Raw genomic sequence first — 57,005 nt, forward strand, 5'->3', positions numbered from 1 at the left:
AATTCCTTGTCACTCTCTCCTGGTAGGCATTTATGATTCGCGGATGAGTCTAATAGCTAAAAATAGGCTTTTTACCTTTACTTAACCATAACTTGTGCTTCACTTAACCTTTGAAGGTTAGTCTTCAACTATACCTGATATCCCGTGTATTAATTCCCGGAAAATGTAAGTTTTTTGACAAAAATTTACTAGCTCCCCACATGGCAACACAGTCGCTCAGTGGGTGTTTTTTCGTGAGTTCAAATTGCACTTAGGGATACACCTTGCTTGACGGAGATTTTCAAAGCCAAGCATTCAATTATTTAGTTGAAATCATGATCATCCAAAAGTCTCTCGCCGCCATAGTTCCATCCGCTTTTCTGTTAGGAGTCATGGCGACTCCAGCAGCAGCCATTTCCCTTACCCCCATCGGTACTTACGGAACGGGAATTTTCGATGCTAGCGCTGCGGAAATTCCCACCTATGACCCAGTAAGTCAAAGGCTGTTTGTGGTGAATGCAGCAGCTAGAACCATTGATGTCATCGGCATTACTGACCCCACAAATCCATCATTACTGTTTAATATTGACATCAATACCTACTTTCCCGGTGGTAATGCTAACAGCGTGGCCTTTAATAATGGCATCCTTGCAGCAGCAGTGGAAGCACCTGTCACCCAAGATTTAGGCCAGGCTTTATTTTTTAACGCTGATGGTAATTTTCTGGGTAATGTCACCGTGGGCGCGCTGCCTGATATGCTGACTTTTACTCCCAATGGTCAACGTTTGTTAGTAGCTAATGAAGGGGAGCCAAACAATGACTACACCATTGATCCTGAAGGCTCGGTCAGTATTATAGATTTAGATTTCCTCAATCTCTCCAATTCTAATGTAATTACTGCTGGCTTTACTCAGTTTAATAGCCAAATTGATGATCTACGGAATGCTGGTGTTCGCATTTTTGGGCCTAATGCTACAGTAGCTCAAGATTTAGAGCCGGAATACATCACAGTTTCTCCTAATTCTCGCACTGCTTGGGTAGCGTTGCAGGAAAATAACGCTATGGGAGTGCTGGATCTGATTAACAATGAGTTTACAGATATTATTCCATTAGGATTTAAGGATTATAGCCTGCCTGGGAATGGTTTTGATGCCAGCGATCGCGACGATGCCATTAATATCGCTAATTGGCCTGTGTTTGGTATCTATCAACCTGATGGTATTACTTCCTACACAGTCAATGGCACAACCTACATTGTTACAGCCAACGAAGGCGATACTCGTGATTATGACGGTTTTAGCGAAGAGGTGCGATTAGGTAATAACAGTTATCAGCTCGACCCCAGCGTATTCCCTAACGCTGATGAGTTAAGTTTACCTGAGAATTTAGGTCGTCTCACAGTCACTAATACCCTGGGTGATTCAAATGGCGATGGTTTATTTGAGGAAATATATGCTTTTGGCGGTCGTTCCTTCTCTATTTGGGAATGGGATGAAACTGCTAGAACACTCAACCAAGTTTTCGACAGTGGTGACGACTTTGAGCAAATTATCGCCCAGCGCTTTCCTGATTTCTTCAACTCTAACCATGTGGAAAACAGCTTTGATACCCGCAGCGATGACAAAGGTCCAGAACCAGAAGACGTAAAAATTGCCGAAATTAACGGTCGTTTTTATGCATTCATCGGCTTAGAGCGTGTAGGTGGTATCATGACCTACGACGTGACTGATCCTGTGAATCCTGTATTTGTCAACTACGTCAATAACCGTGATTTCGCAGCCTTGAATGGAGTCAGTAACCCTGCTGTTGGTGATTTGGGCGCAGAAGGTTTACTTTTCATTCCTGCTACAGACAGCCCTAATGGTGAGTCATTATTAGTTGTAACTAATGAAGTCAGTGGTACAACAACACTTTTTGCTATTCAGTCCCAATCAGTTCCTGAGCCAGGATCTATCTTTGGCTTAATGATACTTGGTTCAATGGGTATCCTAAAATTCAAGCGGAAGCACTAAGTATAGTTGGGGACTGGGGACTGGGGACTGGGTATTGGGTATTGGGGACTGGGAACTGGGGACTGGGGACTGGGTATTGGAAACTAAAAATCTTTCTCCCCACACTCCCCACACTTCCCACACCTCGCACACCTTCTACATCTCCCACACCCTACTCCCAATCTTCTAAAGTTTTAGTGAAAAAAATATTTTTAATTAGAAACTACAGTTAAATTTATCTACCTCTTTAGACAGAAAATAGTTGATTACAACTACAGCATTTGCTAGTCCAATAAACTACAAAAATTATCTGCGTTTATCTGCGTCCATCTGCGTTTAATTTTAATTATTACTGCTTGTACCTCACTTGAATGGGAATTGCTATAGTTCCAGAGAGATTGAGTAAGTTTGCCACTTTATGTATATTTATGTAAAATTAGGTATACACAATTTAACTATGCTCAAACTAAAGTCAAAAATCGCAAAAATTCCTCAAAATATCCCTTTGAGATGAATAAAACCGGGAAAATAACTAGATCGAGGATAAATATTTATACTCAAATCAAATTTTCTCCGGTGCTAAAAAATATTTATTTTTGCGTGGACAGCATAATCGTAAATATTTTATAGCAATTCTCAGTTGAGTAAAGTACAAATCTACCTGTGTGCATCTGGGTAAATCTGGGGTTTCTGATTTCCTGATGTACTCTACCTGGAAACAAGCTATACATATTTACCCGTCTGAGAAGTTAGGTCAATTAATAACTTACTAGTAAATACATAGGATCTTGCTGGAAAAACCACTTTTTAGGAGCAAAATAGATGAGTTTGTCGGAAAAAATGCCTAATAAACATTTAAAGTTGCCGCCGGATAACGGCTCATTAAATAAGTTAAATAATGGGCAATTACATTCAAATATCCGCCCCTTTTCCTATTCTTTGCTCTCCGGCTTGTTATTACTAAGTCTGGGATTATTGACGGCTAGTTGTGGAACGATACCCAAGGAATCGGCTCATGCACAATCTCAGCAAGGTGGACAGGAATCAGGTGCGAGAAATGCTACTCCTGTAGATGTGGCGATCGCCCGCACAGGGTTTTTAAAAGTACAACCAAGTTACACAGGTAACACCACAGCATTTAGTACCGTATCATTGCGATCGCAAGCAGAAGGCAGACTATTAGCCTTAAACGTAGACGTAGGCGATCGCGTCACACAAGGGCAGAATGTGGGACTATTAGACGATGCCCTGCTACTAACATCATTAAAACAAGCAGAAGCCGAACTAGCATCCCTCAAATCAGAAGTCGCTAGAGCCGAAACTCAAGTAAGTAACGCCCGTGCAGAAGTTGAAAAAGCCCGATTAGAACTAGTCCAAGCTCAAGCCGACTCCCAACGCCAACAAGAACTCTTCCGAGCCGGTGCAATCTCCCAACAAAACGCCGAACAAGCCCGCACCACATCCCAAACAGCAGCCCAATCACTCCGCGCCTCCGAAGATCGGGTACGCGCAGAACAGCAAGCCGTCGCCACCGCCAAAGGTAGAGTAGTAGCCCAACAAGCCCTAGTTGCTCAATTTCAAGAACGCAGATCCTACGCCCGATTAATCTCCCCCATCACCGGTGTAATTACTCAAAGAGTCACAGAACCAGGTAATCTCCTCCAACCGGGGAACGAAGTCTTGCAAATTGCCGACTTTAGTCGTGTCAAAGTCGCAGTGCAAGTTTCCGAATTAGAACTGTCCCAAATTCAAGTCGGACAATCTGTGGAAGTCAACTTAGATGCTTTTCCCAATGAATCATTAATGGGTAGAGTTACACGCATCTCTCCCGTAGCCGATGCTATCGCCAGATTAGTACCAGTAGAAGTAGTAATTCCCAACAAAGATAATAAAATTGGCAGTGGACTCCTAGCCAGAGTCAAATTTGAAGCCCAGACATCAGAACGAGTCGTAGTATCCCAAGCAGCTATTCAAAACAATAATAATTCTTCTGACTCTACAACCGCTCAGAGCGATTCACAAGACACCAATGGCAACATCTTTGTAGTTACAGACACCGCAGGTGAAAACAAAGTCGCAGCACGGGCTGTTACTTTAGGGAATAAAGCTGATGGTAATGTAGAAATTTTATCTGGCTTGCAACCAGGAGAACGCTATGTTGCTCGTAGTGGTAGACCTTTAAAAGATGGTGACGCTGTACTCCTTTCAGCCCTTTCAGAAACAGCAGAGTAAAACTTAAACATGACCTTTTGAGCTTTTCCATAGACCAGCTTTAATTGGAGATAAGGAATCGATGCAGGACATACAAAAAAGCGGCGGATTTAGTATCAGCACTATATCCATCCGCCGACATATCGGTACACTCATGCTGGCTCTAGCAGTATTAGTAATGGGTGTCTTTTTTATTATCAAATTACCAGTAGATTTACTCCCATCAATTACCTATCCCCGAATTGGTGTGCGAATAGACGCACCTGGAATTTCTCCAGAGGTAGCCATTGATGAAGTCACAAGACCTTTAGAATCAGCTTTTTCCGCCACTGAAGGTGTATTACAGATTTTTTCTCAAACTCGTGAAGGACAGGTAAGTCTGGATCTGTATTTTCAACCAGGGGGGGATATTGACCAAGCCTTAAACGATGCTACAGCCTCCTTTAATAGAGCTAGAGGCAGCTTACCCGATACCATTGAAACACCACGCTTATTCAAAGTCGATCCTTCCCAGTTACCCGTTTACGAATTTGCCTTAACTTCACCCTCCTTAGACAGCCGAGATTTGCGGGTTTTTTCTGAAGAAGAACTAGTGCGCGAACTAGGCGTAGTCCCCGGAGTCGCTAGTGTCAACGTATCGGGTGGAGTTCAAGAAGAAGTTAGAGTTAATCTAGACTTGGATCGTTTGCAAGCTTTGGGAGTGGGTTTAACTGATGTCTTGGATGAACTGAGAAACCGCAACCAAGATATTTCTGGAGGGCGGCTTTTAGGACAAAATTCTGAGCCATTGACTCGGACTGTAGGGCGTTTTCAAAGCGCTGATGAAATTAAAAATTTGTCTTTTGAGGTATCGTCTTCCCTAGACCCCAATACCCAAACCCCAATTGTGAATCGCCGGGTTTATTTGCGAGATTTTGCTGAAGTCATTGATGGTTCAGAACAACAGCGCATATACGTTTTACTCAACGGCGAACCATCTGTTAAAATCAGCGTTCAAAAACAGCCAGATGCTAATACAATCAACGTTGTTGATGGTGTTAAAAGACGTTTAACAGAACTGCAAGCATCCGGTGTAGTTCCGGAAGGGACGGTAATCACAGCTACCTTGGATGAATCAAAGTTTATCCGCAATTCAATTTCTAATGTTGCCACTTCTGGGTTAATTGGTACAGGACTAGCGGCGTTTGCCGTTTTACTATTCCTGGGTTCATTGCGACAAACATTTATTATTGTCATTGCTATTCCCTTAGCCAGTTTAGCTGCCATCATCTTAATGGGTATGTTTGGCTTATCCCTCAACGTTTTTAGTTTGGGTGGTTTAGCTTTAGGTGTGGGTATTGTGGTAGATAACTCCATCGTCATGTTGGAGAATATCGCCGAGGGTGCAGGTATGACTCCCGGTAAAGATAGCAAAACCCGACTTAATGCTAAGGAACTGATTCAACAAGCTGAAAACAGTAGTCGGGAAGTAGAATCAGCCTTAATTGCGTCTACTAGTACAAACTTAGTGGCGGTGATGCCGTTTCTGTTCATCGGCGGTTTTATATCACTACTATTTAATGAGCTAATTCTCACCATCACCTTTTCTGTAGCCGCTTCAATTTTAATTGCGGTGACAATTATACCCATGCTTACCTCCCGGACTTTGGGCTGGAAATTTTCTAGTGGCTTTAGTAAGTTGTGGGTGCTACAAGAATTTAACCGCCGTTTTGATCGCGCGACAAATAGATATAGCCGTTTTTTGGGTGATATATTGCGTTGGCGATTTTTAACAGTTGCGATCGCAATTATCATCTTTGGTGGTGGTAGTTTGTGGATAGCACCTCAACTTTCCCAAGAAATTCTCCCCCGAATTAGTACAGGACAAGCCACATTAAATGCTCAGTTTCCCCCTGGTACAGCCCTAGAAACTAACCGCAGAGTTATGGCCATGGTGGATGACATCCTCCTCCAACAACCAGAAACTGAATATCTCTTCACCACAGCAGGGGGCGCACTCTTTGGGACAAACGTCAATGCTAATCCCCTCCGAGGAACCAGCACCATTACCCTCAAACCAGGGACTAACACCGAAGCTTATGTAGAACGAGTCACCCAAGAATTAAATAAACTGAATTTAGTCGGAATCCGCCTCCGTCTTTCCCCAGGACAAGTGCGGGGTTTAATTCTCAGTAACTCCCCAGTGCGTGGGGCTGATGTTGATATCATCCTTCAAGGTGAAGATACAGATAACTTAGAACAAGCCGGAAGAGAAGTCTTAACCGCCTTAGAAAAAAGCGCCACATTAGTCAGATTCCGCCCAGATGCTGATGATCGTCAACCAGAACTACAAATTATTCCTGACTGGGAGAGAGTCGCAAGTTTTGGCTTAAGTACGAGTAATATTGGCGACACCATCCAAACGGCCATACAAGGTAGCGTACCCACCCGACTCCAACGCAGTAACCGTTTAGTTGATGTCAGAGTGCAGTTAAATGAAGCATCACTGCAAGAAGTTTCTCAATTAGAAAGATTACCTTTGTTCGTCAACAATGGTCGCCAAGTCCGCCTCAGCGACGTAGCCACAATCACTGAAGGACAAGCACCAGGAGAAATTCAGAGAATTAATCAGCGTCAAGTAGTCATACTTGCAGGGAATTTAACTGAAGGTGCTAACCTGAGTGATGCCTTTACCCAGGTAGATACAATCCTAGATAGTTTAAATTTACCTGAAGGTGTGAGTATTTTACCCAGTTCGGCGGCTGAATCTAATCAGGAATTGCAAAACTCCCTGAAACTCTTAGGCGGATTAGCCAGCTTTCTCGTTTTCGTGGTCATGGCAGTACAGTACAATTCACTCATTGACCCATTAGTAATTATGTTGACCATTCCTCTAGCTTTAGCAGGGGGGATTTTTGGGCTTTACATTACTAACACCGCAGTTGGTGCAACTGTGATCGTCGGGGCGGTTTTGTTAGTGGGTATTGTGGTTAATAATGCCATCATCATGGTAGAACTAGCAAATCAAATTCGTGAACGAGATCAAGTTGACCGCAAAACTGCCATTTTGCAAGCAGCACCACAACGTCTACGTCCCATATTAATGACCACCATTACCACTGTTTTAGGTATGTTTCCCTTAGCCTTGGGAATTGGTGAGGGTTCAGAATTTCTCCAACCACTGGGTGTAGTAGTATTTTCGGGTTTGTCTTTAGCAACCTTGCTGACACTATTTATCATCCCCTGTTTTTATACCATGCTCCATGATTTATTCCGTTGGCGTTGGGCGAAGCCAATTTTAATCAATTTGGGTAGTTTGAAGAAAAAATTCGACTAAAAAACTATCTTAAACCTGGCAGTAGGGGGCGAAAATTCACTGTAAATCCGGTTCCCCTCCTCTCTTCCGGCTATCCATTACCCGGATCTTTCTTAACATTTGCGAGAGCGATCGCTCACCAAATCGCAAAGCCTTAAACCTACGTTGTTCATTCTCAATAAAAGTGGGTTTTTAGCGAGAACATCAAAGGCTAATTTGTCAAGTTCGTAAAAATGTGAATCCCTATGACCTTTGCAAAATAAAGGTTTCAAGAGTGTTAAGAATTTTGTGGGTAATGAATAGTCGCTGGCGGGGAGGGGTCTTTCGAGTTTTTGCTTTTGTCACCTGTCCCCTGCTTGGTTTAGTCAGTTTTTATTCGTGTAGTTATGTAAAATTCGACACTCACACACTGCAAAAATTGTGCTACGCTCATTTTCATCAGTATATAATTTATCTTGTCTACAATATTTCATGCTATTTACCAAAATATGGCATTTTCCAACTAACTGAAGTAAAAATCTGAATATAATAAACTGTGTGTGGGTATATTGCCTATTCTCTACTTAAAGGATGATATGTGCTGTATCAGAAGTGTTGAATCTTGCAACAAAACTTTACGAATTTTGTGTTTTACCGAGGTAAAATACCTTGTTTATTGAGAATAGAGTCATTAAATACTCGAATTTGGTATCACCAACGCCAATACACAACTTGGGCGAGATCCTCCAAATCTTAACATTCAACACTTCTGGTGCTGTATGTATATACAGCACTTTGCGTAACGATTAGGTACAAGAATTTAGGAAATACCATTATTACATCAAATGAAAAATGAGATATAACCTGTACCAGATAGACGCGCAAAGTGCTGTAAATTTAAGAACTGTTAATATCTTGCAGGGTCAAAGAAGATGGAATTTTTTGAGCAGGTTTCTACTTCTAAATTTCACAAAAACTTACAACAAAATTTTCAATCTGACCTGCGGAATATCCTGGGAGGAATTATAGATAATATTGATGTGAATAAAAAAGAAGAACTAGAAATTTTTTTCCAAAAAATTAGTGATCAAGTAGAGCAAGAAATACAAGCAAACACAGCACTTTTAAATCAAAAAGTTAATCAGTTAGAACAAGAACTTAATCAATTCAAAGAACGTGAAGCAGCCAGGACGGAAACTGAAAAGAGTTTTCGCAGACACAACATAGCTCTACAAAAACTTGTCCAAAGTGAGTCACTACAATACGATGAGTTTCCCACTGCTATCAAATATGTCACTGAAGTAGCTAGCCTGGGTTTGGATACAGACCGAGTTAGCGTTTGGTTATACACAGAAGATTATAGTAAAATTCAATGTGCTGATTTATATGAACGTTCCCAAAATTCTCATAGTTATGGTGCAGAATTGTCAGTTTCTGACTATCCTAGCTATTTTAAAGCTTTAAAAGAACAACAAGTTGTTGCTGTTGTTGATGTTTATCAAGATAGTCGGACTTCAGAATTTTCTGAAACTTATACAAGACCGCTCGGTATTACCTCCATGCTTGATGTCCGGATTTGGTCAAGGGGAAAGGTAATTGGTGTCGTGTGTTGCGAAAATTTGCTTACTCAGCGTCAGTGGACTGTAGAAGAAGAAAACTTTATCAGTTCCATTACTGAATTTGTCCGATTAGTGATTGAGTCAAGCGATCGCAAATCTGTAGAAGCAGCTCTAGCTGTCAGCCAAAATCAGTTCCGTTTAGTGGTTGAGCAAACTGGACAATTGATTTATGTTTACGATATTGCTGATCGTCAAATTCATTGGGCAGGAGCCATTGAGGAAATTACAGGATACACTGCTGATGAATGGGGAAAATTTGACCTAGCAGTTTGGGAAGCACACATTCAACCCCAAGATCGCTCCAGAGTCTTGGAAAGGTGGTCATCTGCAATCAAGAAAAGAAGCCAGTATCAAATTGAATATCGCCTCCAGAAAAAAGATGGTTCTTATATCTATGTTGAGGAACGGGGCAAATTTTTAGTAAATAAGATTACAGGTACTAGCTGTATGGCTGGGACAATGAGTAATGTGAGCGATCGCAAAACAGCTGAAGTAGCCTTACGCCAATCAGAAGTTCAATTCCGCCAACAAGCCCAAACCCTAGAGAAAGCTTTAAAGGAATTAAAACATACTCAAGCTCAAATGATCCAGAGTGAGAAAATGTCTGCTCTTGGTCAACTGATAGCCGGAGTAGCACATGAAATTAACAACCCAGTTAGTTTTATCTACGGTAACATCAATCCGGCTAATGATTATATTAAAGAATTAATTAAAATCATTCGTTTATATCAAGAAAACTATCCCCAACCCTTACCAAAAATTCAGAAAATATCTCAATCCATAGACATAGAATTTATCATAGAGGACTTACCAAAATTACTATCTTCTATGGAAATGGGTGCAGAACGTATCCGCCAAATTGTCCTTTCACTACGAAATTTTTCCCGACTAGACGAAGCTAAATTTCAACCCATTGATATCCATGAAGGAATTGATAGCTGCTTGCTAATCTTAAAAAGTCGTCTCAAAGAACAAGCACGACATCCGGGTATTAAAGTTATTAAAGAATATGGAAATATCCCACTGGTAGAATGCTACGGAGGTCAACTAAATCAAGTATTTATCAACATATTAACTAATGCCATAGATGTATTAGAAGAAAGAGATGAAAAACGCTTATATGAAGAAATTGAGCAATCTCCTAGTATTATTCGGATTTCTACAAAAATGCTCAACAATCAGCAAGTTAGCATTATAATTGCTGATAATGGTATGGGCATACCAGAAAAAATTAAACAACTAATTTTTAATCCTTTTTTCACCACAAAAGCAACTGGTAAAGGCACAGGAATGGGTATGTCTATTAGCTACGATATTATCCACAAGAATCATGGTGGTAAATTTTACTGTACCTCATCCCTGGGACAAGGTACAGAATTTGTGATTGAGATTCCCATAAAACAGCAAAGGAATTAATGCTCATCCAGTTGAGCAGTCGGGAGACCTACAGTGTACAGAAAAATATCCAGCCATATTTTCCACCTAAATGCAGAGTTTTTCACCCTGTGTTACACCATAGGTGGTCAAAAGCAGGTAAAACCAAAAATTCAGCCTTTGGCGGTTGGCGAGTCAGTCAATGGGAAATTCCCATCACCTGACACCATTTCTTTATGAGGCTGCGCCAAATTTCCTAAACTTGTCTCTTCCTTCTCTGTTTCCTCTGCGTCTCTGTGGTTCGTTGATCTTTATATTGAGGGCATCTTTACGCAGAGTTGGTATGATTCCGAAGAATGTGAAAAGATTTTCATCTAAATTAGTAGACTGAAATAGGATTATAGATTTATGATAAGTGATTGTGAGTTTTTAAAGTAGAAAGACTATGAGCGCTCAAGAGATTATCCGCTCCATTGAAGCGGAACAACTAAAATCAAATCTGCCCATTATCTATGTGGGCGATACAGTGAAAGTCGGTGTCAAGATTAAGGAAGGAGAGAAATTTCGCATACAACCCTACGAAGGCGTAGTAATTGCCAAGCGCAATGGTGGCATTAACGAAACTATTACAGTGCGCCGGGTATTTCAAGGAATTGGTGTTGAGCGGGTATTTTTGTTACATTCTCCTCGCATCGACAATATTAAAATCATCCGTCGTGGTAAAGTCCGCCGTGCTAAACTCTATTATTTACGCGGTCGTGTAGGTAAAGCTACTCGGATTAAACAACGCTTTGACCGTGCGTTGTAAGTTGCGGCTGAAGGTATGGGAAAAATTTGTCCGAACGAGCGGCATCAGCCGCTAATTTGTTCCTCCGACAAAAATAAGGTACAATAATGGAGAAAATGCGTTATACTAAAAAAGGTTCAGCAAAATAGCTGAATTTAACGCACCTTGTGCGCTCTTAGTTCAGTTGGTAGAACGCAGGTCTCCAAAACCTGATGTCGGGGGTTCAAGTCCTCCAGGGCGCGCTTGCAAGCAAAAAACACAGCCCGGAACAACAACACGCCTGCTAAAATAGCAGATAGTGCTAGTTTTTTCGGGTGTAATTATTTTTTATTACAGCTTTTTTGCTTCCAGTAAGTATGGTGGAGTCACAGCTGTGAACCTGGATGGAAATTAGCACGGTGTAGCTTTATTTAAAAAACGGGGGAAAACGACAGTGGCCAAAAAAAACGAAGCAGAAATGCCAGGAAACACCAACGGATTCAGTGTAGGTAACTTCTTTCAGGGTACAAAAGAAGAACTGGAAAAAGTGGTTTGGCCAAGTCGCAAGCAGCTAGTGAGCGAATCAGCAGGTGTGTTATTAATGGTGACACTATCTGCATCTTTGATATATTTGGTCGATGGATTGTTTGGTTGGGTAGCACAACAGGTATTCTGATGACTTCTGCAACAGACGAACCATATAACTCAGCGTTGCATTCTGAGGAAACAGCAGAAACAGCGTTTAATGAAGCGCGTTGGTATGCAGTCCAAGTAGCCTCGGGATGTGAAAAACGTGTTAAGACAAACTTGGAGCAACGTATCCAAACGTTTGATGTATCTGACAAAATTGTCCAAGTAGAAATTCCCCACACGCCAGCAGTGAAAATCCGCAAAGATGGCAGTCGTCAGCACACAGAGGAAAAAGTTTTTCCTGGTTATGTGCTAGTGCGAATGGTGATGGAAGATGATACATGGCAAGTGGTACGCAACACCTCCCATGTAATTAATTTTGTGGGAGCGGAACAAAAACGCGGCGGAAGCAGAAGCCGAGGTCACGTTAAACCAGTACCTTTAGGTCCATCAGAAGTAGAACGGATCTTCAAACAGACTAGTGAACAGGAACCAATTGTCAAAATTGACATGGCTACTGGTGATAAGATAGTTGTGCTTTCGGGTCCTTTTAAAGATTTTGAAGGCGAGGTGATTGAGGTCAGTCCAGAGCGCAGCAAATTAAAAGCCTTGCTCTCGATTTTTGGCCGCGATACACCAGTAGAATTGGAATTTAATCAGGTAGAAAAACAGAGCTAACAAAATGGCGAAGAAAGTAGTAGCGGTCATTAAACTGGCCCTGAATGCTGGAAAAGCCAACCCAGCACCACCAGTGGGACCTGCATTGGGTCAACACGGTGTGAACATTATGATGTTCTGCAAAGAGTACAATGCCAAGACAGCAGACCAAGCTGGAATGGTAATACCTGTAGAGATTTCGGTGTTTGAAGACCGGAGTTTTACATTTGTACTTAAAACCCCACCAGCATCAGTACTGATTCGCAAGGCAGCGAAAATTGAAAGAGGCTCTAATGAACCCAACAAAAAGAAAGTTGGGTCAATTACAAAGGCTCAACTCCAAGAAATAGCCCAAACGAAATTGCCTGATCTGAACGCCAATGATATAGAAGCGGCGATGAAGATTGTGGCAGGTACTGCGAAGAATATGGGCGTAACTATCTCTGACTAGTGGTAAGTCATTAGACAAAGAAGAACAGAAAAAACTTATCGGGGGAGAGATATAGCCTCGTAATTACCCCAGGAGAAAACAATGGGAAAAAAATTATCGCGCCGCTTGCAGGCGCTGCTAGAGAAGGTAGAAGATAGGGAATACACACCCTTAGAAGCTTTAACTCTGCTGAAAGAAACGGCAACAGCTAAGTTTCCTGAAGCAGCAGAAGCCCATATCCGTCTGGGAATTGACCCCAAGTACACAGATCAACAGTTACGGACAACGGTAACGCTGCCTAAAGGAACTGGACAAACTGTGCGGGTGGCAGTGATTACTAGAGGTGAAAAGGTTGCTGAAGCCACAAATGCTGGTGCGGACCTAGTTGGCTCTGATGAGCTGATTAACGAAATTCAACAGGGTATGATGGATTTCGACAAGCTGATTGCTACACCAGATGTGATGCCACAGGTGGCGAAACTGGGTAAGTTGCTCGGTCCCCGTGGTTTAATGCCTTCACCCAAGGGTGGAACGGTGACATTTGACTTAGCTAGTGCGATCGCGGAATTTAAAGCTGGTAAATTAGAATTTCGGGCTGATCGAACTGGGATTGTCCATGTTATGTTTGGTAAGGCATCTTTCGCGCCTGAAGATTTGTTGGTAAACTTAAAGGCGTTACAAGAGACCATTGACCGCAACCGTCCCGCAGGAGCTAAAGGGCGCTATTGGCGCACAATTTATGTAGCTTCTACTATGGGTCCCTCAATAAAAGTCGATATCAACGCTCTACGGGATTTAAAAGTCACCGAAGCAGCATAAAGGATATGAGTAACTAAAGAAGAGAAAGGATTTGTGCAGTAATCAGTTTCTCTAATCAAGTGCCTACTGTACTACCGTGCCAAAACTAAATAAGCAAAGCCGGAGACAGCAGGAGCCATTGGCTCAAATATCCTGCCGAGGTTAAAGCTCTAAATTTCTGAACTTCCACCCATAGAGGTGCGATCGCTCAGGTATGATGAGTTTTTATCTAAAACCCCGGCTCATGTAGCTGGGGTTAATTGTTTTCACTGGCTGAAAGTCAAGCCTTCGGTTTGGCTAAACCTTGAAAAAAGACACAAAGCCAGAGATAAACCCAAAAAAAGCCAAGAAATGGTAATAGCATTTTTTGATTGACTGCTCTGGAATTAATACCTGTGAACAAAAACCCAGCCATCAGTTGAGTTAAAGCAGGAAGTAAAACGAAATTTACTGTCAATCAGTAGATTTATAAAAGTTTTACTTAATGGAAAATAATGATTTTGCCCTTGGAGGTAAAACTAAACATGGGTAGAACGCTAGAAAATAAAAAAGAGATCGTAGCTGATCTCAAAGAAAGTCTGAGTCAGTCAAGTTTGGCACTGGTAATTGATTATCAGGGTTTAACCGTTGCTCAAATTACTGACCTACGGCGGAAGCTGATTCCCAGTGGCGCTGTTTGTAAGGTGACTAAAAATACCTTGATGGGCATTGCCATTCAGGATGACGAAAATTGGCAACCACTTTCGGAACTGCTCAAAGGTTCTTCGGCCTTTTTGTTGGTTAAAGAAGATTTTTCCTCAGCAATTAAGGCTTATCAAGAGTTTCAGAAAGCTACCAAGAAGACAGAACTTCGCGGTGGCGTTATGGAAGGTCGCCTGCTGAAAGAAACTGATGTCAAGGCTCTAGGAGACTTGCCATCCAAGGAAGAACTCATGGCGCAAATTGCTGGCGCTATCAATGCTTTGGCTACCAAAGTGGCTGTGGGTATCAACGAAGTTCCCAGTTCTTTGGCTCGTGCTTTGCAAGCTGTGGCTGAAAAAGACCAAGGTGAAAGCACTGACAATGCGGCTGAATAAAATTCGCCAAATTACACCAAAGTTTGCCTGCTGGAATTTACTGTTAATTACAGCTTTTAGTAGGCAGAAACAAAATTTACATTACAGGAGTTATATCAATGTCTGCTACAACTGATCAAATTCTCGAACAATTGAAAACTCTATCTCTGTTGGAAGCATCTGAGCTAGTTAAGCAAATTGAAGAAGCTTTCGGCGTGAGTGCGGCTGCACCTGCTGGTGGAATGATGATGATGGCTCCTGGTGCTGCTGCTGGTGCTGCGGAACCTGTTGAAGAGAAAACCGAGTTTGACGTAATCCTAGATTCCGTTCCAGCTGATAAGAAAATTGCTGTTCTGAAGATTGTCCGCGAATTGACTGGTTTAGGTCTGAAAGAAGCGAAAGACATGGTGGAAGCTGCACCCAAATCCATCAAAGAAGGTATTGCTAAAGATGCTGCTGAAGATGCTAAGAAGCGCATCGAGGAAGCTGGCGGTAAGGTGACAATTAAGTAATTGACTGTTACCTGAAGATTTATCTTTAAGCTAATTTTAGGGAAAGCCTGCTTGTGCAGGCTTTTTTTTTAATGCAAATCAGCATCCCAAACGCCTATGTAAATCCGATCCTGCTGATTGCGCTCAATGACTCCTTTTAATCTGCCCACATTAAAAGAGTATCTTCTACTTTGGCGATCGCGGACTTTTTGCAGTCCTTGGTTAATATCACTATTAGCATTACCAGCCAACATTCCCTGTAATGTTCTTTGCATTACTTCTGGCGGGACAGATTGAGCAAAAGATACTTCAGTTTGTCGTAAGACTCCGGTATTGCGATCGAATAAGTAACCCAGATCAACATTCTCTTCTAACCGATAAAGAAAAGCACGAGTATTCCATAACCCGTTGGAAGATTTACTGGGTTGACCTAAAGCTGCTGTGATCGCATCTTGAGAAGTTCCTGTAGGAAATGCCGGGACACTGGGAGTCCTGGGATTACTGGGAGCAGGATTTTCTGCCTGTGGTGGTTCTGGAGCCTCTGCTGGTGGTGGCGGAGGTTCAAGTGTAATTGCATCTTCTGGTTCCTGTGATGGAGTGGGAATCTCCGGTTCTGGTTCCTCCTGTGATGGAATGGGAATCTCCGGTTCTGGTTCAAATCTGGGAGTTACTTGTGGCGGTGGTTGTACAGGTACTTCTGTATTTTGAGGAGGTTCTACAGCAACTGGGGGCGTATCAGGTTCTGGCGGTGAAAATTGAGGATCATTTGTAGTATCTAATTCGGAAGATGATCTAGCAATAGGTTCTGTAGACTGTGGTTGACGAGTCATACTAGAAATTGCTATTCCACCAATTAAGCCGCCAAAAACTAAACCGGCAATAATTAACGCAGGTTTTTGCCAACTAGTCGTGACAGCAGTTGGGGTAGAAGATATTACCTGGGTGTGCTGAGTCGCAGCTATATGGGCAGGACTGAGGCTGACTGTGGCCGCAGTAGTTGGATGAGACGGTAGTGAAATATCGTTGACCGACTTCAACGCATAGAGCATTTTACTGGCGGTACTATAGCGATCGCTCACATGGGGGTGAATGGCTTGATTAATTACCTTAACCAGATGTGGCGACACATTGGGGGCTGACTCTTCCCAGAGAATTGCGCCAGTTTGCAAGTGTGTCTGTAGTTCTGGAGGGTGTTTACCCGTGAGCAAATAAATCGCCGTCAAGCCTAAACTGTAGATATCAGTGGCGTAAACTGGTCGTCCTATGGCTTGTTCTGTGGGCATATATCCAGGTGTACCAATCACAAGCGATCGCGTATGATGATTTGGAGAATTGACAACTGAGCGGAGAGTTTCCTTAACTGCCCCAAAATCAATCAAAAATGGCTTGTTATCAGTCGAGCGCAGAATAATATTATCTGGCTTAATATCCCGGTGAATAATCCCCTTACTGTGGACATAATCTAAAACCGATAACAAACTTACCAGAATATTCCGAACCGCAGTTTCACCTTCATAACCTTTAGCTTGGACAATATCAGTCAAAGTTGGTCCTTCAATCCATTCCTGAACCAGATAAAACAGTCCATTCTCCGAAAAGTAAGCATATAACTTGGGAATTTGGTTACAACTATCACCCAAATACTCCAAAGTTGCCGCTTCCCTTTCAAAGCGCTGTTGAATCATTTCATAAGTTTTTGGGTCATTGGCGATGGGCTTAAGTTGCTTGATCACACAGCGCCGGCGAGAAGGTATATGGGTATCTTCTGCCAAAAAGGTTTCGCCAAATCCACCTGCACCGAGAACTTTGATTACCTGATAACGATTATTCAGCAGCGTTATTGTCATGAATAATTACAAAATAAGACCCTTTCCAAATGTATATCAGATACTCTGACGATTTCCAGAGAGTTTATATCCCCGAAATTTAATTTAATTCTAAATATTTGAGTTTGTGAAGTTTTCTCAATTTTATTTGGGAAAATGTCTTCTTTGATGACGGTCTTGATATTGATTTATATACTCAGCATTACGCTTTTCTAATGGAGACAGCAATTGCAGAGGAAATGCTTTTGGCGAATATATAGGACTATACCAACTTTGATTATTAAAATATTCTTGTAAGCCAGGAGTATTAAAACGGCGACCGTGACGGGCATAAATGGAATTTCGCATAATATCTAGCTGAAAACCATCTTTGTCAACCAAATCAGTATCTGTCACAGGTCTTTCAGATAGCCAGACATAACTATTAGTTGTAGGAGATGGCAATATAGTTTGTGGAATTACCGGGGATGTAATATTTTCCTCCATAACTGGAGATGAAGACACAACAGGAGTTTCTGTAACTGTAGGTGTAACTTGTTCGTTAACTACAGGTTGAGAAGATGGTCTGAACACCTGACTAATAATTACAGATGCACCGATTAACCCCCCTGCAATTAAACCACCCATGATTATGCTCTGGTGATGATTATTTTGAGTTATGGGCTGCTGATTCACCGCAACAGTTGGGGGTGGGGAAAAAATTGGCTGTGTTGGTGGGATAGGATTTACTCGGCTCTGCAATGCATCTAACATAGCTGTAGCATTAGAGTAACGCTCCCGTGGATGATAGGCGATCGCCTTGTCTAAAACCCCTGCTAATGTAGAATCAACTTGCAGAGCATTCTGTCGCCAGACAATTTCACCTGTCTGAGAATCCGACTCTAACTGTTGTGGCTGTTTCCCAGTCAATAAATAAATTGCAGTTAATCCCAAACTATATAAATCACTAGAATAAACTGGTCTCCCTGCGGCTTGTTCACTGGGCATATATCCCGGCGTACCAATGACAATCGAGCTGGTAGGATTACCTTGGGAATTAACCACAGTTCCCATTGATTCGCGCACCGCACCAAAATCAATTAACACAGATTTACCGTCATGATGACGCACCATAATATTATCCGGCTTAATATCCCGATGAACAATACGCTGGGAGTGGACATACTCCAACACTGGTAACAAATCCACCAAAATTTCCCGCACCGCACCTTCACTAAACAAGCCCTGCTTTTGCAGTTTTGCCGTTAGAGTGTCACCAGAAATCCACTCTTGAACTAGATAAAATTGACCGTCTGACTGAAAATAAGCATACAGCGTCGGTATTTGGTCAGTACATCCACCTAAATCTTCTAAAATTGCCGCTTCTCTTTGAAACCGTTCCTGCACCAGTTGGTAAATCTGGGGATTATTCTGAATAGGTCTAAGCTGTTTAATCACACAGCGACGTTGGGAAGGCATTTGTGTATCTTCCGCCAAAAAAGTTTCCCCAAACCCACCACTTCCTAAAGTCCGAATCACTTGATAGCGGTTGTTCAGCAGCTCATGCATAAATTAGCAACCTTGAGTGCAAAAATCATGTTATGTATTTTACAACTTTTGCTCACCCTTAAACTCCGCGTACCTCTGCGTTCAACTCCGCGCCCTTTGCGTTTAAACTCCCCTCAACTCACTTTAAATCCAACAAACCCTCCTCCTTCAACTTAGGACTAAAACGAAATTGTTCCTGTAAACCCCGTTCTTTCAATACTAATAAAATCTCCGCCTCTACTCGCCGAGCAACATTTTTAATAATTTTCATTTGCGCTAATTCATCATTAGCAGGATGATGATACTGCGTGGATTCTTCAGGAGTCATTAATGGTTTAACATCGATAGGCTGTGTCCATTTATCCTTCTGATTTGTATTCCCTAAAGGTACACTACCATTTTCAGCAATCCAAGCATTTTCAATATTTCCTAAAATTGTGCGGCTAGGGCGTTCAATAGTTTGCACCTTCACCCAATAACACTTTTGAGGCTGACGAACTAAATGCTGCTTTAAACTCAAGTAAACGTCACGAGAATATCCGACAAATTGCAGCACTTTTCCTTGGTCAAATATCGCATATACTCCAATTTTTCCTTGATAAATTTCAGGTATTTGACCCTGATCATTAATGTAAGCAAGATACTCTAAATTTGCCAACTCCGGAATATTTATTTCTGTATTCATATATCAAACCTAAAAATTGCTGTTTGTCTATGAGCCATTAAGCAAGTTTTTTATAAACTGCACACAAACGACTGGGTTGAAAAATTTTGGCAGTAAACATGAAATTTGGGGGTACATTAATAATTACATAATCATCTGACTCATTGTATTTTTCAAATTCTGCTGGCATTCCTTTAGGAGTAGAGAAGCTATAGGGAACTGGCTGAAAAAGTAATTCTGTAAATTCTACTTCTCTAGATTTTGACTGTTGACAAACTTGTTGTAAAAAAGATTCTTTTCTCAACAGATTAAATAGAGTTGCTTGTGCTTGTGGTTCTAAAGTGAAACTACTATCAAAGTCTTGGATAATTTTAAAAGCCATTTTATTTATGGGTAATGAATGCAGAAAATTTTAGGAAATTAGCCAGAAAAATTTTATCAAATAAACCCATCCCCAAGCTGAGAAGTATCAAATTGCAAATACTTAATGCTCAAATATATCCTTAAATTGCAATAAATCTAAGGTAACTAAAGTGGGTAGAACTTGAAAACATTCTTGAGCAACTTGCCAACGTTCTTCTCTTTGCAGAATTTCTGTGAGCTTTTGCTGTACGCTGAGTAGGTAGCGGACATCATTGGCAGCGTAATTCAGTTGGATATCTGATAAGTTTTCGGCGTTACCCCAATCAGAACTTTGAGCGCTTTTATCTAATTCTATGTGTTCTAACTCTAATACTACGTCTTTGAGTCCGTGGCGGTTGGTGTAGGTACGCGCAAGTTTACTAGCAATTTTAGTACAAAAAACAGGCTGAACACGAATCTCCAAGTTATGAAGCAAAGTCGCCACATCGAAACGAGCGAAGTGAAAGACTTTCGTGATGTTAGGTGCTTCAAACAGTGTTTTTAAATTAGGCGCGGTGGTTTGTCCTTTGGCGATGCGAATGGCTGTAACTTTTCCTTCTGGGTTGCATAGCTGCACTAGACACAAGCGGTCGCGGTGTGGTATTAATCCCATAGTTTCGGTATCCACTGCGATCGCATCGGATTTTAAATACTCAGCCAAAGCAGCATCACTCAAGTCGAGATCCGTTACTTGAAAATCTTTTAATGTCATAAATCACTCAATCATAAATGCAGTGTCTCGTTAAAGAAAATACCATGAGACACTACACTATTGTTAACTCCCAATGGATAAAATCTATCTATCTACTGCGAATAAAAATTTGAGTTAAGTAAACTTCCCCTTGTGGATTAGTCGCTACACCAATTCCTGTGAGGTCAAAATTACCTTGAATATTTTGCAAATGTTCGGGACTTTCTAACCAACCATTGATAGCTTCACTAGCAGGATTACTATATCCTTTATTGACTGCGAGATTCTCAGAGGCGTTGTTGTAGTGGAGGTGAATCGCCGTAACTCGCTGTTCAAATCCATCATGACTAAAAGGGACGTTACCATTAGCCATATTTTGGCTGTGAATCCTGGCTTGTTGAGTAATATTTGCATTCAGGGTCAACTCTGGCAAATTATGAGCAACTCGATACCTATTAATGTCCTCAAAAATTGATTTTTCTAGGATATTAGTTTCAAAGTGAGGACTCAATATTGCAGCCTGACTTGAAGGAATTAATAACGGTTGATTACGAGTAGTTTGTTCTATAAACTTTTTACCTGTTGTGGGAGCATTCATTAATCCACTCGCAATGACAAGCGCACTTAAAGCGATGCCAAAAGCAGGTTGTCGGAACATAGCTAGTCACGTAATGTGTGTAATTGTTAGACTTATAATCTAACTTCTGCTACTCACAATATATAACAGGATACTCTGGAAAATTAATCAAATTATGGCATTTTGGCAAATGCTTTACAGAAAAATTTAGTGAACTATTGTTATTTAAAATCTGTGAATAAATCAGCCATAAGTAGGATGCGATCGCTAATTTGAAACTAGCCAAAGTCATTTATAATTCTAATATCCCAGCCATTTACTTAATGTCATCATCTCACAATTTAGCTCATCTGCATTTTATTCATCAAGTAAGCACAATAAAGCTATTTCGTCAATAAACATAATTACCCTAAGTAATCAGCCCAGTTTGAGGATGGACAAGAACATTTGAGTATAATTTAGAACTAAATATAGAACTAGAATGTTACAGTAAGCGTTTATCTTTACCCAAATACTCAGTGGAAGCAGCCTGGAAACCTCGTAATTGTCAAGGTTTTATTCTGGGTTTCTATCCTAGATATTCTTGAAAGTGGCTATAGGTTCGTTTTTTCCTAATCCCTACTCCCTGCACTCAAAAATATAATAAATATTCAAAAAATGTTAGATTTTCAGATATACTAACAACAGCATAAATCAATTTTTCACCTATTAAAACTCTTGCAAGAAGAAATAAAAAATTCATTCAAAGAGATTATTTTAGATCAACATCATTATTATGCCCAAAATTTAGGAAAAGCATATTTGGGTGATAGCCTAGAACTCATGAAAGCCATTACTCCAAATAGTATTAATCTTATCCTCACTTCACCACCATTTGCCCTCACCCGTCAAAAAGAGTATGGTAACGCCAGCGCTGAAAAATACATTGAATGGTTTCTACCTTTCGCCTACGAATTTAAAAGAGTGTTAGCAGATAATGGCTCATTTATTGTAGATTTAGGTGGCGCTTACCTGCGTGGTAATCCTGTACGCAGTATCTATCAGTACGAACTTTTAATTAAATTGTGTCGAGAAGTCGGCTTTTTTTTGGCGCAGGAATTTTATCACTACAATCCGGCGCGATTACCAACTCCGGCTGAATGGGTGACAATCAGACGTATTCGCGTCAAAGATTCCGTCAATGTAGTGTGGTGGTTATCGAAAACACCCAATCCCAAAGCTGATAACAGAAAAGTTTTAAAGCCATATAGTCAGAGTATGAAACAACTACTGAAAAATGGCTATCAAGCTAAAATCCGTCCCAGTGGACATGATATTTCTGATAAATTCCAAAAAAATAACCAAGGTGCAATTCCGCCAAATTTGCTAGAAATTGCCAATACAGAATCTAATAGTGCTTATTTAAGGCGCTGCAAAGCTAAGGGAATTAAACCCCACCCAGCGAGATTTCCCACAGGTTTTGCGGAATTTTTCATCAAATTTTTAACTGATGAAGGTGATATAGTCTTAGATCCATTTGCAGGTTCAAATACAACGGGTTTTGTAGCTGAAACATGGCAAAGGCGATGGATTTCTTGTGAAATTAATCAGGATTATGTTCAGGGAAGTGTTTATCGATTCGCTGAATAGTGAAAAGGAAAAATTTAGCATTATTCCCTCAAATTTCTCCATTTACTTGCATTTGATGAACTTGATCAGCTAATTCTTGACGGCTTTGATCATCAAGTTTGTCGATAGCTAACATTCCCATTAGAATCACCTCTTTGAGAGTTAAACGTGTAGAATGTGCCTGTTTCTGCACAATCTCTTTAATTATTGGACTGACACCAATTGCAGTACTAGCTCTAGCCACAGAATAAAAAAGAAACATTAATTACTTAGCCTAAATCTTAACACTTCCCACTAGTTTCTTGTCGATGTTAAAAAAAACTCTTGTTAAATAAGACTGTTTTATGATTCAGGTTTAAAGAAATTGTAAATTATTAAAGATAATCTGATAAACCTACTTTACAGAACTCGACAATCCAGTTAAATAACAATAATCATGAAACCTCAGTAAAATTTTCCTGAATGTAGCTGATGAGTGCTGTGATATGGAATAAAGACCAATATAAGGAAAGATAAAGCGATGAGGGAATATTATCTGTTGACAGTAGGTTTGTTAACAGGATTAGCAATACCAGCAGCAGCCCTGGCGCAGATATCTATTATACTGCCAGAAACTTCTAAGTTTCTGCGGAATTTCACGCAGGGTTCACAGGTGACAGTAGATGAAAACTATGTTAATAACTTTGAAATATCCTTACCAGAGTCGTTACCGAGTTTTACTCCCCCTCCATCTCATTTCCGCTTAATATCTGGTAATCAACTGTATCATCATAGATTTGCGGCTCTGAAAACTGGTCAGATTTATACAAGGATGAATAGTGATTCTGCACAATTAATGCGGGATGCAGCGAAAAAACCTCATCTGACTTATGAAGACTGGAAAAACTTATTAGCTTTAGAAGCGAGAGCCATTAGCCGAGGACAAGGTACAAATTATTTGGGTATCTTAGTTGGTGATTCTTTGAGTATGTGGTTTCCTAAAGAAAAACTTCCTGGTGGTAAATTGTGGCTCAATCAGGGTATATCTGGAGATACTTCTGGTGGTGTTTACAGAAGATTAAGGGCATTTTCTAGCACACGTCCCCATGTGATTTACATCATGGCGGGGATTAATGATTTACGCAGAGGGGAGAGTGATGAGGAAATTTTGCGTAATCATCGGCGAATTGTGCGGAGGTTGCGCCAAAATCACCCCCAAAGTCAGATTATAGTGCAGTCAATTTTGCCGACTCGCTTACCCGCAATTCCTAATAGCCGCATTGTGAAGATTAATAGACAACTTGCGGCGATCGCGGAAGCAGAAAATGCTAAATATCTAAATATATATGATTGGTTTACCGATTTTCAGGGAAATTTGCGCCTAGAATTAACTACAGATGGTTTACATCTGTCTGAGGATGGGTATGATGTTTGGCGTTCAGCATTACAACACACAGAATTGACTTTTTGACTTTTACTATATAGCTGGGGAGTAGGGAGTGGGGTAAAAGCCTTTCGGTGTCTAACTTTTATGATCGTTTATGTCCTAACGCGTATGAGTAGTGCTATACATCCCATTTGTTCAGGTATAGCAACCGCTAGGTGAGACAAACCGATAATTAAACTTTTATATTAAGTAAGTCAGTGCCATAAAACCAAACTATGTGAAGAAAAGTAAATAAGGCTCAAAATCTTTCTCCCCCTGCTCCCTGCCCCCTGCCCCCTGCCTTATTCCCACAATAATTATTTACGCCGACTTATTTAATTAGTTTCCCGCCTGGGATTTCCTGAGTTTGTGGAAGAGTTCCCCACTATAGCGGGAATCATGGTTGAGGACTGAAGAACTTGATTTAGTTTACCGCTACGATAACCTTCTAAGTCGAGGGTAACGTACATAAATCCCAATTCTTGAAATGTAGAGACTACTGCTGGTAAATCCGTAGTCAAGACAAAATCTTTAATTTGTGCTGGTAATAATTCAATCCGGGCTGTATCTCCTTCCGAACGGACGCGCAAGTTTTGCCAGCCTAGTTTTCGCAGATGAATTTCTGCCCTACCGACTCTCTGCAATTTGGCTACCGTAATCTCTTCACCGTAAGGAAAACGAGAACTCAGACAAGGTTGAGCGGGTTTATCCCACCAAGGTAAACCAAGTTGTTGTGAAAGTTGACGGACTTCTGCTTTTGTGACACCGACTTCCGCTAGAGGCGATCGCGCGCCTCGTTCTTTAGCAGCTTGGATTCCAGGGCGATAGTCTTGTAAATCATCAGCATTTACCCCATCCACTACATAGGGATAACCTAGTTGTAAAGCCAAAGGTTTGAGAGTATCGTGTAATTCACTCTTGCAAAAATAACAGCGATTTACAGGGTTAGAGGTGTAATTGGGGTTGTCCATTTCATGAGTGTGGACAATTTTGTGAGGAATACCGATGGTTGCGGCTTGAATTTTGGCATCTTCTAATTCTTCTGGTAACAAGGAAGGGGAAACAGCTGTCACAGCCAAGGCGCGATCGCCCAAAACTTCGTAGGCAATTTTAGCCACCAAGGTGCTATCAATCCCGCCAGAGTAGGCAATCAAAGCCTGCTGCATTTCCCCAAATAAAGCTTTTAATTGTGCCAGTTTTTCTATCAACATGATTTCCCAATTTGGGCAAAACCCATATTACCCAAGCAACTATAATCTTAACAAATTAAACTGATGGCTTTTTTGGTAATTGAATATACTTAGCGACTAAATTTGCTAATAGAGATAAATCCAGGGGTTTAGAAATATAATCATTAACTCCAGCCTCCAAACAATTTTCCCGATCGCCCTTCATCGCCATTGCAGTTTGGATAATTACCGGAATCTTCTGATATTCTGCTGCTTCTCGGAGTTGCTGCGCCAAGCTTAAACCATTGCCATCTGGTAGACAAATATCCATTAAAATCAGCATTGGCTGTAACCGAGTCAAAGTTAACCACATTTCCGCAGCATTCTTAGCCCAAGTCACCTGATATCCCAAAGTACCTAAATAGATACAAATCAACTCTGCATTGGGTAAATCATTTTCCACCAACAAAATATTCCGGGAAGAACTAGGAATGATTACAGCAGATTCACCTTCCTCAATTGGCTGTTCTCTTTCCCCATCCGCCAGGGTAAGTTCATCCATCCTGGGTATTCCCGCAGGTTCCACAGGTAAGATAATCGTAAACCGGGAACCGTGATCAACTTCCGATTCCACTTCCAGCCAACCACCGTGAATTTCCACCAACTTCCGAGTTACCGTCAACCCTAAACCAGTCCCCTCATGGCGATTAACTACTGTATTAGCGATTTGAAAATAGGGTTGAAATAGTTGCTTTTGATTTTCTGGAGAAATCCCAATACCAGTATCCCAAACAATAAAATGGACAAATCCACCTTTAGCTACAACCTCTAAGCCTACGCTACCTGTTTTGGTAAACTTCAGGGCATTAAACAGCAAATTTAACAGCATTTGCTTCAGTCGCAGGGGATCAGCCACTAAAGTTTTGACATTGGGGTTGAGTTTGAGGCGCAGTTGTAAACCTTTATTAGCGGCTTTCTCTTTCACTAGTGCCAAAACACTGCCACATATTTCTGGGACATCGATATTTTCCCATTCCACCTCTAGTTGATTAGCTTCAATTTTCGAGAGGTCTAAAATATCGTTGATGAGGGTGAGTAAATGCTTACCGCTAGACTGAATGATCCTTAAATACTCTCGCTGGTTTTGTTTATTGGGATCGTAGCCTTGGGCTAAGAGTAATTGGCTAAAACCGATAATAGAACTTAAGGGTGTACGGATTTCGTGACTAGTGTTGGCTAAAAACTGGTTTTTTAGTTGATTGGTGCGTTCTAGTTTTTCATTACAACTACTTAGCTGTTGTGAGTATTGCTGTAAAGATTGTATTTTTTTTAGTTGTGCTAAAGCTGCCGTACACTGCTGAATGGCTCGTGCGAGAAATTGGGATTTCAGTTGAGAGGGGAATGAGATCCGTGATTGTTCATCAGACTTGGGTGATGTTTGCGAGAGCATTAGCCAACCAATTACGGCGGTAGTCTCATCAGTTAACCGCCAGACATCATTTGGTGCTTTTCTCTCCAGATGGTGTAAATCTGGTATGGCTATGGTGGTGGGTAATTGTAATTGCAATTGTTCATTTCTCGTCTCCAGAACTACCAGTTGTGAGCATGGGGAGTAAGAAGCCGAGATGTAAGCAACTTGAGCCATTTTAGCCCGCTCTGAAAATAATGCGATCGCTACTGTAATACCATTCAAAGCTATGCTGATTTGGTTTACCACAGTTTGGAAAATCTCCCCTTCTGTGGTTTTACACTGTGACACGGTACTATAAGCAGAAAGTAGACAATCATTCAGGCGACTTTGCAACTGGTTCAAGCTGCGTTCTAGCCACAACTCGGCACGAAGTTGTTGCATTTTTGTTAAAAGAGTTGGTGTTGCATCTACTGATGAGTTGGGTTCTGGTAGGCTTGAATGTTGCTGCATTGTCAACTAGACCGTTGAACAAGTTGAACTTGGCACAAAAAAAGAACTGGATTTTATGTATATTAACTCACAATGGTCTGTTATTTATTTTCACCAATAAAAGAAAAATTATTGTCTAGAATTAACTTCCGGAAATTTTTGCCCTCAAACAATTTTAATTAAACTGATGTATACAGAGATTATTCAACTGATCGTCGATGGCATTGCTGTAGGAAGTATTATCGCTTTAGCCGCAGTGGGACTAACCCTGACTTACGGTATTTTACGGTTATCTAATTTTGCTCACGGTGATTTTCTCACATTGGGAGCCTATTTGACCTTGTTAGTAAATGCCGGGGGCATAAATATTTGGCTATCCATGATTTTGGCAGCCATAGGCACAGTAGCAGCGATGCTACTGGCGGAAAAATTATTGTGGTCAAGAATGCGTTCTATTCGGGCTACATCCACTACCCTGATTATTATTTCTATTGGACTAGCCTTATTTTTACGCAATGGGATTATCTTTTTTTGGGGCGGACAGAATAAAAATTACGATTTACCCGTCAGCACTGCTTTAAATATTTTTGGCATCAGCGTAGCCCAAAATCAATTGTTGGTATTGGGGTTAGCAGTAGTGGCAATTTTAGGGCTGCACTATCTGTTGCAAAATACCAAAATCGGTAAAGCCATGCGCGCTGTGGCTGACGATTTAGATTTAGCTAGAGTTTCCGGAATCAATGTGGAACAAGTCATTCTCTGGACTTGGATTATTGCCGGTACATTCACTTCTTTAGGTGGCAGTATGTATGGATTAATTACAGCTGTGCGCCCCAATATGGGCTGGTTTTTGATTTTGCCGTTATTCGCTTCCGTAATTTTAGGCGGTATTGGTAATCCTTACGGTGCGATCGCCGCCGCCTTCATCATTGGCATCGCCCAAGAAGTCAGCACTCTGTGGATCGGTTCACAGTATAAACAAGGTATCGCCCTGTTAATAATGATTTTGGTGCTGCTAATTCGCCCCAAAGGGTTATTCAAAGGGACTATTTAAGCAGCACCATTCCACTTCTACTTAGTCAATAATGTGGAAATAATAAGCCGCAACCAAAAAGTTAACAGCCAATAGCAGCAAAGCCCAAGCAGTACGAAAAGTGTACGGTGGTTTAGCGCCTGTAGCTGGAACTGGGGAATTTTGAACTTTAGCCATGAGTCATTCTCCTTCTTTATTGACTTTCTCAGAAATACCAAACAGTTGCGCCAAAAACTCAAATTCTTTAGAAATATTTGTGTCTTTGGGGATTGGGGACTGGGGATTGGGGACTGGGGACTCGGTATTGGGGATTGGGGATTAGGAACTGTGTATTAAAAATCTTTCCTCCCACACTTCCCACACTCCCCACACTCCCCACACTTCCCACACTCCCCACACTCTATCTCCTACTCCCCAGCATGATAAGAACTACGCACTAGGGGGCCAGAACGGACGTGCTGAAATCCCATTTCTGATGCTATTTTGCCCAGTTGATCAAATTCTGCTGGTGTCCAATATTTTTGTACTGGTAAATGTGCTAGAGAGGGACGCATATACTGGCCGATAGTCAGGCGATCGCATCCCACAGCCCTTAAATCCTCCATAGTTTCCATAACTTCCTCCCTAGTTTCCCCGTGTCCCAGCATTAAACCTGATTTGGTAGGAATCGTCCCATCAAGCTCTTTAACCATCGCCAGCACCCCCAGAGAGCGCTCATACTTGGCTCCCCGACGCACTGGGCCTGTTAACCGCCGCACTGTCTCCACATTATGATTAAAACAAGCTGGCTTCGCTGCCACAATTGTGGCTATCCTTTGCCGTTGATCTAATTCCCCCGCACCCATACCACCCCAAAAATCTGGTGTCAGCACCTCAACTTGAGTTTTTGGATTTAACAAACGAATAGTATCTATTGTCTTGACAAACTGCCCCGCTCCCTGGTCTGGCAAATCATCACGGGCCACAGAAGTCAGCACCACATAAAGCAATTCCAAGATTTGCACAGCCTCTGCTACTTTTCGCGGTTCTTCTAAGTCAACCGGCATTGGCGCATGACCTTTATCTACTTGACAAAAAGCACAAGAACGTGTGCAAACTGGCCCTAAGAGTAAAAAAGTAGCAGTCTTTTGACCATAGCACTCACCTCTGTTCGGGCATCGTCCCTCCTCACAAATTGTGTGAATTTGGCGTTGCTTAATGATACGTTGTACAGTAGACAGCTCGCTGGCTTTCCCAATAGGGCGACGTAACCAGCTAGGTATTGACCTAATTTCCGACTTTAAGGGGGCTGGTTGTGGCAAAGTCATAGACATCCATGCAATATCAAAAAATAACTTGGGGCTGATTCCCTCTGTACTACAGCAAGATTCCAGCCCCAAATATCACCATGATACAAATTTTATAAAATATAAGCACTAGTTTTTTAGAATACTGCCTTGATTGCCATTTATAGTGAAATATACTATTCCCTAACGACCAAAAAATTTGGATATAGTGGTAACACGCGCAAAATCAATCACCAAAGTCGTTATTTACACTTAAATTATCTGTTAGAGCAATAAGTCGTGGCAAGCAACAAAATTTTAGTTATCGATGACACTACCGTAGTCAGGTTAAAAGTAAGACAAATGTTGCCTCCAGGCAATTTCGAGGTATTAGAAGCAAAAGACGGTTTAGAAGGATTAAATTTCATCCGCCAAGAAAAACCCAGTTTGATCATGTTGGACTTTATCCTCCCTAAAATGAGTGGTTGGGAAGTTTTTCAGGAAGTTCAAGCACAGCCTGAGTTAAGGAAGATTCCCTTGGTGATCATGTCTGGTAGCAAGCAAGAGGTGACGGAAAAACTGACCGAACCTTTTGAATACTTTGAATTTTTGCTGAAGCCTTTTGACAAAACGCAGCTAATTAATGCCATTAAGTTGGCTATGGCTAAATCTAAAAAGCCTCGGTCAGAAACAATTCCAGGTAGTGCTGCGGCCACCCAGAATATTCCTGTAGCTGCTTCTCGTGTTCCAAATACAATAGCCGTACCTGCTGATCATCAATCAGGGAACTCAGCCGAAATTGAGCTAATGAATCAAAAAATGATCAAAATGCAAGCAGAAATCGATGCTCTCAAGAAACAACTCACTCAGGTTGTGACCTTTATCAAACAAAAAATCAAATAGCATCTGGAATGTTTTTATATCTACTGTCCCACTGCTAGTGGAGGTAAATATAGAGGTTTTTCAAAATAGAGAAGACGATTAACCTCAACATCTACACAGGTTAGCATATTTATATATTTAATAATCCTGCCAAAAATACTCTATATCAGGGTAAAGGCGGGATTTTTTAGTGAAAAACTATAATTGCTCTATCAACGAAAATATCCCAGACAACAGTAATAATTAACCCATTTTTGGGCAAACTAATTAATAACAGTCAACCCTGTCATACTTGCCTTACTACTCCCTAAGAACCACAGTATAAAAGCAGTCTGTTATATATAGGAATCACCGGACATGATATCATTACCGACCCCAAGCTACCCAATTCAATTCAATACTCAAAGCGGATGACTGTATTAGTCTGTTTATCTGCACTGATGCCCAAAATAGCAAAATACCATACAAGAGCATTTATACATATTGAATCAATCATTGGAAACTTCATCTAAACCCGGAAATCAAAATGTCTCTTATACCAGAAAAAGCTTTAATTTTAATCGTAGATGATGCTAATACAAATTTAGAAATCATCTCTAAGGCATTAACTGATGTAGGCTTTGCAGTTATTACTGCTACTGACGGAGAAAAAGCTCTTCAGCAAATTGCACACACACTGCCTGATTTGATTTTATTAGATGTTGTCATGCCTAAAATAGATGGGCTAGAAACTTGTAAAAAATTCAAAGAAAATTACCAAACTCGTGATATACCTGTAATTTTCATGACCGCAATTTCTGATACCGAGACTAAAGTTAAATGTTTTGGTTTAGGAGCAGTAGACTACATCACAAAGCCCTTTCAAAAAGAAGAAATATTAGCCAGAATTAATACTCATCTGCAATTACGATATCTGACAAAAACTTTAGAAAAACAAGTAGAAACAAGAACAATAGCACTTTCCCAAGCCTTGGAAGACCTCCAAAAATCTCAAGTACAACTGGTACACAAAGAAAAAATGTCTGCTCTTGGTCAATTAGTAGCAGGAATTGCTCACGAAATTAATAATCCTGTCGGTTGTATTTATGGAAATCTTGGTCATACTTCCGCATATTTCCAAGATATGATTAACTTGATTAACCTATATCAAAAGTATTATCCTCAGCCAGAGACAGAAATTAAAGAGCAAATCTCAGCCATAGACTTAAATTTTTTGCTAACTGATTTACCTAATTTAATTGCTTCCATGAAAGAAAGTGTACAACGTATTCGTAATATTAGTAATGGTTTACGCACATTTTCGCGTCAGGATAGCGATCGCAAAGTTTTTTGTAATCTTCATGATGGTATTGAAAGTACAATCATGATTCTCAAACACCGTTTGAAAGCATCAAAAAATCGTCCTGAGATTGAAATAATTAGAGAATATGATAACTTACCAAAAGTCAAATGCTTTAGCGGTCAAATCAATCAAGTATTTATGAATTTATTAGCTAATGCCATTGATGCTGTAGAAGAATCAAATGTTGGTCGTAGCTATACTCAAATTACCGCTCATCCCAATCAAATTCTGATTCAGACGAGAGTGAGTGAAGATACCCATCACGTTTTGATTAAAATCAAAGACAATGGCGTAGGAATGTTAACTGAGGTCAAGGAAAAAATATTTGAGCATTTATTTACCACTAAACCAGTGGGTCAGGGAACTGGCTTAGGATTATCAATTGCTCATGAAATTATTGTAGAAAAACATCATGGCACTTTAGACGTGAACTCAAGACCAGGCGAAGGCTCAGAGTTTCTCATTACCATTCCCATTGATGAAAGTTTATCAACTATCTAAGAAAAACTTATCATAATTAGATTGTTTGATAGCATTCCACTTTTGAAAATAATGTCAATTATTAACCTTATCCGAACCGTATTGTTTCCACTCCCGGACAAGGTGCAGAATTTATTGTTAAAGTTCCTATGAATAGGGGCGCAAATTCTTGCACCCCTATAGCGTCAGAAATGAGTTAAAAAGAGTACAATCTACAACTCTTCTGCTTGGTCTGTGGAAATGGAACTGATCTGAGTTTTCTCAATCGCTGTTCCTTGTAGCATGGCAGTATGAGAGATAGAATTGTTAGCCAGTGTAAATAGGGGATTGGACAAAATCCCGGCTATGGTAGTGGCAATTAAGGTTACTATCAGTCCTACTTGCAAAGGTCTAAATCCAGGCAAATTCCAACTAATTTCTGGATAATTTTTGACTACTTCAGACATTTCTTGGGGTTCTTTGACTACCATCATTTTGACTACCCGAATGTAGTAGTAGATGGAGACAACACTGGTAACTAATCCTAGTAAAACTAACCAGTAAAGTCCAGCTTGCCAACCAGCCCAGAACAAGTAAATTTTCCCAAAAAAGCCAGCTAATGGCGGAATACCACCCAAGGACAGTAAAGAGATACTCAAGCCTAGTGTGAGGAGTGGATCTTTTTGATACAAGCCAGAGTATTCGGCAATTTGGTCGGTTCCTGTACGCAGGGAGAAGAGAATGATACAGGTGAATCCACACAGGTTCATGAACAGGTAGACCATCAGGTAAAAGACCATACTGGCGTATCCTGCTTGTGTGCCGGCAATCATCCCAATCATCACGAATCCAGCTTGAGCAATGGATGAATAAGCGAGCATTCGTTTCATGCTGGTTTGGGCGAGGGCGACTACGTTACCCAAAACCATACTGAGAATTGCCAGGGCGGTGAATACGAATCTCCATTCGTCAGCAACGAGGGGGAATACTGTTGTCAGTAAGCGAATGGCTAGGGCAAATCCAGCTGCTTTGGAACCTACAGATAAAAAGGCAATTACCGGGGTGGGAGCGCCTTCATAAACGTCTGGTGTCCATTGGTGGAAGGGTGCAGCTGAGATTTTGAACCCAATACCTGCGATGACGAAAATGAGAGCAATTACCAGGCCTAGAGATTGACCAACATTAGCTGCGGCTATGTTGTTAGCGATCGCATTTAATTCTGTTTGTCCACCGGATAAACCGTATAGCAGCGAAACGCCGTATAAAAATATCCCCGTACTGGAAGCTCCAATCAACAGGTATTTCAGCGCAGCTTCGTTAGAGCGGGGGTCACGCTTGGTATAACCTGTGAGCAAGTAAGAGGAAATACTCAGGGTTTCTAGTGAGATGAAAATCATTACCAACTCACTAGCACCGGATAAAAACATTCCTCCCAAAGTTGCAGTTAGCAAAATGGCGATAAATTCGGCTAAAGCAGTACCACTCTGCTCAATGTACCGAATTGACATCAATATAGTTACCGCAGCAGATAAGGCTATAATACCGCGAAACACAATACTGAGGTCATCACCGATAAAGCTACCAGTGAAGGAGATGGGATTAGTTGCATCCCATTGGAGATACAAAGCTAAAATCGCAGCCATTAAACCTGCGATCGCCACATATCCAATCCAACGTGAGGATGTACGTCCCAAAATCAAATCCACAATCAAAACCCCTAAGAGGGTGACAATTACAATCCCCTCTGGCAAAATCGTTCCAGCATTCAGCTGGGATGTAAGATTAGCAAAATCCATGAGATATATAGGTTTTGACGATTAGACATTAAGGCTAGCTGAGTTTATTCTATCTATTGTTATTCCCCAAAGTTGTATTTATCTTTTTAGGGAGTGGGGAATAGGGAATGGGGAATGGGGGAAAAGATTCTGAATTACCAATCACTAATGACCAAAAAAAGCAGATCAGTAAATTACCGATCTGCTAATTATAAAATAAGCCTAAAGCTTAATAGCGTTCTGAGTATCCACCACTAGAGCGACTACCTCTGTCTTCCCGTGGTCTAGCTTTATTAACTTTCATTGCACGACCCATCCATTCGGCACCATCTAGAGCCTCAATCGCAGCGTCTTCTGCGGCTTCTGATTCCATTTCTACGAAACCAAAGCCCCTGGCGCGCCCCGTTTCCCTATCGGTGGGTAATTGAACTCGCTTAACAGTGCCGTAATCGGAAAATACTTGAGTGAGGTCGTCTTCTGTGGCGCTGTAGGATAGGTTCCCTACGTAAATTGACATGAAACTCTCCAGAATCCATTGATGCAGAGATGTTTATCCGGAGAGCCGCTTGCATTTATGAATAAAAACAAGATCCGTATCACCGAAATTAACTACTCCGATGACATCCTAACATACCTTTCCAGCATCAAAAGCTCAAATTTTGCATCTTATATGATAAAATTCATTAAATTTTTATATAGCACTACGCATACACGTTAGAACATAAGCTGATCATAAAAGTTAGACACCGAAAGACTTTTACTCCCCACACTCCCTACTCCCTACCCCACAGCTATATTTGTAATTGTTATAGCTAAGTTCTCTAAATTTTCACCTGGATCAATTTTCTCCCGCCTCAATTCTGTTTTTAGTCTCTCCATTTGAATTAAAGGAGTTAAGGTAAGGTATTAACGTCAGTTTATTCAACCTCCGGGGTATTTTGAAAACTTTATTCGCCAATTATGCCCCAGATAAGTTAAAGATTGAAATAGCTGGTAATTCACATCCAGCAGTCCTCTAACCTGTCTTCTCGGAAAAAATGCGTAATTAGTTTAGCGGATTTTGAACCGAGTGGGGAGCTGGTGTGAGGATGAAACCACAGCGTTAAGCGTAACGTTTTATCTTGAAATTTTACCGAAATTACTTCAATTTGACTGTTTAGCTCGGCAGCTACTCTTTTTCTTGAAATTTCCATGTCAACTCTCGTCATCGTCGAATCTCCGACCAAAGCTCGTACCATTCGCAACTACCTGCCAAAAGACTATCGGGTGGAAGCGTCTATGGGTCATGTCCGTGACCTACCCCAATCAGCTAGTGAAATTCCCGCCGCCGTGAAAGCGGAAAGGTGGGCGCAGTTGGGGGTAAATGTAGACGCAGACTTTGAACCGGTGTATGTTGTCCCCAAAGACAAAAAGAAGGTTGTTACCCAGCTCAAAGATGCCCTCAAAGGTGTTGATGAACTAATTCTGGCAACTGACGAAGACCGGGAAGGTGAAAGCATCAGTTGGCACTTGTACCAGTTGCTGAAGCCAAAAGTTCCTACCAAGCGAATGGTATTTCACGAAATTACCCAAGAAGCTATCAAAAAAGCTTTAAAAAACTGCCGCGATATCGATGAGCAGTTAGTTCGCGCCCAAGAAACAAGGCGCATTTTGGATCGATTAGTTGGCTATACCCTATCGCCCCTATTGTGGAAAAAAATCGCTTGGGGATTATCTGCGGGGCGAGTCCAATCTGTAGCTGTGCGACTTCTAGTAAAAAAGGAACGCCAACGCCGCGCCTTCCATGAAGGTACTTATTGGGACTTGAAGGCTAGCTTAGTCCAGGAAAAAACTCCCTTTAATGCCCAGTTGGCCACACTGGGAGGAACAAAAATAGCTACAGGGAGTGATTTTGATGCAGCCACAGGCAAAATTACCGCAGGTCGTAATGTCTTGTTGCTCAACGAAGCTGAGGCTTTAGCCCTCCAGGAACGTTTAACGGGAAAAACCTGGAATGTTAACAGCATCGATGAACGCCCCGTCACCCGTAAACCTGCACCACCGTTTACAACTTCCACACTGCAACAAGAATCTAACCGCAAACTTCGTCTCTCCGCTAGAGACACCATGCGAACTGCTCAGAATTTGTATGAGCAAGGTTACATCACCTATATGCGTACAGATTCCGTGCATTTATCAGATCAAGCTCTGACAGCAGCTCGTAGCTGTGTAGAACAACTTTACGGTAAAAACTACCTCAGCCCCGAACCCCGGCAATACACTACCAAATCTAAAGGCGCACAAGAAGCCCACGAAGCCATTCGTCCAGCAGGTAACACTTTCCGGACTCCCCAAGAAACTGGTTTAAGTGGCCGGGAACTGGCGGTTTATGATTTGATTTGGAAGCGGACTGTTGCTAGTCAAATGGCTGACTGTCGGCAAACCCAAATCACCGTACAGTTGCAAGTTGAAGACGCTGGCTTTCGTTCTGCTGGTAAGCGGATTGATTTTCCGGGATTTCTGCGCGCCTATGTGGAAGGTTCAGATGATCCAGATGCAGCTTTAGAAGATCAAGAGATCATTTTGCCTACTTTAAAAGTGGGAGATCATCCAGAGTGTAAAGAATTACAAGCTGTGGGACACGAAACCCAACCACCAGCTAGATATACTGAAGCTACTCTGGTCAAAACTCTAGAAAGTGAAGGTATTGGTCGTCCTAGTACCTACGCCAGCATCATCGGCACGATCATTGATAAGGGTTACGCCCAATTGGTGAGTAATGCCCTCATTCCTACCTTTACGGCTTTCGCTGTCACCAACCTCTTAGAAAAGCATTTCCCAGATGTTGTAGATCCTAGTTTCACCTCTAAGATGGAACAAACCCTTGATGATATTGCTACAGGGGAAGTTAAGTGGTTGCCCTATTTGCGGGAATTTTATCTGGGAGATAAAGGTTTAGAAACGTTAGTTAGAGAACAGGAAGGCAAAATTGATGCCAGTCAAGCCAGAACGGTGTTACTGGAAAATTTAGAGGCTAAAGTTCGTATTGGCAAATACGGCCCCTACATTGAAGTTGACAATGATGGTACTGTGGTTACTGCCTCAATTCCCAAAGACCTTACACCCTCTGACCTTGACCCGAAGCAGGTAGAAGTTCTCCTCCGCCAAAAAACCGTGGGACCAGATCAGGTCGGCCGACATCCTGAAACTGGTGAACCAATTTATCTGAAAATTGGTGCTTACGGTCCCTATGTGCAGTTAGGCGACAAAACCGAAGAAAATCCCAAACCCAAACAAGCTTCTTTACCTAAAGGTGTCACGCCAGAAAATGTCACCTTGGACATGGCTGTGGGTCTTTTGGCTCTACCTCGGACATTGGGAGTGCATCCTGACACAGGTAAGAAAATTCAAGCCAGTTTGGGGCGTTTTGGCCCTTACGTCGTTCACGATCAGGGTAAGGAAGGTAAAGACTATCGTTCTCTCAAAGCTGCTGATAATGTGCTGACAGTTTCGCTAGAACGGGCATTAGAGTTATTATCTGAACCAAAAAAGGGACGTGGTTCTACTAGTAGCAAGTCTAAGGCGGCTTTACGCGAATTGGGTATGCACCCGGAAGAAGGTACGCCCGTGAATATATATGATGGTCCCTATGGCCCTTATATTAAGCACGGCAAAGTTAATGTCAGCATCCCAGAAGGTGAATCGGTAGAAGATGTCACACTATCTACAGCGTTAGAATTATTAGAAACTAAAAAAAAAATGAGTCAGACGAGTAAATCCACAACTTCTCGACGAGCCAAGTCAACTCCTAAATCATCTCGCACTAGTGCTAAAAAAACTGATGCGGAAGGTTAGTTAAAGGCGGAAAATCAAAAGTCCATAGTTGCTATAATACTTGCTAAATATGGACTTTTGGCTTTTGGATTTATATGCAGTAGCAAACAGGGAATGGGCAACAGTTTGGAACATCCTTCATCTTAAGTCGGCATATTTGATCACTCTGCGGAAAGAAAAGGGCTTTCGGCATATTTTCTGGTAATGTGATACTCTAAAAAATAAGGGGAATCACAAAGCCTAATTCTGGCAGTAGCTCACTTCCAGAATGGGGGAATTTGTATCAGCCTCTGAATTATACTAGAGGTGCAAAAGCACGCCAGTTCTGCGTAGCTGCTAGTCAAAATATTGAGGTAGTATCTCAGGAGCAATCAGTTCAATGGACTATATAGATAAAGTGCTAGAAAAGCTGAAAGCATTGGCACGTAAACTCATTGAAGGTTTATTAGGACCAGAATGTGAGCCGGAACCAGAACTAATTCCTATTCCTGTCAATGAGCGATCGCGTCATCGTCGTTAAGCATCTGTAATAAATTGAACTTATCTTCGCCATTGATCAGTGTTTTAGTGCTGCACGGGCCAAATCTTAACTTGCTTGGAAAGCGGGAACCGGGAATTTATGGTTCTTTGGGTCTGGCTGAAATTAATCGCTTGTTAGAAGAAGAAGCTTTGAAGTTGCAAGCGAAAGTTATTCCTGTGCAGTCAAATCATGAAGGAGTTTTGGTAGATACTATTCATGGAGCTTTGGGCAAACATCAGGGAATTGTGATTAATGCCGGCGCTTACACCCATACCAGTGTAGCTTTGCGGGATGCGATCGCTGGTGTTAACTTACCTACAGTGGAAGTACATTTGAGCAATATTTATCGCCGGGAAGACTTCCGCCACCATTCTTTTATAGCGCCGGTAGCTATTGGGCAAATCAGTGGTTTTGGTGTGCAAAGTTATTTGCTGGGTTTACAGGCTCTGGTGCATCATTTGAGAAAATAAACGAAGTGAAATTTATTTTTTCTGAATATGCGCTATCCACTGGTTAATAGATTTAAAGGTACTTTGTTAGGGGCATTACTGGGTGAAGTTTTAGCCAAGGATACTGAATATCAGTATGATATTGGCTCTGATATCAGCCAAATACTAGTTATAGGTACGAAAAGTTTAATTGAATTGGGCAAGTTAGATATAAATAATTGGTTAGAGTGTGATCAAAACAAATCTCTTCATGTAGATACCACTGATGGCGTTTTGCCAAAAGCGATTATGGCCACATTACCTGTGGCTCTTTTTTTTCATGAAAATATGACTCAACTGCGGCAAAACTTGCTGTGTATGCAGGCATTATGGGGTGATGACTCAGTGATTAGAGATGGCACATTAGCAGTAGGATATGCGATCGCTCAATGTCTCACAGAAAAAATTAATCCTCAAACCCTCATACCGGAAATTATCGGCTTTATTGGCGAAACAACCACACTATTACCACAAAAATTACTAAAACTTAATGATTTGTTAAATGAAGGAGTAGGGTTAGAAACAGCACAAGCTCAATTCTGTCGAGAAGGGCCAGGAATTTATGCGATCGCTATGGGCTTTTACTGCTTTCTCAGCACCTGGGAAGACCTGAATTTGGCAGTTTTACGGGCAACTAACAAGCATTATATCGGGCAAAGAGAAACTGTAAATTTAGATGCACCAAGCATAAGTATCATAACTGGTGCTTTATCAGGAGCTTACAACGGCACTGCTGGTATTCCCGTGAAATGGCAGATGTTATTATGTCCGACTAATTTAGCCACTGGAGAAAGAAGAAATTTTTCTCAGGTGTTAGAATTAGCTGATGCACTTGTTGCTGTATGGTCAGGAGTGTATGATCCCGCCCTACATCTTAAAGATTACTCAGAGGAGGAATGTGAAAAATACAAACAACAGGGACAGATGTGTGTCTTTGCGTCTCCTCGCGTGATCCAGTCCCGTTAAGAACAAAGTATAACCTTACTCTGTAGGTAGCTATTGTGTGCAATCGGCTTCAACCAGATACCATTAGCGATGTTCTCAGAAAACCCATTACCACTGGGGAATTTCTGAGCATTGTGTTGTTTTAAGTGATCCAAGTAAAGCGGCTCCAGAGATCATGAAAAAGCAGCGATTTTTTAAGTCTTTTGACAACAACGAACACCAAAAACCAGAAATAGCACTCAGAACAATGGCAAAAACGCTCAGAATTAGGCGGGGGATGGATGCAGTGTGTCTCGGCTGGGTGCATTCTCGGCGTTCCTCTGTTGTTTTGGCGATCGCTGTAGTATCTCTTACAGGGGTGATGGGACATAAACTATACAATCAACCCCAGCTAGCAGTGGGTACTCCCGCACCAGAAACGATGAAAGCACCCTACACCGCTAGCATTAAAGATCAAGAAGAAACAGAAACCCAACGCCAAGAAGCCAGCAGAACTTCCATTCCAGTGTTGATGGTGGATGTCCAAAGAACTGAAAGAATCAACAGAAATTTACAGCAACTTTTGGATGAAGGCCAGAAAATTCGCACTACTGCCGGAGTTTTTCCATTTTTTGATACATCAGTAGTGTCCATTCCTACCCAGCATTATCTGCGTTCATGTTCGGCTTCAGAATGGAAAACCCTACTGATAACTTTAAAAAATACTGGGGAAGAAAAATCTAATTTATCACTGGGGCGAAACGGAAATAAACAACTGGGAAACATAGCACAAAAACTCCCCACAGCCGAGTATTTCCCTCTGTTTCCATCAGCTACAGGTTCAGTGATTCCAGAACAGCAATCTCTGCCGAATTTCCTCAACTCAGGAAATGTACCCCTGTTTCTCTATCCTTTAGATGAAAAACCCGTTAATATTGCCGAAAATACTGATTTTATTCAAGCAGTAGCGGAGCTAAAAGCTTATCGTGCCACAACTTCTGAGCAAAACTTAGATTCACTGATAGTCCAAACCTCCCAAGTTCGGCAAGTATACAGCCAAGCCAGAATCCAACTTTTAGGGATAGACAAGCCCAATATTAAGAAAGTTTACAGCGAGATTTCCCTGCTGAAATTATCAGATCAAGATTGGGGAGAAGCCCAAAAAGGTGTTCGTCAGAGTGCTAATCGGATTCTCGCTCAAGGTATTCCCCAAGGTTTACCCTTAAATATTTTACAGAATGCGGTGAGCCTGCAAGTACAGGAATTTGTCCCTAAAAATGCTGAACCTTTGGCAATTGATTTGTTGTTAACGGTGCTGCAACCTAATCTGAAGAATGATGACGAACAAACTCAACAACAAATACAGCAAGCATCAGATCGAGTCCCACCAGTCATGGTGGAAGTGCGTCAAGGAGATGTAATTGTTTATAAGGGTGAGGATATTACTCGATGGCACTTTGATGTTCTAGAACATTATCAATTAATTACCCGGAAAAATAACTGGCGACAACTGGCAAAATTAGCTGGTATTGTGACTATAGCCATTGGTGTGTTTGTTTTAGTCGAAAGACAGATGAAGTGCAAATTACGCCAGCGCGATTATTTATTAATATTGCTACTCACTCTAAGTATCCCTGGTGTATTAGCCGTGGGCTTACCATATACCTCTTGGAGCGCTGTGGGTTTATTATTGGGTAGCTTCTATGCACCTGCCTTGGGTACTACTGTTGTGGGACTGCTGCTGCTAATTTTACCTACCACTGTGGAAATCAGCATGATTGCGCTGTTAGCTGGTGGGACGGCGGGAATATTGGGTAGTAGTATGGCGCAAAAATTGCGATCGCGTGAAGAACTGGCATTATTAGGTGCGGCGATCGCATTGACTCAGGGTGGTATCTACCTGATGATGAAATTACTCATTGGTGCAGCATTTGGCGGAGGTTGGTATATCGTACTTCAGGAATCAGGATTATTTGCTTTGTCTGGTTTAGCTTGGAGTATTGTCGCCTTGGGCTTGAGTCCCTATCTAGAAAAAGTATTTGATTTAGTTACCCCCATTCGATTAGCTGAACTATCCAATCCTAATCGCCCCTTACTAAAACGACTAGCCACTGAAACCCCTGGTACCTTTCAACATACTTTATTGGTTGCAAGTCTGGCTGAGGCTGCTGCCAAAAAGCTGGGATGTAATGTAGAACTAGTCAGGGCTGGAACTCTCTATCATGATATTGGCAAAATGCACGACCCTCTAGGCTTTATTGAAAATCAAATGGGGGGTCCGAATAAACATGAAACCGAGATTCAAGATCCTTGGAAGAGTGCAGAAATTATTAAAAAGCACGTGACTGAAGGATTAGTCATGGCGCAAAGACACCTTTTACCCACAGCGATACAAGCGTTTATTCCTGAACATCAAGGCACGATGTTGATTGCGTACTTTTATCACCAAGCCCAACAAATGTCTCAGGAAAATCCCAATTTAATCCTAGATGACGCAGATTTTCGTTATGACGGACCAATTCCCCAATCACGAGAAACCGCAATAGTCATGTTAGCAGACTCCTGTGAAGCGGCGCTGCGATCGCTTAAAGATGCCACTCCAGAGAAAGCCTTAGCCATGCTTAATAATATTCTTCGTGCTAAGTGGCAAGAAAATCAAATGGTAGATTCCGGACTGACACGGCAAGAAATGTCAGAAATCAGCCAAATTTTTGTCGATGTTTGGCAACAATTTCACCACAAGCGCATTGCTTATCCCAAAATGAAGGCAGGTAAAAATGGGTAATAATCATCAAGACTGTTCTTTTTAAGGTAGATTTAGTTATGAAAATTGTTTCTATAAAAATTAAAAATTATCGAGCCTTTGAATCTCTAGAAATAAAAGAAATTCCCACCTTTTGCGTCATCATCGGAGCCAATGGTACAGGTAAATCTACACTATTTGATATTTTTGGTTTTCTCCGCGATGCCCTAAAAAATAACATTCGTCAAGCCCTTCAGATCCGAGGTGGATTTAATGAAGTCGTCACTAGAGGCAAAGAACAAGAAGATATCGAAATAGAACTAAAATTCCGCATGAAAATTCTGGAGACAGAGCGCACCGTCACTTATACTTTAATTGTTGGAAAAGAAGAAAAAGGACGACCCGTAGTAAAAAGAGAAATACTACGCTACAAGCGTGGCGAATATGGTTCCCCATTCCACTTTTTGGACTTTCAGCAAGGTAAAGGTTATGCGATCACTAATGAAGAAAATTTTGAACAAACTGACGAAGAATTAGAGCGCGAAGAACAACAACTGGAATCTAGCGATATCTTAGCAATTAAAGGACTGGGGCAATTTCAACGCTTCAAAGCTGCCAGCGCCTTCCGTTCACTAATTGAAAATTGGCACGTTTCCGATTTTCATATCAGCGATGCCAGAGGTAGCAAAGATGTATCCTATGCCGAACACCTCACTCCTACAGGCGATAATATGGCAGTGGTTGCTCAATATATTTATCAAAACCATGATGAAATTTTTCAAGCTATTCTCAATAAAATGAAAGAAAGAGTCCCCGGTATTTCTCAAGTAGAAGCAAAAGAAACAGAAGATGGTAGACTAATTCTCAAGTTTCAAGACCAAGCTTTTAAAGACCCCTTTATAGATCGCTATGTTTCTGATGGCACAATGAAAATGTTTGCCTATTTAATTCTGCTATTCGATCCTAAACCCCATCCTTTACTATGCGTCGAAGAACCCGAAAACCAACTTTATCCTAGTTTGCTTCACGAACTTGCTGAAGAATTTGCCAGTTATGCCCATAGAGGCGGACAAGTCTTTGTTTCTACCCACTCTCCTGACTTTCTTAATGCTGTTCCCCTAGAAAGTATTTTCTGGTTGACAAAAGACAAAGGAATTACCGAAATTTATCGAGCCAAGGATAATGAAACCCTGAATAACTTAGTGAAAGCAGGAGATTTACCCGGATATCTCTGGAATCAAGGCTGGTTTGAAGGAGTCGCTCCCTAATGAGTTACGATTTTATCTTTTTATTAGAAGAATCTTCTATAAAAAATGTTTTAAATGAAATCTTACCCAAAATAATTCCTGATGAAATTTCCTTTATTTGTATTTCTCACCAAGGTAAACAGGACTTAGCTAAATCTATACCAAATAAAATTAAAGCCTTTCAATTTAACCCTGCCACAAAATTTGTTATTGTTCACGATCAAGACTCCCATGACTGTAAAAAACTCAAATCAGAACTTTTAGAAATTTGTCAAAATGCAGGAAACAAAAACATACTGATCCGAATATAGGACTCCTATTTGATTTCTGAACGGATTTTAAGATAAACGCCTCGTTGGATAAAGATTTTAATCTCAGTATGTTTTCAAAATTCAAACCGGATTCCTATAGTATGTCATGAACTAGAATCTTGGTTTTTGGGTGATTTAGCCGCAGTCGAAACAGCCTATGGACTAAAACCCGAAAGTTTGAGTCAAAAACAAAATCAAACCAAGTTTCGTAACCCAGATAGAGTCAACTCCGCGAAAGAAGAACTTAGAAAGTTAGTTTCAGAATATTACCCCGGCACTCATTCTAGGATGATCGCACCCTATTTATCCTTGACTGAAAACAAATCTCGTAGTTTTCAAGTTTTTCTCGATGGAATTAATAAAATTCTGAAGGAGGGTAACATGACACAAAGCAAAATGCAAGAGCAGCTACCTACCCCCAAATCTGAAGATAAAATCTAAGCTTGAGTCAGGAGTAAAAATCCGACTTGGAATAAACCCACGATAAAACCCAATACACCGCCTAGAGTGACAATTGCCTGCAATTCATTTTTGACAATTCCCTCAATAGCCGCTTCTAAATCAGCAGGTGAAGTAGATTTTACCCGGTCAACAATCACTTGATCTATGGATAATATGGGAATTACCTGGGCGACAATTTTTTCTAAATCTTTTTCTAAATATTTCTCTAAAATTTTAGCTAACTCTTGACTAACAACTTCTAGGGAAGAATTAACCACAGGTGAAGTGCTGAGACGATTCAGTAATAATGTAGCGATATTTTCCCAGTTTACAGAATCAGTTAAACCTTGGATTAAATCACCACCACTAGCCTGAATATAGTGACGGACACTTTCCCTGGTAGTTTTTCGTAATTGCCTGACTGTGCCAATGGGCAAGTTTTGTAATGATAAATTTACCAGAACTTTCTTCAAGCGATCGCGCATTTGCAAAACTTGAATTAATTCTTCTAATCGAGCATTAGTAGCATCTTTTTCATCTAAGCAAAAAGTCCTCAACCTTGTCAAGGTATTACGTAAACCAAATAAATTTGCTACCACCCAATAAGTCCCACTAGTCTTTTCCCGAAAGCTTTCATCAATAGTTTGAATAGTCCGGTCTGTCAAAAAATCAATAACTACTTGGCGTAAAACATCTGGAGGTATAACTACCTGTAACAACCAATCAGCCAACCTTTGAGATTGTTCTTCACTCAGTTGTAATTCCAGTAATACTTGGTCAAAAATTTGATTTATCTGTGCTTCTAAAAAATCTTCGCGCCTGGCTAAAACTTTCAGCAATCGCGGTAATGATTCTCCTAACAAATCGCGCAAAATTCCCGCCACAATTTTGGCGCTTTTTTCATTTTTGTCAGCTTTGATTTGTTCAATAGCCAATTGTAATAACCACAAAATTGCTGACTGTACGCGTTCTGTTTGTAACAAACGCCGCGCCAGATTTTGCAATTCTCCTGGAGTCAGCAAAGACCCCATAATTGTATTAGAAATGTTCTTAGCCAGACGTTCCTGGTTGCGTGGAATCAATCCAGGAGTAAATGGTACTTTTCGCCCAGCTATATAAATTGCTCTGTAAGGGCGAAATAACATTTTAATAGCTATATCGTTGGTGAAATAGCCAATAACGCTACCCAGCACCGGGGGTAATAAATAAAACCAAACGTGAGACCAATCCAAAGTAAAAATTAATAAAATTGGAATTGATAGACGATATGAGTTGAGTTTACTGCAAAACTCTGGCTCATTTGCTGACTACCAACACTCCCATCATATCGTTCGCAATGGGGTAGTGTGTAGCTGATGTAAATCCAACTTGACTGGCTAACTCTACTTGCTCTTGTCCTGTGGGGAAACGATCCAGACTGGGACTAATGTAGGCGTATTCTTCCTTTAAACCCATCCGTTGAGCAATTGGTACAACTATATTATCTAAATACAATTGCTGAAAAGCCCGAATCTGCTGATTTCTAGGACGATGAAAATCTAGAATTGCCGCTTTTGCACCAGGTTTGAGAACGCGATGTAATTCTTGCAGGCTGCGGGGAATATCTGTAACATTTCTTAAACCATAGCCCATTGTGGCGGCATGGAAGTAGTGATCATCGAAGGGTAAATTCAGCGCATCGGCTTCTATCCAAGAAATAGACGGTTGGGGGTACTGATTTTGGCAGCGTTTTTCCGCAGTAGCTAGGAGGTTAGGGGAAAAATCCACACCATACACTTGTCCCCCGCTTTCGACATATCTGGCTAACCGAAAAGCTAAGTCACCACTACCACAACATAAATCCAGACAAGTATCTCCTGGTTTAGCAGCACTCCATTTAACTGTCATTTCCTTCCATATTCGATGTTGTCCCAGACTCAACCAATTATTTAAATCGTCATAAACTGGAGCAATACGGTCAAAAATATTCCGAATGTCTGGATTCATTGGTGAAGACTTGCGACTAAAAATATATAGTAGGGGACAGGGAACAGAAATTTAAAAGATGCTCCCTTGGAACTGGTTCCAGTTAACAGCGAGATTCGTCACTGAGTGCTGCTGTAAAGCAGATGGCTACTAGTTCTACCGATAGACTAATTAGTTTCAATTCATCTTCCCGTAAAGAGAAGGGTTCTTGCCATTGCAGGGATAAAATGCCTAAGATATTTTGGCGGTAGATGATGGGAATTACTAAATGTGCTGCCACACCAGTATCTTGGTAATGACTGACATCAGCTAGTTTGGGATCTTTGGCGACATTTAAGGAAACTTGCATTTTACCACTGGCGATCGCCTCATCTGTGAGTGGATCTTCAGCCAGCCAGTTTTCTACAGTATCTCCCGAAGAATAAAAACCTTGAGTTGCTACTAACTGCTTTTCCTCAACTAGCTGCAAAATACATCTATCGGCTGAGAAGCTTTGACTAAATACCTCAGCAATTACGGTCAAATCCTCTTTTAAGCTATGGTGTTCCTGTGTTAATCGTACTAAAACAGTCAGTAATGCCATTTGAGCATTAGCCCGGCGTAATTCTTCTGTACGTTGCTTGAGCAAGTCATAGGTTTCTGCTGCTCTTTGCACCACTGCCTTTAGTTCTCCTGGGTCCCAAGGCTTGGTAATATATTTGTATACTTGTCCGGCGTTAATAGCTTCGACTAAATCTTCAATATCAGTGAACCCTGTGAGAATAATCCTGACAGTATCTGGGAACTGTGGTACTGTTTTGCTGAGAAACTCAGTTCCTTTCATTTCTGGCATTCGCTGATCGGAGATAATTACAGCAACTTCCCCTTCTGAAGCTAATACTTTTAGGGCATTGACTCCACTATCTGCTTTGAGAACGTTAAAATCTCGCCGAAAGGTGCGATATAGTAAGTCGAGATTGTCTGGCTCATCATCAACCACAAGGATTTTGAGTTTTTTCTGTCTGGCTAAATTTGATAATTGACGGAGATTTTTCTGAGTGGCGGTCAGGGGATTATCCATAAAATGGTGACTTTGAGTATTAGTTATTTTGTTATATTCCATACCTAGATTAATGGAGAAACTGCCGGAACACTTGGGTAAATTCACGGTTGTAATTCTACATTTTTTCTAGTCTCTAGAAAATGTTACGATTATTAGAGCAGAAAAACTCAGTCATAGGAAAGGTGATAGTATCTCTAGTCTAAAGTATATTAAAATACTCTGTTATACAAATTTTCCTCAACAGAAATTAAAATTACAGCCCTCACGCCATAATTATGACTAATCTATCTTCTAATGCTCAAAATCCTGAAAATGCTTTAAATGAAGATGTAGTAAAAGATTTACTACAAAAGCTGCGGCAAAAGCAAGGTAACTGGGTAGAGTGGGGAGTAGCGATCGCCTCTTTGCAAAAATCTGGTTACAATCCCCAAGAGATTTTTGAGGAAACAGGATTTGAGCCAATTCAACAAAATCAGGTAATTGTTGGCTCTCAAGTTTATAATTCTTTAGAAAAAGGTGGTGCTTCAGAAGCAACGCGATCGCACTACGCTACTAGAGGTAGTGATATTTTGTACGAACTGCGGTTGCTGACTCACGAACAACGGGCGGCGGCGGCTGAACTGACCTTTACTCATAAACTGGATATGGATGAAGCGCGGGAAGTAGCCAAAGCCATTAAAGATTTCTCCCGCTTCCAAACTTTACCATCAGGTTTTTCTGCCCATCCTGGGGATGCTGTGGCTTATCAAGCATGGAAACTAGCACGGCAATATACAGATTTGCAAGAGCGATCGCGCTTAATTGCCAAAGGCTTACGTTTTGCTCACACACCCACAGCTAGGAACCAAATCGAACAGTTACTGCTAGATTTTACCGTAACTTCCCAAAAACCAGCACCCATTTTACCCTTCTATCGCTTTGAGTCAGAGGACGAATTACCCCGCATCGTCCCTGTAGTCGGGGAGTTACCACTAACACCCCAAGACTTACAAAGTGTGCCGATGGTAGAAAATATTCCCCCATTTGGTTTAGTTAAATTTGCCGGAGAACAAGCTTGGGTTCCATTACCCGGTTGGCAGGTTTTGTTAAATGCAGAAGATCCAGTGGTAATTTTGTGTAATAGCGATCGCCTACCCAACGCAGATAACAATCCGCCTAAACCAGTGCTAGTAGTTGTAGACCGCGACCAAAGAGAATGGGATGATTCTAACTACTTCGTTGTTGAACATGACGGTGAATTAGATTTTCAGTGGTTTGATACCGACCCCAAAATTTCTCTACTGGGGAAAGTAATTGTCATTGTTCGTCCTAAAAAAATCTTTGATGAATTTATCAGCAAAGATATCTGGCAAATTGAGGAATAATCCAACAATTAAAGTGGGATTGTCTGGCAACGATAAAGCTGGTAGGGAACACCTATGCGATAGTGATGGGTAGTATCTATCTGGCACATACTCTCCCCCGACAGCCCCACCTCCTGGGGATACTCCAGTCTTCTCATTCCAGGTGCAACTATCCATAAATTCATCTGCGATGTTTTCGGTATAGGCATTTCATCTAACCTCAGCCAAAAATTAGGCGTATCCACAGATTTTTTTAAAAAAGCAAAACTATCAATAACAGCAGCATTTGTATGACTTCTGACTTTTTCTAATGCCAAAGCAAAACTTAATCCCAACGCCACATCTTGATAACTGTTATATCCCACCACCAGCATCACAGGCACAGATGATTCTAAATTCATGTTCTGTGCAGTTTGTTCAGGTTGGAACGGTTTTTGAAAGACTAAATCAGAAATTACAAAAATGCAGCTGAGAATACCCACAAATAAAATTGCTAATTTTGCATGATGATTTTTGCTAATACTCGCTCCTAACAAGGCGCAAAAACTGGGATAGTAAACAAAGTTATAGCGGGGAATAATAGTGATATCTTTACCCAAAAAATAGGCGATGGCAAAGAATTGAATGAAGACAATAATGGTGAAACTAACTAAGGTTAATGTGGCTAAATGGCTGGTATCATCTAACCAAAGGATTTTTAAACCTTTCCATGCCTGCCACCCTAACCAAATTGCAAAACTTACCATCAAACCACCACAGATAACTGTAATTGGTAATGATTGATTTTCTACAGGTAAAGCAATCACCATTAAAATCCCATTCATTAAAGTTTGATATAGTGGTGCAATGTGTATAGTGTCAGGCAACCAGTTGGTTTCAGCACTCTGGAAATGAATCAATAGTACGGGTAGCCAAGGCATAAATGTCAGAATAACTCCAGTAATTGATATAGTTAAAATTAGAGAAACCTGGACTTTGTTAATAATATTAACTTTCCACAAAGATATTAATATAATTAATGTGATCACTTCTGCGATAAAAGCTAAAATAAAAAAGTAATGAATATAAAGACCAATACTATTAATAATTGACCATAATAATACTACCCAAATTCTCAAACGTTGCTGCTGAAAAATATCTTGCTGAATTTGCACTAGTCCCAATAATGCTAAAGTTATGAGCAACATAGGCATGGTGTAGTGGCGTGCTTCTTGGGAAAGGTAAACAGCAAAGGGTGAAATAGCCATAATCAGTGCCGCCATAATTCCCGATGCTGGGTAAAAACCAATGCGGTTGATACCATAAATTGCGGCGATCGCACTTACTCCTAATAAAGCAGGTAGCGATCGCAATTGTGCCACCCACTCTGAACCCAAAGGCATCATCCACCCTAACCACCTGTACATTCCGCAAAAAAATAATGGGGGGTGTGTAGACTGATTAGCGATATTTTCCGCAATTTGTTGACAACTAACTCCAGGCTGGTAAGAAAAAATTTCTGCGACACTTGCCAGAGGAAATAAAACATTTAAGGGTAAATCATGATAATTTTTTCCCAAACTAAAAATAGCTGTAATTACCTCATCCATCCATAAAGGTTTTAACCCTAAATTCCCAAAGCGCAAGACAGCACCCAGTGCCATCGTTCCAGCTAAAGCCAGATAATCTAAATATAATTTCCGATTTGCCATTTACTAATTAGGGCTTGCTGAATAAAGCCTACGACAGACTAAATAAACCTTTTAGAAATACGTTTTTTGATAGCAACCGCCAAGGATTTTAGGACATAAATTGCTCATAAAAGTTAGACAACGAAAGTCTTTTACCCCACTCCCTACTCCCTACTCCCCACTCCCCAGCTATAACTTTTAAACCTTATGTTAGATACTGATTTTACAACTAGTGTTTCTCCAGAATGTCTCCAAGGGAAAATAGCACAGAAGATTTTATCCATCCGTAATAGTCTGCGCCCAGGACAACAGCAGATGGCTGATTGGCAATCCGGCCCCTTGGCAGTTTCGGCGGTTCCTGGGTCTGGTAAATCTACTGGTATGGCCGCAGCAGTAGCGATCGCCATCGCCCGTCAGTACCAAGATGATAGGGAATCACGCCCCTCTTCTCGTCGTCAAATTGTAGTTGTGACTTTTACTCGTTCCGCAGCCACCAATATTAAAGCAAAAATTCGCCAATACCTACGAGATTTATCTCTACCTCCTACAGGCTTTGCTGTGTATACCCTGCATGGACTAGCTTTAAATATTGCCAGTCGTTATCCGGATTTATCAGGTTTAGAATTAGATAATGTCACATTAATTACACCAACTCAAAGTCACCGCTTGATTCGCACAGCAGTGGAAGAATGGATAACTCATCATCCCGGCAGTTATTCTCGGTTACTAGAAGGTACTGAATTTGACGGCGAAGAGACAGAAAAGTTACGTCGTCAATCAGTTTTACGCACAGAAGTATTACCAGATTTGGCTACTACAGTCATTCATGAAGCTAAAAGTTCTGCGGTATCGCCGGAAACACTGCGACAGTGGAGTCAAAGCACTAAAGATGAATATGGCATTTTAACCATAGGGGCGGGATTGTATGAACAGTATCAAAAATTAATGCGATCGCGTGATTTCATCGACTACGACGAGATGATTTTAGCTTCTCTGCGCGTCCTGGAAAATCACAGCGCCCGTAATATTGAGCAAAATCAAGTTGTGGCGGTATTTGAAGATGAAGCCCAAGATTCTAGCCCTTTGCAAACCCAACTGTTAGAGATTTTAGCCAGTAATGATGCAAAAGCAGCAGAAACTGGGCTTTTACTAGAATCTTCTTCCTCATCTCTCCACTCCCTAATGGATCTAGTGCGAGTTGGTGATCCTAATCAGGCAATTAACTCGACTTTTACACCTGCTGATCCGATTTATTTCCGTAATTTTTGCGGAGTGTGCGACAGTTTGGGAAAACTAGCCACAATGGATCAAGCTGGACGCAGCACTGGTATGATTATTGCCGCCGCTAACTTCGCTTTAGAACAGGTAAATAAATTTTATCACCACAAAAATCAGGGATTATTGCCCTTTCGTCCCCAAAAAATCCGTACTGTTAATACTAACGATCCTCAACCCAATGCGAACCCACCATCTATAGGGACTGGATTGGAACTGTATACGCCCCGTGATATTTATCACACAGTTGAATTGATTTCCCAAAGAGTAGTTGAGTTGTTTGTAGAAAATTCGGCAAAGATGAGCGGTGCTATTTTGGTGCGAGAAAATCGTCAAGGACGCTGGCTAGGAGAAATGTTAACTTCTGTGTGTAAGGAGCATAAAATTACACTTTATGACGTGGGAGAAAGCGATCGCCGTTCTCACATACCCCAGGAAATTTTGGCATTGCTGCAATTTTGCGATCGCCCCCATTCTCCTGACTATCTCAAAGCAGCTTTAGAGGTATTAGTACAGCGTCAATTGATTCCTACCCAAGACCTCAACGCCCTGGCCAGTGTACCAGAAGAATTTTTGTATCCCACCCCTTTAGCAGCACCCCAGACAGATATAGTCAAAAAATCCGCCCATTTATGTCGGAGTTTACTACGCGCCCGTTTAGAACTACCGCTATATCACTTGATTGGCTTTTTAGGCTTAACCTTAAAATACGATCAACCAGAACTGGCAACTGCTCACAAACTAGCAGAACGGTTAACTCAGCAAATAACTGACAATTCTTCTTTAGAAACCATACTTTCAGTGTTAAGTGAAATAGTTACGTCTGAAAGGTTTGAAGCTGTGGAAACAGAAGATTTAGACGAGCGTTATACCCGTCCCGGTCAATTGACAATTATCACCATGCACAAGGCCAAGGGTTTGGATTGGGACTATGTATTTATGCCCTTTCTCCATGAAAACTTAATTCCTGGTAAGTTTTGGGTTCCTCCCAAAAGCAAATTTTTAGGTGAGTTTACTTTATCAGAAGTAGCCCGCGCCCAAATTCGCACGGCAATTCATGGTGAATCTCCTATCCCTGATGTCTCTCAGGCTTGGAAACAGGCAGAACATTTGAAAACCTCTGAGGAATATCGTTTACTCTATGTTGCTATGACAAGAGCAAAGCGCCTATTGTGGATGTCTGCATCAAAGCAAGCCCCTTTTACCTGGAATAAACCGGAAAATTTGCAAGAACAGCCGCCGTGTCCTGTTTTTCCAGCATTGAAACAAAAGTTTCCCGAATGTGTCGTTAGTTTGGCAACTGAAATTAATGAAGATTCAGGTAAATAGTATATAATTATGGATTGTGTCGAATTAAAGTCAGACCATGCCTAAACTCAAAACTCGTAAAGCTGCGGCAAAACGATTCCGTGCCACCGGTAGCGGTAAGATTGTCCGTCGCAAAGCTTTCAAAAACCACCTTTTAGAACATAAGTCTTCTCACAAAAAGCGTAGCTTGTCCAAGTCCACACTTGTACACGAACGCGATGAAGACAATGTGCGTTTAATGCTTCCTTATTTGTAAGTTGTTCAGGAAATAGAATATGACAAGGGTAAAACGCGGTAATGTAGCTCGTAAACGCCGCAATAAAATTCTCAAACTTGCTAAAGGTTTTCGTGGTTCCCATTCAACTTTGTTTAGAACCGCTAACCAACAGGTAATGAAGGCGCTACGCAGTGCTTACCGCGATCGCAAAAAGAAAAAGCGCGATTTTCGTCGCCTGTGGATCACCCGCATTAATGCCGCAGCTAGGCAACATGGTTTGAGTTACAGTCAATTAATCGGCAATTTGAAAAAAGCTGATATCCAACTCAATCGTAAAATGTTGGCACAATTGGCAGTTCTCGATCCCGCTAGCTTCAGCAAAGTTGCAGAATTGGCACTTCAAGCTAAAGGATAAGGAAGGTAACGGATGAATCACCGATGTAACAGATGGCTCGCCCTGAGCTTAGTCGATGGGCTAAAAATTAATCCGTTACATCTGGTATTATCCGCTACCCTTATTTGCTTGCTCTGCTTGTCTGGGGGATTGATGGTATCGGCTGCCCAAATGCCGGAAATTCAGCGTCGAGGTTATTTAAACATTGCCGTTAAAGATAACTTACGCCCTTTGGGATTTAGAGATAGTGATGGTAATTTACAAGGTTTAGAAATTGACTTGGCAAAACGTCTGGCATTGGATCTGTTAGGGAAAGAAGATGCTGTAAGATTCCAACCAGTAGCTAACCGCGATCGCTTGTCTGTAGTCTTAGACCAAAAAGTTGATTTAGCGATCGCCAGGGTAACAGCCACTGAGTCCCGCGCCCGGTTAGTAAGTTTAAGTGTTCCTTACTACTATGATGGTGCTGTAATAGTCACAAAAGATGCTTCTGTAACTCAGCTAAGTCATTTAGCAAACCGAAAAATTGCCGTCATCAACAACTCCAGCACAATTGCCCAAGTGCGTTACTATGTGCCGAAAGCCGAGTTAGTGGGAGTTGATTCATATCAACAAGGGCGATCGCTCACAGAAAATAATACAGTAGTAGCATTTGCGGCCGATGCCAGTGTTCTGACTGGATGGGTACAACAATATCCTCAATACCGACTTCTACCCACCAAACTATCCACAGAACCCTTATCTGTAGTCATGCCCAAGGGATTGCAGTACGATGACTTAAGACGACAAGTAAATCAGGCGATCGCTAAATATACAGCAGAAGGTTGGCTAAAAGAACGTGTTCAATATTGGGGCTTACCGTTAATCAGTCCACAATTATAAACTAAAAAAATATCTCCCTCCTCTCCCTAGTGTCCGATAATAGATATAGAAGTAGCTTTTAAAATTTGTATTTGCAGGCAATGGATAAAAATTTAGTCACTATTTATCTGTCAATTTTTGTAGGTCTGCTTTCATTTGCAGTTGTGAATGTTTTCCGCCAAATTTTCAAAACTCGCAGGCGTGAAAGTGCTTTAGCAAGATTACGTAAGAAATTGGAGAAAGAAAAAGGTACAGCACAAGAATATTACGAGTTAGCCAGTATTTATTCCGAAAAAAAAGTATTTTCTCAGGCAGTGGCACTATTTCAGAAAGCTATTAAAGCTGCTGAAGAAGAAAAGGAAGAAGACGAAGCAATTAGCGCCCCTATTTACAACGGTCTAGGCTATGTTTACTTTAGCCAAGAGCAGTATGACTTAGCAATTCGGCAGTATAAAGAAGCTCTAAAACTTAAACCTGACTATGTAACAGCACTTAATAATCTGGGACACGCCTACGAACGGAAAAAATTAACTTCTCAGGCACTACAAATGTATGAAGAAGCCCTAAAACTTGCTCCAAATAACACCATTGCTAAACGCCGCGCTGAATCTTTACGACGCTTAGTATCTGCTTAACTACTTCTAAACCTGCACATTGATCTGGGAATAGGGGTAATTGATTGTGGTAATTGTCTTCCGTAAATTAACCAAAAACGATATAACAGCAGATTGCAGGTAATTGTATTAAAATGCTGACTTTCACCCAACGTCAACCTCCTAATTCTGATGTCGTGGTCGCTTTCACCCTTGCACTCACAGCAGAAGAACGCACCCGCAGTCGTCATCGCTGGGAAACTGTAGATGGCAAAGTAATCTTTTTCCGTTTACCCAGAGGGACTTTACTGAAAGATGGTGATATTTTACAAGATGAAACCAATAGCAGTTTCATCAGAATTACTGCTAAACCAGAAACAGTTTTAACAGTTTTTGCTCAAACACCACTTTTATTAATGCGGGCTGCATATCATTTGGGAAATCGCCATGTACCCGTAGAAATCACTTCTAGCTATTTACGCTTACTACCAGATTCAGTGTTACGCACAATGCTGGAACAACTGGGACTAGAAATTACAGAGGAAATCTTACCGTTTCAGCCAGAATTTGGGGCTTATGGACACCATCACCCTCACTGATATCAGCTTTTTATACATATTGCAGCTAGCTAGTCCAGGGTTGCCGGTGGGAGCATATAGCTATTCTGAAGGATTAGAAATGCTCGTGGAAAAGGGCATCATTTCCGATTTAGGCAGCTTAAAGCATTGGTTACAAGCAGAACTACATTATGGCGCAATTCGGTTAGATGCGGGGGTGATAGTACGAGCTGAGAAATGTGCCACTATGGGCGATAGATCAACTTTATGCCGTTGGAATCTGTGGTTATCTGCTACTAGAGAAACCCAAGAATTACGGGCATCTAGTTGGCAAATGGGGCGATCGCTTACTCAGTTACTTGGTAAACTACAACCGGATATTATACCTTTAGTCAATGCTGTGGGTAATCCTTGCAATTATGCGATCGCTTTTGGGATTGCTATAGCTCATTGGCAAATTAACATTAAAGCGGCCTTGCTAGCATATCTGCATAGTTGGGCTAATAATTTGATCACTGCTGGCGTAAAACTGATTCCTCTCGGTCAAACTGCGGGACAAGACTTATTGTTAGAATTACAACCATTAATTAGCAATGCTGTATCAGAAATTCTAGCCTTAGAGGATGATCAACTCAGCTGTTGTAGCTGGGGTTTATCCTTAGCGAGTATGCAGCATGAAACACAGTATACCCGATTGTTTAGGAGTTAGAAGACAATGACTGCATTGCGTGTGGGAGTAGCTGGCCCCGTGGGTTCGGGAAAGACAGCCTTAGTAGATGCTTTGTGTAAAGCTTTGCGTCAGCAGTATCAACTTGCTGTAGTCACCAACGATATTTATACTCAAGAAGACGCTCAGTTTTTGGTACGTTCTCAAGCCTTGACAAGCGATCGCATTTTGGGAGTAGAAACAGGTGGATGTCCCCACACAGCAATTCGTGAAGATGCTTCCATGAATTTAGCTGCTATTGAACAATTAGAAAATCAATTTATGGATTTAGACATAGTATTTTTAGAAAGTGGCGGCGATAATTTAGCAGCTACCTTTAGTCCTGAATTAGTAGATTTAACAATCTATGTCATTGATGTGGCAGCAGGTGATAAAATTCCCCGCAAAGGCGGCCCCGGTATTACTAAATCTGATTTATTAGTGATTAATAAAATTGACCTTGCACCCTATGTAGGAGCAGATTTAGAGGTCATGAAACGAGACACGCAAAAAATGCGTGGTGATAACCCTTTTCTTTTTACAAATTTGAAGACTCAAGAAGGCTTGGGAGACTTGATTAAATTTGTGGCGTTACATCTATCTATAGAAGGATGATTACTTTGTAGGTTGGATTTAACGAAGGTAACCAAATTTTGAACGAGGGGTCTAATGAGCAGTGATTCCAAAAGTTAGTAGTGAGTATTCCAATTTTTTGGTGAAAAATGGGAATACATAGATATAAACTTAGTCAACAAGTTGAATCAAGAAATAGTCCTGAAGGCATTAG

At 41.1% G+C, this 57,005-nt stretch carries 51 protein-coding genes, 1 tRNA gene and 1 other annotated feature; of the genes, 35 read left to right on the forward strand and 17 right to left on the reverse strand.

The genetic code is table 11. The features are described from left to right. Window positions 1-314: 314 nt before the first annotated feature. From ACM0OP_RS09335 to rplL, 13 genes are all read left to right on the forward strand, one after another. The gene (locus ACM0OP_RS09335) at window positions 315-1,991 is read left to right on the forward strand and encodes a choice-of-anchor I family protein (protein WP_414528177.1); all 1,677 of its coding nucleotides are present in this window, start codon (window positions 315-317) and stop codon (window positions 1,989-1,991) included. A gap of 819 nt (window positions 1,992-2,810) precedes the next feature. Further along, window positions 2,811-4,202, forward strand: a complete 1,392-nt coding sequence (locus tag ACM0OP_RS09340; RefSeq protein ID WP_414528129.1) for an efflux RND transporter periplasmic adaptor subunit — start codon at window positions 2,811-2,813, stop codon at window positions 4,200-4,202. Between the two features lie 61 nt (window positions 4,203-4,263). Beyond that, entirely contained in the window at window positions 4,264-7,497 is a 3,234-nt protein-coding gene (locus ACM0OP_RS09345; RefSeq protein ID WP_414528130.1) for an efflux RND transporter permease subunit, read from the forward strand. 890 nt (window positions 7,498-8,387) lie between these two features. Continuing rightward, window positions 8,388-10,490, forward strand: coding sequence for an ATP-binding protein (locus ACM0OP_RS09350; RefSeq protein WP_414528131.1), 2,103 nt, complete (start codon window positions 8,388-8,390; stop codon window positions 10,488-10,490). Next, the gene (locus ACM0OP_RS09355) at window positions 10,490-10,672 is read left to right on the forward strand and encodes a hypothetical protein (protein WP_414528132.1); all 183 of its coding nucleotides are present in this window, start codon (window positions 10,490-10,492) and stop codon (window positions 10,670-10,672) included. Before ACM0OP_RS09350 ends, ACM0OP_RS09355 begins: the two co-directional genes overlap by 1 nt. Window positions 10,673-10,893: 221 nt before the next feature. After that, complete coding sequence (rplS, locus tag ACM0OP_RS09360; RefSeq protein WP_414528133.1) at window positions 10,894-11,256, forward strand: 50S ribosomal protein L19; 363 nt, start codon at window positions 10,894-10,896, stop codon at window positions 11,254-11,256. Window positions 11,257-11,404: 148 nt separating this feature from the next. Continuing rightward, window positions 11,405-11,477, forward strand: a tRNA-Trp gene (locus ACM0OP_RS09365). Window positions 11,478-11,668: 191 nt separating this feature from the next. Continuing rightward, a complete protein-coding gene (gene secE / locus ACM0OP_RS09370; protein ID WP_414528134.1) occupies window positions 11,669-11,890 on the forward strand; it encodes a preprotein translocase subunit SecE in 222 nt (73 codons plus the stop codon). Further along, the gene (nusG, locus tag ACM0OP_RS09375; RefSeq protein WP_414528135.1) at window positions 11,890-12,522 is read left to right on the forward strand and encodes a transcription termination/antitermination protein NusG; all 633 of its coding nucleotides are present in this window, start codon (window positions 11,890-11,892) and stop codon (window positions 12,520-12,522) included. Before secE ends, nusG begins: the two co-directional genes overlap by 1 nt. 4 nt (window positions 12,523-12,526) lie before the next feature. After that, window positions 12,527-12,952, forward strand: coding sequence for a 50S ribosomal protein L11 (gene rplK / locus ACM0OP_RS09380; RefSeq protein WP_414528136.1), 426 nt, complete (start codon window positions 12,527-12,529; stop codon window positions 12,950-12,952). An 81-nt stretch (window positions 12,953-13,033) separates the two neighbouring features. Further along, window positions 13,034-13,750, forward strand: coding sequence for a 50S ribosomal protein L1 (rplA, locus tag ACM0OP_RS09385; RefSeq protein WP_414528137.1), 717 nt, complete (start codon window positions 13,034-13,036; stop codon window positions 13,748-13,750). Window positions 13,751-13,831: 81 nt separating this feature from the next. Next, window positions 13,832-14,000 (forward strand) — a sequence feature (ribosomal protein L10 leader region). 253 nt (window positions 14,001-14,253) lie between these two features. After that, window positions 14,254-14,805 (forward strand): 50S ribosomal protein L10, encoded by a 552-nt coding sequence (gene rplJ, locus ACM0OP_RS09390; protein WP_414528138.1) that lies wholly within the window; start codon window positions 14,254-14,256, stop codon window positions 14,803-14,805. Between the two features lie 98 nt (window positions 14,806-14,903). Continuing rightward, complete coding sequence (gene rplL, locus ACM0OP_RS09395) at window positions 14,904-15,296, forward strand: 50S ribosomal protein L7/L12 (RefSeq protein WP_414528139.1); 393 nt, start codon at window positions 14,904-14,906, stop codon at window positions 15,294-15,296. 68 nt (window positions 15,297-15,364) lie between these two features. Here rplL and ACM0OP_RS09400 read toward each other — a convergent pair whose 3' ends face one another. The 6 genes from ACM0OP_RS09400 to ACM0OP_RS09425 all read right to left on the reverse strand — a co-directional run bounded on the left by ACM0OP_RS09400 (window position 15,365) and on the right by ACM0OP_RS09425 (window position 21,043). After that, window positions 15,365-17,122: a protein kinase domain-containing protein gene (locus tag ACM0OP_RS09400; protein WP_414528140.1), complete on the reverse strand. Its 1,758-nt coding sequence runs from the start codon at window positions 17,120-17,122 to the stop codon at window positions 15,365-15,367. A gap of 123 nt (window positions 17,123-17,245) precedes the next feature. Continuing rightward, the gene (locus ACM0OP_RS09405; protein ID WP_414528141.1) at window positions 17,246-18,649 is read right to left on the reverse strand and encodes a protein kinase domain-containing protein; all 1,404 of its coding nucleotides are present in this window, start codon (window positions 18,647-18,649) and stop codon (window positions 17,246-17,248) included. Between the two features lie 118 nt (window positions 18,650-18,767). Next, entirely contained in the window at window positions 18,768-19,313 is a 546-nt protein-coding gene (locus ACM0OP_RS09410; protein ID WP_414528142.1) for a GIY-YIG nuclease family protein, read from the reverse strand. A gap of 37 nt (window positions 19,314-19,350) precedes the next feature. After that, on the reverse strand, window positions 19,351-19,674 hold the full coding sequence (locus tag ACM0OP_RS09415) for a hypothetical protein (RefSeq protein WP_414528143.1): 324 nt from the start codon (window positions 19,672-19,674) through the stop codon (window positions 19,351-19,353). A 102-nt stretch (window positions 19,675-19,776) separates the two neighbouring features. Further along, complete coding sequence (locus tag ACM0OP_RS09420) at window positions 19,777-20,406, reverse strand: ribonuclease D (protein WP_414528144.1); 630 nt, start codon at window positions 20,404-20,406, stop codon at window positions 19,777-19,779. A gap of 88 nt (window positions 20,407-20,494) precedes the next feature. Further along, window positions 20,495-21,043 (reverse strand): CAP domain-containing protein, encoded by a 549-nt coding sequence (locus ACM0OP_RS09425; protein ID WP_414528145.1) that lies wholly within the window; start codon window positions 21,041-21,043, stop codon window positions 20,495-20,497. 648 nt (window positions 21,044-21,691) lie between these two features. On the opposite strand from ACM0OP_RS09425, the gene ACM0OP_RS09430 reads away from it, so the two are divergent. Then, on the forward strand, window positions 21,692-22,591 hold the full coding sequence (locus ACM0OP_RS09430) for a DNA-methyltransferase (RefSeq protein WP_414528178.1): 900 nt from the start codon (window positions 21,692-21,694) through the stop codon (window positions 22,589-22,591). Window positions 22,592-22,619: 28 nt separating this feature from the next. Here ACM0OP_RS09430 and ACM0OP_RS09435 read toward each other — a convergent pair whose 3' ends face one another. Continuing rightward, on the reverse strand, window positions 22,620-22,832 hold the full coding sequence (locus ACM0OP_RS09435; RefSeq protein ID WP_414528146.1) for a hypothetical protein: 213 nt from the start codon (window positions 22,830-22,832) through the stop codon (window positions 22,620-22,622). Between the two features lie 258 nt (window positions 22,833-23,090). On the opposite strand from ACM0OP_RS09435, the gene ACM0OP_RS09440 reads away from it, so the two are divergent. Continuing rightward, a complete protein-coding gene (locus ACM0OP_RS09440; protein WP_414528147.1) occupies window positions 23,091-24,020 on the forward strand; it encodes an SGNH/GDSL hydrolase family protein in 930 nt (309 codons plus the stop codon). A 290-nt stretch (window positions 24,021-24,310) separates the two neighbouring features. Here ACM0OP_RS09440 and larE read toward each other — a convergent pair whose 3' ends face one another. Then, on the reverse strand, window positions 24,311-25,189 hold the full coding sequence (gene larE / locus ACM0OP_RS09445) for an ATP-dependent sacrificial sulfur transferase LarE (RefSeq protein ID WP_414528179.1): 879 nt from the start codon (window positions 25,187-25,189) through the stop codon (window positions 24,311-24,313). 52 nt (window positions 25,190-25,241) lie between these two features. Beyond that, complete coding sequence (gene hrmK / locus ACM0OP_RS09450; protein WP_414528148.1) at window positions 25,242-27,065, reverse strand: hybrid histidine kinase/response regulator HrmK; 1,824 nt, start codon at window positions 27,063-27,065, stop codon at window positions 25,242-25,244. A 166-nt stretch (window positions 27,066-27,231) separates the two neighbouring features. Between hrmK and ACM0OP_RS09455 the strand changes: the two genes are divergently transcribed. Then, a complete protein-coding gene (locus ACM0OP_RS09455; RefSeq protein WP_414528149.1) occupies window positions 27,232-28,098 on the forward strand; it encodes a branched-chain amino acid ABC transporter permease in 867 nt (288 codons plus the stop codon). 21 nt (window positions 28,099-28,119) lie between these two features. Here the strand turns inward: ACM0OP_RS09455 and psaX are convergent, their stop codons facing one another. Beyond that, a complete protein-coding gene (psaX, locus tag ACM0OP_RS09460; protein WP_414528150.1) occupies window positions 28,120-28,254 on the reverse strand; it encodes a photosystem I protein PsaX in 135 nt (44 codons plus the stop codon). Between the two features lie 230 nt (window positions 28,255-28,484). Beyond that, on the reverse strand, window positions 28,485-29,384 hold the full coding sequence (gene lipA, locus ACM0OP_RS09465) for a lipoyl synthase (protein ID WP_414528151.1): 900 nt from the start codon (window positions 29,382-29,384) through the stop codon (window positions 28,485-28,487). Window positions 29,385-29,642: 258 nt separating this feature from the next. Between lipA and ACM0OP_RS09470 the strand changes: the two genes are divergently transcribed. Beyond that, on the forward strand, window positions 29,643-30,245 hold the full coding sequence (locus ACM0OP_RS09470; RefSeq protein ID WP_414528152.1) for a response regulator: 603 nt from the start codon (window positions 29,643-29,645) through the stop codon (window positions 30,243-30,245). A gap of 505 nt (window positions 30,246-30,750) precedes the next feature. Further along, window positions 30,751-32,067 (forward strand): response regulator, encoded by a 1,317-nt coding sequence (locus ACM0OP_RS09475; protein ID WP_414528153.1) that lies wholly within the window; start codon window positions 30,751-30,753, stop codon window positions 32,065-32,067. Window positions 32,068-32,258: 191 nt separating this feature from the next. Here ACM0OP_RS09475 and ACM0OP_RS09480 read toward each other — a convergent pair whose 3' ends face one another. Together ACM0OP_RS09480 and ACM0OP_RS09485 are read right to left on the reverse strand one after the other, a co-directional pair. Beyond that, window positions 32,259-33,821, reverse strand: a complete 1,563-nt coding sequence (locus ACM0OP_RS09480) for an NAD(P)H-quinone oxidoreductase subunit N (protein WP_414528154.1) — start codon at window positions 33,819-33,821, stop codon at window positions 32,259-32,261. Between the two features lie 208 nt (window positions 33,822-34,029). Next, the gene (locus ACM0OP_RS09485; protein ID WP_414528155.1) at window positions 34,030-34,317 is read right to left on the reverse strand and encodes an RNA recognition motif domain-containing protein; all 288 of its coding nucleotides are present in this window, start codon (window positions 34,315-34,317) and stop codon (window positions 34,030-34,032) included. A gap of 674 nt (window positions 34,318-34,991) precedes the next feature. Between ACM0OP_RS09485 and topA the strand changes: the two genes are divergently transcribed. From topA to ACM0OP_RS09525, 8 genes are all read left to right on the forward strand, one after another. Further along, window positions 34,992-37,634, forward strand: coding sequence for a type I DNA topoisomerase (gene topA / locus ACM0OP_RS09490; protein WP_414528156.1), 2,643 nt, complete (start codon window positions 34,992-34,994; stop codon window positions 37,632-37,634). Window positions 37,635-37,992: 358 nt separating this feature from the next. Further along, complete coding sequence (locus tag ACM0OP_RS09495; RefSeq protein ID WP_414528157.1) at window positions 37,993-38,133, forward strand: hypothetical protein; 141 nt, start codon at window positions 37,993-37,995, stop codon at window positions 38,131-38,133. 14 nt (window positions 38,134-38,147) lie between these two features. Beyond that, window positions 38,148-38,603, forward strand: a complete 456-nt coding sequence (gene aroQ / locus ACM0OP_RS09500; protein ID WP_414528158.1) for a type II 3-dehydroquinate dehydratase — start codon at window positions 38,148-38,150, stop codon at window positions 38,601-38,603. A 27-nt stretch (window positions 38,604-38,630) separates the two neighbouring features. Next, window positions 38,631-39,587 carry an ADP-ribosylglycohydrolase family protein gene (locus tag ACM0OP_RS09505; RefSeq protein WP_414528159.1) on the forward strand — a complete coding sequence of 319 codons (957 nt, stop codon included), beginning with the start codon at window positions 38,631-38,633 and terminating at the stop codon, window positions 39,585-39,587. Window positions 39,588-39,741: 154 nt separating this feature from the next. Continuing rightward, entirely contained in the window at window positions 39,742-42,330 is a 2,589-nt protein-coding gene (locus ACM0OP_RS09510; RefSeq protein ID WP_414528161.1) for an HD family phosphohydrolase, read from the forward strand. Between the two features lie 38 nt (window positions 42,331-42,368). Further along, complete coding sequence (locus ACM0OP_RS09515) at window positions 42,369-43,556, forward strand: AAA family ATPase (protein ID WP_414528162.1); 1,188 nt, start codon at window positions 42,369-42,371, stop codon at window positions 43,554-43,556. After that, window positions 43,556-43,846: a hypothetical protein gene (locus tag ACM0OP_RS09520; RefSeq protein ID WP_414528163.1), complete on the forward strand. Its 291-nt coding sequence runs from the start codon at window positions 43,556-43,558 to the stop codon at window positions 43,844-43,846. The genes ACM0OP_RS09515 and ACM0OP_RS09520 overlap by 1 nt, the downstream gene beginning before the upstream one ends. Window positions 43,847-43,942: 96 nt before the next feature. Further along, on the forward strand, window positions 43,943-44,287 hold the full coding sequence (locus ACM0OP_RS09525; protein ID WP_414528180.1) for a DUF4276 family protein: 345 nt from the start codon (window positions 43,943-43,945) through the stop codon (window positions 44,285-44,287). On the opposite strand, the gene ACM0OP_RS09530 is transcribed toward ACM0OP_RS09525, so the two are convergent. The 3 genes from ACM0OP_RS09530 to ACM0OP_RS09540 form a co-directional block, all read right to left on the reverse strand. Continuing rightward, entirely contained in the window at window positions 44,284-45,519 is a 1,236-nt protein-coding gene (locus ACM0OP_RS09530; RefSeq protein WP_414528164.1) for a DUF445 domain-containing protein, read from the reverse strand. The genes ACM0OP_RS09525 and ACM0OP_RS09530 overlap by 4 nt on opposite strands. A gap of 64 nt (window positions 45,520-45,583) precedes the next feature. Beyond that, window positions 45,584-46,273, reverse strand: coding sequence for a bifunctional demethylmenaquinone methyltransferase/2-methoxy-6-polyprenyl-1,4-benzoquinol methylase UbiE (ubiE, locus tag ACM0OP_RS09535; protein WP_414528165.1), 690 nt, complete (start codon window positions 46,271-46,273; stop codon window positions 45,584-45,586). An 82-nt stretch (window positions 46,274-46,355) separates the two neighbouring features. Then, window positions 46,356-47,312: a response regulator gene (locus tag ACM0OP_RS09540; protein WP_414528166.1), complete on the reverse strand. Its 957-nt coding sequence runs from the start codon at window positions 47,310-47,312 to the stop codon at window positions 46,356-46,358. Between the two features lie 257 nt (window positions 47,313-47,569). Between ACM0OP_RS09540 and ACM0OP_RS09545 the strand changes: the two genes are divergently transcribed. After that, window positions 47,570-48,658, forward strand: coding sequence for a RuBisCO accumulation factor 1 (locus ACM0OP_RS09545; RefSeq protein ID WP_414528167.1), 1,089 nt, complete (start codon window positions 47,570-47,572; stop codon window positions 48,656-48,658). An 8-nt stretch (window positions 48,659-48,666) separates the two neighbouring features. Here ACM0OP_RS09545 and ACM0OP_RS09550 read toward each other — a convergent pair whose 3' ends face one another. Further along, on the reverse strand, window positions 48,667-50,328 hold the full coding sequence (locus ACM0OP_RS09550) for a glycosyltransferase family 39 protein (RefSeq protein WP_414528168.1): 1,662 nt from the start codon (window positions 50,326-50,328) through the stop codon (window positions 48,667-48,669). A gap of 186 nt (window positions 50,329-50,514) precedes the next feature. On the opposite strand from ACM0OP_RS09550, the gene ACM0OP_RS09555 reads away from it, so the two are divergent. The 8 genes from ACM0OP_RS09555 to ureG all read left to right on the forward strand — a co-directional run bounded on the left by ACM0OP_RS09555 (window position 50,515) and on the right by ureG (window position 56,833). Beyond that, window positions 50,515-52,911, forward strand: a complete 2,397-nt coding sequence (locus tag ACM0OP_RS09555) for an ATP-dependent helicase (protein ID WP_414528169.1) — start codon at window positions 50,515-50,517, stop codon at window positions 52,909-52,911. Window positions 52,912-52,948: 37 nt separating this feature from the next. Further along, entirely contained in the window at window positions 52,949-53,146 is a 198-nt protein-coding gene (gene rpmI / locus ACM0OP_RS09560) for a 50S ribosomal protein L35 (protein ID WP_414528170.1), read from the forward strand. Between the two features lie 19 nt (window positions 53,147-53,165). Further along, window positions 53,166-53,522: a 50S ribosomal protein L20 gene (rplT, locus tag ACM0OP_RS09565; RefSeq protein WP_414528171.1), complete on the forward strand. Its 357-nt coding sequence runs from the start codon at window positions 53,166-53,168 to the stop codon at window positions 53,520-53,522. Between the two features lie 12 nt (window positions 53,523-53,534). After that, window positions 53,535-54,383 carry a transporter substrate-binding domain-containing protein gene (locus tag ACM0OP_RS09570; RefSeq protein WP_414528172.1) on the forward strand — a complete coding sequence of 283 codons (849 nt, stop codon included), beginning with the start codon at window positions 53,535-53,537 and terminating at the stop codon, window positions 54,381-54,383. 80 nt (window positions 54,384-54,463) lie between these two features. Beyond that, window positions 54,464-54,997, forward strand: coding sequence for a tetratricopeptide repeat protein (locus ACM0OP_RS09575; protein WP_414528173.1), 534 nt, complete (start codon window positions 54,464-54,466; stop codon window positions 54,995-54,997). A gap of 113 nt (window positions 54,998-55,110) precedes the next feature. Then, a complete protein-coding gene (ureE, locus tag ACM0OP_RS09580) occupies window positions 55,111-55,554 on the forward strand; it encodes an urease accessory protein UreE (protein ID WP_414528174.1) in 444 nt (147 codons plus the stop codon). After that, complete coding sequence (locus ACM0OP_RS09585) at window positions 55,532-56,221, forward strand: urease accessory protein UreF (protein WP_414528175.1); 690 nt, start codon at window positions 55,532-55,534, stop codon at window positions 56,219-56,221. Before ureE ends, ACM0OP_RS09585 begins: the two co-directional genes overlap by 23 nt. Window positions 56,222-56,227: 6 nt before the next feature. Continuing rightward, window positions 56,228-56,833: an urease accessory protein UreG gene (gene ureG, locus ACM0OP_RS09590; RefSeq protein ID WP_414528176.1), complete on the forward strand. Its 606-nt coding sequence runs from the start codon at window positions 56,228-56,230 to the stop codon at window positions 56,831-56,833. Window positions 56,834-57,005 lie beyond the last annotated feature (172 nt).

This window comes from Nodularia chucula CCY0103, assembly GCF_963923915.1.
GTDB classification, from domain to species: domain Bacteria; phylum Cyanobacteriota; class Cyanobacteriia; order Cyanobacteriales; family Nostocaceae; genus Nodularia; species Nodularia chucula.

Coding starts and splice junctions, on each gene's coding strand:
- ACM0OP_RS09335 (WP_414528177.1), top strand. CDS start 315: ATGATCATCCAAAAGTCTCTCGCCGCCATAGTTCCATCCGCTTTTCTG.
- ACM0OP_RS09340 (WP_414528129.1), top strand. CDS start 2,811: ATGCCTAATAAACATTTAAAGTTGCCGCCGGATAACGGCTCATTAAAT.
- ACM0OP_RS09345 (WP_414528130.1), top strand. CDS start 4,264: ATGCAGGACATACAAAAAAGCGGCGGATTTAGTATCAGCACTATATCC.
- ACM0OP_RS09350 (WP_414528131.1), top strand. CDS start 8,388: ATGGAATTTTTTGAGCAGGTTTCTACTTCTAAATTTCACAAAAACTTA.
- ACM0OP_RS09355 (WP_414528132.1), top strand. CDS start 10,490: ATGCTCATCCAGTTGAGCAGTCGGGAGACCTACAGTGTACAGAAAAAT.
- rplS (WP_414528133.1), top strand. CDS start 10,894: ATGAGCGCTCAAGAGATTATCCGCTCCATTGAAGCGGAACAACTAAAA.
- nusG (WP_414528135.1), top strand. CDS start 11,890: ATGACTTCTGCAACAGACGAACCATATAACTCAGCGTTGCATTCTGAG.
- rplK (WP_414528136.1), top strand. CDS start 12,527: ATGGCGAAGAAAGTAGTAGCGGTCATTAAACTGGCCCTGAATGCTGGA.
- rplA (WP_414528137.1), top strand. CDS start 13,034: ATGGGAAAAAAATTATCGCGCCGCTTGCAGGCGCTGCTAGAGAAGGTA.
- rplJ (WP_414528138.1), top strand. CDS start 14,254: ATGGGTAGAACGCTAGAAAATAAAAAAGAGATCGTAGCTGATCTCAAA.
- rplL (WP_414528139.1), top strand. CDS start 14,904: ATGTCTGCTACAACTGATCAAATTCTCGAACAATTGAAAACTCTATCT.
- ACM0OP_RS09400 (WP_414528140.1), bottom strand. CDS start 17,122: ATGACAATAACGCTGCTGAATAATCGTTATCAGGTAATCAAAGTTCTC.
- ACM0OP_RS09405 (WP_414528141.1), bottom strand. CDS start 18,649: ATGCATGAGCTGCTGAACAACCGCTATCAAGTGATTCGGACTTTAGGA.
- ACM0OP_RS09410 (WP_414528142.1), bottom strand. CDS start 19,313: ATGAATACAGAAATAAATATTCCGGAGTTGGCAAATTTAGAGTATCTT.
- ACM0OP_RS09415 (WP_414528143.1), bottom strand. CDS start 19,674: ATGGCTTTTAAAATTATCCAAGACTTTGATAGTAGTTTCACTTTAGAA.
- ACM0OP_RS09420 (WP_414528144.1), bottom strand. CDS start 20,406: ATGACATTAAAAGATTTTCAAGTAACGGATCTCGACTTGAGTGATGCT.
- ACM0OP_RS09425 (WP_414528145.1), bottom strand. CDS start 21,043: ATGTTCCGACAACCTGCTTTTGGCATCGCTTTAAGTGCGCTTGTCATT.
- ACM0OP_RS09435 (WP_414528146.1), bottom strand. CDS start 22,832: ATGTTTCTTTTTTATTCTGTGGCTAGAGCTAGTACTGCAATTGGTGTC.
- ACM0OP_RS09440 (WP_414528147.1), top strand. CDS start 23,091: ATGAGGGAATATTATCTGTTGACAGTAGGTTTGTTAACAGGATTAGCA.
- hrmK (WP_414528148.1), bottom strand. CDS start 27,065: ATGCAGCAACATTCAAGCCTACCAGAACCCAACTCATCAGTAGATGCA.
- ACM0OP_RS09455 (WP_414528149.1), top strand. CDS start 27,232: ATGTATACAGAGATTATTCAACTGATCGTCGATGGCATTGCTGTAGGA.
- psaX (WP_414528150.1), bottom strand. CDS start 28,254: ATGGCTAAAGTTCAAAATTCCCCAGTTCCAGCTACAGGCGCTAAACCA.
- lipA (WP_414528151.1), bottom strand. CDS start 29,384: ATGACTTTGCCACAACCAGCCCCCTTAAAGTCGGAAATTAGGTCAATA.
- ACM0OP_RS09475 (WP_414528153.1), top strand. CDS start 30,751: ATGTCTCTTATACCAGAAAAAGCTTTAATTTTAATCGTAGATGATGCT.
- ACM0OP_RS09480 (WP_414528154.1), bottom strand. CDS start 33,821: ATGGATTTTGCTAATCTTACATCCCAGCTGAATGCTGGAACGATTTTG.
- ACM0OP_RS09485 (WP_414528155.1), bottom strand. CDS start 34,317: ATGTCAATTTACGTAGGGAACCTATCCTACAGCGCCACAGAAGACGAC.
- topA (WP_414528156.1), top strand. CDS start 34,992: ATGTCAACTCTCGTCATCGTCGAATCTCCGACCAAAGCTCGTACCATT.
- ACM0OP_RS09495 (WP_414528157.1), top strand. CDS start 37,993: ATGGACTATATAGATAAAGTGCTAGAAAAGCTGAAAGCATTGGCACGT.
- ACM0OP_RS09505 (WP_414528159.1), top strand. CDS start 38,631: ATGCGCTATCCACTGGTTAATAGATTTAAAGGTACTTTGTTAGGGGCA.
- ACM0OP_RS09510 (WP_414528161.1), top strand. CDS start 39,742: ATGAAAAAGCAGCGATTTTTTAAGTCTTTTGACAACAACGAACACCAA.
- ACM0OP_RS09515 (WP_414528162.1), top strand. CDS start 42,369: ATGAAAATTGTTTCTATAAAAATTAAAAATTATCGAGCCTTTGAATCT.
- ACM0OP_RS09520 (WP_414528163.1), top strand. CDS start 43,556: ATGAGTTACGATTTTATCTTTTTATTAGAAGAATCTTCTATAAAAAAT.
- ubiE (WP_414528165.1), bottom strand. CDS start 46,273: ATGAATCCAGACATTCGGAATATTTTTGACCGTATTGCTCCAGTTTAT.
- ACM0OP_RS09540 (WP_414528166.1), bottom strand. CDS start 47,312: ATGGATAATCCCCTGACCGCCACTCAGAAAAATCTCCGTCAATTATCA.
- ACM0OP_RS09545 (WP_414528167.1), top strand. CDS start 47,570: ATGACTAATCTATCTTCTAATGCTCAAAATCCTGAAAATGCTTTAAAT.
- ACM0OP_RS09550 (WP_414528168.1), bottom strand. CDS start 50,328: ATGGCAAATCGGAAATTATATTTAGATTATCTGGCTTTAGCTGGAACG.
- ACM0OP_RS09555 (WP_414528169.1), top strand. CDS start 50,515: ATGTTAGATACTGATTTTACAACTAGTGTTTCTCCAGAATGTCTCCAA.
- rpmI (WP_414528170.1), top strand. CDS start 52,949: ATGCCTAAACTCAAAACTCGTAAAGCTGCGGCAAAACGATTCCGTGCC.
- rplT (WP_414528171.1), top strand. CDS start 53,166: ATGACAAGGGTAAAACGCGGTAATGTAGCTCGTAAACGCCGCAATAAA.
- ACM0OP_RS09570 (WP_414528172.1), top strand. CDS start 53,535: ATGAATCACCGATGTAACAGATGGCTCGCCCTGAGCTTAGTCGATGGG.
- ACM0OP_RS09575 (WP_414528173.1), top strand. CDS start 54,464: ATGGATAAAAATTTAGTCACTATTTATCTGTCAATTTTTGTAGGTCTG.
- ureE (WP_414528174.1), top strand. CDS start 55,111: ATGCTGACTTTCACCCAACGTCAACCTCCTAATTCTGATGTCGTGGTC.
- ACM0OP_RS09585 (WP_414528175.1), top strand. CDS start 55,532: ATGGACACCATCACCCTCACTGATATCAGCTTTTTATACATATTGCAG.
- ureG (WP_414528176.1), top strand. CDS start 56,228: ATGACTGCATTGCGTGTGGGAGTAGCTGGCCCCGTGGGTTCGGGAAAG.